The following is a 55,712-nucleotide window of genomic DNA, read 5'->3' on the forward strand; positions in this document are numbered from 1 at the left end:
CGGCGTCTACCAGATCCCCGCCGACGAGACCGAGCGGGCCGTCACCGATGCGATCACGGCCGGCTACCGACTGATCGACACCGCAGCCTCGTACGGCAACGAGGAAGCCGTCGGCCGGGGCATCGCCGCCAGCGGTGTGCCCCGCGACGAGCTGTACATCACCTCGAAGCTGTGGATCCAGCGCCGCGGCGAGCACGGCGCCCGTGACGCGATCACCACGTCGTTGCAGAAGCTCGGCCTGGACTACCTCGACCTGTACCTGATCCACCAGCCGTTCGGTGACTACTACGGCGAGTGGCGTGCCCTCGAAACGGCGCACCGAGACGGCCGGCTCCGCGCGATCGGCGTGTCCAACTTCGCCGCCGACCGACTCGTGGACCTCATCGCGTTCGCCGACGTCGTGCCCGCGGTGAACCAGATGGAGACGAACCCGTTCCACCAGCAGGCCGACTACCAGGAACTCTTGCGGGGCGAGGGCGTGCAGCTCGAGGCATGGGCGCCGTTCGCCGAGGGCAAGAACGACCTGTTCACCAACCCGGTCCTGTCCGAGATCGGTGCGGCGCACGGCAAGTCGGTCGCGCAGGTCGTGCTCCGGTGGCTCGTGCAGCGCGGCGTCGTGGTCGTGTCGAAGTCCGTCAAGCCCGAGCGCATGCAGCAGAACCTCGACGTCGTCGACTTCGAGCTCACCGACGAGCAGATGGCGACGATCGCCGAGCTCGAGGCAGGCGAGTCGCAGTTCTTCTCCCACGTCGACCCCGACATGGTCCGCTGGCTCACCGGCCGCGCCGAAGCCTGATCTGCATGCCCGGCCAGCAGCCCACCCGCCGCCAGGTGCTGCGGACCGCCACAGCGAGCACGCTCAGTGTCGCCGTGGGTGGGCTGTTGGCCGCGTGCACCACCGCGCCCACTCCGTCCACCACCCCGAGGAGCACCGTGTCCCCGACCGCGCGCGACGACCGCGTCCTGCTGGCGTACTTCTCCCGACCCGGCGAGAACTACTGGAACGGCGGTCGGCGCACGATCGACACGGGCAACACCGAGGTCCTCGCCGGTCTGATCGGTGACCGGATCGACTGCGACGTCGTCCGCATCGAAGCCGCCGACCCCTACTCCGACCGCTACGACGCCACCGTGGCGCGCAACAGCACGGAGCAGGACGACGACGCCCGTCCGGAGATCGCGAGCGAACTGCCCGATCTGCGCGCCTACGACACGGTGCTGCTCGGGAGCCCGATCTGGAACGTCCAGCCGCCGATGATCATGGCGACCTTCGTGGAGGCCGTCGACCTGTCCGGCAAGCGGCTGCTGCCGGTCGTCACGTACGCGGTGAGCGGTCTGGGCTCCACCGAGTCCTTCTACCGCGACCTCGACACCGGGGCGACGCTCGGCGAGGGGCTCGCAGTGCGCGGCGAAGACGTCCGCGAGCGCGCTGCCGGAGACGACGTCGACCGGTGGCTGCGGAACGTCGGGCTCACCTGACGGTCACGGGGCCGCAGCGATCGCTGCCCGGGCCGTGTCGATGACCCGCATCACGCCGACGACATCGTCGTGCGTGTGCACCGGCGACTCGATCCGCCCCTCGGCTGCGAAGGACGCGAGTGCGGTGGCCTGGTAGGCGAGCCCGTCATGCAGCACCTCGAGTCGCTGGTCCGTCCAGGTCGCGGACTCCGACGCCGCGAAGTTCCCACGAACCGCGGTGATCGACGAGGGCCCGAAGAACGGGCTGCCGACGTCGATGCGTCCCTCGGTGCCGACGACCGAGGCCTGCACGGGCAGCGCGGTCTCGAGCGACGTCGACAACATCGACCGGGCTCCGCCCGCGTACGAGAGCAGCAGGTCGGCGCGCACGTCGACGCCGCCCGGACCGCTCGCCCCTTCGACCAGCACGCGGTCCGGGGAGCCGAGCACCGAGGCGGCGAACGAGATCGGGTAGACGCCGGCGTCCAGCAGCGCGCCGCCGCCGAGCTCCGGCGCCCACAGGCGGTGCCCCGGGTCGTACGGCATCACGAACCCGAAGTCGGCGGTCACGAGCCGGACGGTGCCGATCGTGCCGTCGGTGAGCAGTCGCCGCATGATGTCCGACTGCGGCAGGTACCGCGTCCACATCGCCTCCATGACGAGCACACCGGCGGCCCGTCCCGCACCGGTGATCTCCTGCGCCTCGGCAGCGGACATCGCGATCGGCTTCTCGATCAGGACGTGCTTGCCGGCGGCGATCGCAGCGAGGGCCTGCTCGCGGTGCAGCGGGTGCGGGGTGGCGACGTAGACGACGTTGACCTCGGGGTCGGTCACGAGCGCCTCGACACTCGGCACGGTCCGGTCGATACCGTGCTCCTTCGCGAACCGTGCGGTCTTCGCAGCATCACGGGCGGTCACGGCGATCACCCGCTGCGGCGTGTGCCGGTGGATCGCGGTGACGAACTTGCCGGCGATGCCAGTGCCGATCACGCCCCACCGCAGGGCCGGAACGGCGTCGGGGTCGGGCAGCACCGGGGTGGGCAGCGTCAGGGTCATCGTCGTCCTCTCGCAGGGATTGGCTCGTGCCATCGCAGCCTACGCGTCCTTCGCACGTGCCAGACTGGCCGGGTGACGACGGGGACCGACGACCTGCCGGAGCGGCGCCCCACCGGCGGCCGCCTGCCGACGATGCGCGACGTCGCCGAGCACGTCGGGATGTCCCGGCAGCTCGTCTCGCTCGTGCTCCGCGGTGCGCCCGGACCCAGCGCGGAGTCCCGCGACCGGATCCTCGCGGCGGCGGCCGAGCTCGGCTACCGCCCGCACACCTCGGCCCGGCTGCTCCGCGAGGGCCGCACGCGGCTCATCGGCGCGGTCTTCAGCATGCGCAACCCGTTCCAGGTCCGGTTCGTCGAACGGCTCTTCGCCCGTGCCGCCGAGCAGGGCTTCGGCGTCGCCCTCGGCCCCGCCGGTGCCGAGCGCTCGACGGACCAGGTGGTGGCCGACCTGCTCGGCGAACGCGTCGAGGCCCTCGTCGTGTTCAACCCCGACCCCGACGCGACCGCGCTCGAGGAGGCGAGTCGCCTCGTGCCGGTCGTGCTCCTCGGCGAGTGGACGGACGCCCCCTACGCCGACAACGTGCACGTGGACGAGACCGGTGGGCTCCGCGCCGCGGTCGAGCACCTGATCGGTCTCGGTCACCGCCGCATCGCCTACGTCGGTGGCGAGGACGGGCTGGTCGGCCTCGATCGTGCGACCGCGTACCGTGCCGCGATGCAGGGCGCCGGACTCGCAGCCGAGACCGACGTCGTCCCCAGCGGCTTCAGCGAAGAGGATGGCGCCGCGGCCGCCCGCACGCTCGTCGCCCGCGACACCCTGCCCACCGCCGTGGTCTGCTGCGGTGACCAGTGCGCCACCGGCCTGCTCGCCGTCTTCGCGCAGCACGGTGTCGACGTGCCGGGACGGGTGTCGGTGGTCGGCTTCGACGACAGCTACCTCGCGTCGCTCAGCTACCACCGCTTGACGTCGGTGCACCAGGACGTCGAGGCGACGGTCGACGCGGCGCTGGCTGCCGTCCTCGACCGGACCTCGGGAGGCGGTGGCGAGCGTCGTCGTGTCGCGACACCGACCCGCTTCGTGGTGCGTGCGTCGACGGGTCCTGCCGAGCGCTGAGCCGGAACGACGTGGTGGACGTCGTGCGACGTCGACCACGTCGTTCCGGGTCGGGGTGGCTGCCGCTCAGCGCACGCTGCGGATCGGGATCACGACGAGTGCGCCGACGAGTGCCACGATGCCGGCGCCCCAGAGCAGCACCGGGTAGTTGTCACCAGCGCCGACCCCGAGCAGCAAGGCACCGAGTGCCGGCGCGAACGACTGCGGCAGGGAGTTCGCGATGTTCATGACGCCGAGGTCCTTGCCGGGCTTGTCCTTGTCGGGCAGGACGTCGACCACCAGGGCGTTGTCGACGGCCACGTAGATGCCGTAGGCGAAGCCCATGATCAACTCGGCGACGTAGAACACGGTGACGTCCTGCGCGTAGACGAGCACGACGAGGCCCACGCCGAAGAGCAGGGTCGAGCCGCCGACGAACACCTTGCGGCGCCGCAGCCGGTCGGACAGCCAGCCCGAGAACGCCGTGCCGATCATGAGTGCGATCGTGTAGAGGAGGACACCGAACGCCACTGCCGAGGTGGCGCGTTGCGCGGTCATGCCGAGGTGGTCCTGCATGTAGAACAGCCGGAACGTCGTGAACAGGAACGTGGCGAGGATGATCAGGAACCGCGACCACCACGCCAGTCCGTAGTCGCGGTGCGTGATCGGGTTCGTCCAGAAGGTCTGCACGATCGTGAGCCACGAGAACGGCTTCGGTCGGACCTCGGGGATGCGGTCGGGGGTGACGAACGCGTACACCAGCACGCAGAGCACGCCGAGGATGCCGGGCAAGATGAACAGCAGCGGCAGGTTCTCGACCAGCAGGACGGCGGCGTACGTGCCGGCGAGCACGGCCAGGTTCTGCGCCAGCCCGATCACGCTCGAGGCGCGGCCGCGTTGCAGCTCGGGCACGTTGTCCGCCCAGCTGGCCATCATGGCCGAGTAGGCGGCGTTCGACCCGAGCTGGCAGATGATCCACGCCACGGTGAGCATGCCGACGTTCGGCGAGTACGCCACCATGGCGAGTCCGCCGAGCAGCACCAGGATGCCGCCGAGTAGCCACGGGCGGCGGCGCCCCCACCGCGTCCGGGTTCGATCACTCAGGGCGCCGAACAGCGGGTTGCCGAAGATCGCGCCGAGCGATCCGAGCGGCAGCGCGACGGCGATCACCGAGGCGGGGTCGTCGGGGTTCAGCGCCTGGGCCTTCAGTTGCATGCTGACGTAGACCGGCGACAAGATCGCCACGTAGATGCCGAACTGTGCCAGTCCGAGGGCGGTCAGGTACCAGTTGCTGACGTGGTTGGTCGGGGTGGCGGTGGTGAACGGGTGCGCCGGCAGCCTTGTCGACATCGACTCCTCCTCGGGTCGTGTGCACGTCGTCCGGTCGGAAACCCGGTCATCGGTGACGCGCGTTTGGCTCGTGCTAACCTGACGACGTCGGCGATGTTATCTCGTGCCAAGCGCAAATGCCACCGCCCGACGACGAACCACGGAACCGAGAGCACTGGAGCACGATGATCCCCACCGCCCTGCCCGAACCCGAGCTCTTCACGACGGCGTCCGGTGAGCCGTCCCTCGGCTGGGGGATCGTCGGCCCCGGCTGGATCGCCGGCGAGTTCGCCACCGCGGTGCGCGCTTCGACCGCCCAGCGCATCGTCGCCGTCGCGTCCCGGTCACTGCCCCGCGCATCCGCGTTCGCCGCCGAGCACGGGATCGAGGCAGCCGTGGAGGGTGTCGACGCCCTCGTCGCCCGGCCCGACGTCGACGTGGTCTACATCGCGACACCGCAGAGTGAGCACGCCGCGGTGGCCCTGGCAGCGATCGCCGCCGGCAAGCACTTGCTCATCGAGAAGCCCTTCACCGTCACGGCTGCCGAGGCCCGTACCGTCGCCGATGCCGCACGCGCCGCCGGGGTGCTCGCGATGGAGGGCATGTGGAGCCGCTACCTGCCGCAGGCCTCGGTGCTCCGGACCCTGCTGGCGGACGGTGCGCTCGGTGCGGTGCGCAGCGTGCTCGCCGACCACGGCCAGGCGATCCCGTTCGGCCCGGACCACCGGCTGTTCCGTCCGGAGCTCGGCGGGGGAGCGCTGCTCGACCTCGGCATCTACGCCGTGCAGTTCGCGTCGATGGTGCTCGGCACCCCGGACCGCGTCACGGCACGAGGCCGGATGACCGAGTCCGGCGTCGACGCCTCCGGCTCGCTCGTCCTCGAACACGGCGCCGCCCAGGCCGTCCTGCACACGACCATCGCCGCCCGCACGCCCACCACCGCGTCGATCGCCGGCACCGAGGGCACGATCGACTTCGCCGGACCGTTCTACAACCCGACGACCTTCACGATCTCGGCAGCAGCGCACGGTTCGCCCGTCCTGCACTGGCAGGACCCGACACCACTGCGGGGCTTCGCCGCCCTGGCCTGGGAAGCCACCGCCCTGGCACGCTTCGTCGGCGAGGGGCGGACGGAGTCCCCGCTGCACACCCTCGACGAGACGATCTCGATCCTCGAGACCGTCGACACCGCCCGCGCGCAGATCGCCGCGGGCTGAGCAGGAGACGACGATGTCCGACCTCATCACCACCCTCGAACAGCAGGAGCGCGACCTCGTGCTCGACGCCTTCACCCACGACGACGCCTGGGAGCTGGGCTCCCTGATCCGCGGCATCGCCCACGAGGCCGGCCACGCCGTCGGCATCGACATCCGTCGTCCCGGCCTCGGCCTGTTCCGCGCGGCGACCCCGGGCATCACCCCGGACCAGCACCTCTGGATCGACCGCAAGGCCGCGGTCGTGCTCCGGATGGAGCAGTCGAGTGCCCTCGTCGACGCCCGGCTGTCCGCCGCCGGGGTCGATCCCGCGGCGATCGGGTGGCTCGGCGCCGAGTACGCCGTGACCGGAGGGTCGTTCCCGATCCGGGTCCGCGGTGCCGGTGTGGTCGCGGCCGCGACGGCCTCCGGCCTGTCCTCGACGGAGGACCACGACCTCGTCGTCGCCGGGCTCCGTGCGTTCCTCGAGGGACGCCGGTGACCGCACTCCGCGTCGCCGTGATCGGGACGGGCATGATCGCGGACGCGCACGTCCGGGCGGCCCGTGACGCCGGCGCGGTCGTCGGCGGGGTGCTCGGCTCGTCGGCGTCGCGATCCCGGCAGGCCGCCGAACGGTGGGGCGTGCCGACCGGGTACGCGTCCGTCGACGAACTGGTCGCGGACCGGCCGGACGTCGTGCACGTCTGCACGCCGAACGACACCCACGTCGACTACGCCCTGGCCGCCACGGCGGCCGGGCTGCACACCGTCGTCGAGAAGCCGGTCGCGATGACGCTCTCGGAGGGCCGACGGCTTGCCGATGCCGTGCGCGCCGCCGGCACGGTGAGCACGGTCCCGTACGTGTACCGGTACCACCCGATGGTCCGGGAGCTCCGTGCCCGGGTCGCCGCGGGCACGCTCGGCCGGGTGCTGACCGTGCACGGCTCGTACCTGCAGGACTGGATGGTGTCGCCGGACGCCTCGACGTGGCGGGTCGACCCGGAGCGGGGCGGTCCGTCGCGGGCGTTCGCGGACATCGGGACGCACTGGACCGACCTGGCCGAGTTCATCACCGGAACGAGGTTCACGGAGTTGACCGCCCGGACGTCGATCGCCTACGCCGAGCGCCCCGACCCCACCTCCGCCGGCGCATCGTTCGGCGGACCCGGAACCGGAACCGGAACCGGCACCAGCGCCGAAACCGGCACCGGCACCGTCCCGGTCCGCACCGAGGACACCGCCGTCGTGACCTTCGCCACCGCCGACGGCACCCTGGCCAACACCGTCGTCTCGCAGGTCGCCGCCGGCCGGAAGAACCGCCTGTGGATCGAGGTCGACGGCTCGCAGGGGTCTGCCGTGTTCGACCAGGAGCACCCCGAGTCCGTGTGGTTCGGCGGCGAGCACGGCTCCACGACGGTGCACCGTGCCGAAGGATCCGTCTCCGCCGGCCAGGCGCGGCTCAACCGGACACCGGCCGGGCACCCGCAGGGCTGGACGGACGCCTTCGCGGCGTTCTGCGCCGACACCTACGCCGCGGTCCGTGGCGAGACACCCGAGGGACTCCCCACCGTCGAGGACGGTGTCCGCTCCCTCGAGGTCGTCGACGCCGTCCTGCGCGGAGCCGCGACCGGACGGTGGACGAGCACCAGCACGGAGGAACGATGAGCACCACCACCAACCCCGTCACCCTGTTCACCGGGCAGTGGGCCGACCTGCCCTTCGAGGAGGTCGCCCGCCTGGCCGCGGAGTGGGGCTACGACGGTCTCGAGATCGCAGCGTCCGGCGACCACCTCGACCTCGCCCGCGCGGACGAGGACGACGCCTACCTGCGGAGCCGGCTCGAGGTCCTCGACCGCCACGGCCTCGGGGTGTGGGCGATCTCGAACCACCTCGCAGGGCAAGCCGTCTGCGACGACCCGATCGACTTCCGCCACCGCGCGATCCTGCGCGACACCGTGTGGGGCGACGGTGACGGCGAGGGCGTCCGGCAGCGCGCCGCCGCCGACATGCAGCGTGCGGCCCGCGTGGCGCGGAAGATGGGCGTCGACACCGTCGTCGGGTTCACCGGGTCGAGCATCTGGCAGTACGTCGCGATGTTCCCGCCCGTCGGGCAGGACGTCATCGACGCCGGCTACCAGGACTTCGCGGACCGGTGGAACCCGATCCTCGACGTGTTCGACGCCGAGGGCGTCCGCTTCGCCCACGAGGTCCACCCGTCCGAGATCGCGTACGACCACTGGACGAGCGTGCGTGCCCTCGAGGCGATCGACCACCGCTCGGCCTTCGGGTTCAACTGGGACCCGTCGCACATGGCATGGCAGGGCATCGACACCGTCGGCTTCATCACCGACTTCGCGGACCGCATCCACCACGTCGACTGCAAGGACACCCGCATCCGTTCCGCGTCGGGCCGGCAGGGCATCCTCGGATCCCACCTGCCGTGGGGCGATCCACGCCGCGGATGGGACTTCGTCTCGACCGGGCACGGGGACATCCCCTGGGAGGACGCGTTCCGCGCGCTCCGGCACATCGGCTACGCCGGCCCGATCTCCGTGGAGTGGGAGGACGCTGGCATGGACCGCCTGCACGGCGCCGCCGAGGCGGCCGCGTTCGTCCGCTCCCTGCTCTGGCCGCAGCCGCAGGCTGCGTTCGACGCCGCCTTCAGCAACCAGTAGCGGTGGTGGTCACCGCGTGACGGACGGGAGGCCCGGTTCCAGCTGGCACCGAGCCTCCCGTCCGTCACCTGGTCGCGTTCGCGACCCGCACCCGCTCAGGCGGGCAGCGGCACGAAGTCGAACTCCTGGAACGATGCGACCTCGTCCGCCCAGCGGGTGGCGACGAAGCGCTGGTGCGCGGGGTGTGCGTCGTACGCCGAGTAGGTGTCCTGGTCGGCGAACGCCATCGAGAACTGGAACCGGAAGTCGCTCTGCGTGGACACCTGGCGGGACACCGTGAAGTCCTGCACGCCGGGGATCGCCGGCAGGGTGTCGCGGGCGGTCTCGAGGAACGCTGCCTCGTGCGGGGAGCCGGCGGCGTGGACGAGCGTGAAGCAGACGGTGTGGACGATCATGCGGGGTCTCCGGTGGGGTAGTCGACGAAGGCGAAGGCGGACCCGTCGGGAGCCCACCCGTTGACGTTGAGGGTGCCCTGCCCGCCGTCGAGCTCGACGATGGTCTCGGCTGCCTGCCAGACCTCGGGTCCCCAGGCGCTGACGGATCCGTCACCGGTGACGAGGCGCAACCGCACGCGCTCGTCGGCCGGGTGCCCCTCGGTGCCGGGCGGGAACGACAGGTAGACGGCGGCGTCGTCGGTCGGGGCGGGGTGCGGGAACCAGTTGACGTGCTCGTCGACCGTGAGCTGCTCGATCCCGGTGCCGTCCGGTCGGACCCGGGCGATCTGCGCGTGCCCCGGTGCGGACTCGAACTGCTCGGTGTTGAACAGGATCCACGCGCCGTCCGGCGTCCACTCCGGGCCGTCGGCCGCGGAGGGGTCCGTCGTCACGGCGCGGTCCGAGCTGCCGTCGACGCCCATCACCCGGATCGTGCCCGAGGACCAGACGGCGTCACCGGACGGGTCGAGCCGGACGTAGGCGAGCTCGGAGCCGTCGGGGCTGACGCCGTGCAGGAAGTGCAGACCGCCGTCGTCCGCGGTGACCCGGGTCGCTGCGCCGCCGGCGAGCGGGGCACTCCAGATGTGGAAGTCGTTCGCGCTGACGTGCACGGTGACGCCGTCGGGATCGAGCACGTGGTCGTTGTTCAGGGGCGGGACGCCCTCGATCGCGACGTGCTCCGGAGCTGCGGCGCCGTCGGCCGGCATCGTCCAGAGGACCCCGTCGCCGTTCAGCACGAGACGGCCGTCGGTGGTCCAGTTCGGCGCTTCGTAGAGCCGCTCGGCGGACTCGTGCACGGTGGTCACGCTGCGGTCGGCTCGGTGCCAGATCCGGATCCGGCAGGTCTGGCCCGGTGCGAGCACGCGACCCGGGGCTTCATCGTTGAGGGGCATGGCACGCCTTCCGCAGTGAATGTTGGCTCGTGACAACCCTAGCCGATGTGGATCGTGATCCACCCCCCGCGTTGGGGATGATGACATGTCCTCGCTTCCAATAAGGTGAAGGGGATCGTACCTAGACGAAAGCTCACGTTGCCGCACTCCCCGCGCCCTTCCCGCCTGCCCTTCATCGCCGCCACCACCTCGGTCGTCGTCATCGCCGGAGCATTGCTCGCCGCGATCCCGAACACCGCAACCGCTGTGGAAGCACCGATCGCGACGCCGACCGCCACGCCGACCGCGACGGATGTGCCGGCCCCGACCTCCGAGCCGACCGCCTCGACCCCGGTTCCCGTCACGCCGTCCACGCCCGCGGCGCCGACGGCATCCCCGAAACCCACGGCGACTCCGAAGCCCACGGCGACTCCGAAGCCCAGCGCGACTCCGAAGCCCACGCCGTCGACGATCTCGGTCACCTACGCGGGGGACTCGCTGACCGCGATGGACGGCTCGTGGATGCGGCAGATGAACGACAAGTCGCTCACGAACATCGGCGGCACGGCCATCGGCGGTGCCACGACGCCGCGGATCCTGACCCGGTCGTCGGCGAAGGACGCTGACGTCCTGGTCGTGATGGCCGGCACGAACGACCTCCGGTACGCCTACAGCAGCAAGAGCATCCAGCAGAACATCGGCAAGATCGTGACGAAGATCGGCGCCCGGCACGTCGTCATCGCCGCGATCGCTCCGTCGAACATCACGAAGTACGGCAAGAAGCGCATCGACCGTCGCAAGCAGGGCGAGATCCTCAACCGTGACCTGCAGAACTACGCACTCACCCACGGCTACCTGTTCGTCGACCCGTGGGCGGCGGACCGGCAGCTGAACGGTGGATGGCCGTCGAGCCGTACGTACGACGGTGTCCACCCGACGGTCGCGATGTCGAAGAAGGTCGCGGTCCGTATGCAGCAGGCCATCCACATCGCGGTGGAGGGCGCGAAGGGCTAGCCTGATCGGACGGCGAACGTCCGACCATCACACCGGAGTCATGGCAACGCAGAACTGAGCCAGCGCACCCGCGCAGGCAATCGCATCGCGAGCGACCCGCTCGCGATCCTTCTGCACGCCCGCGACGGCTCTGCGTCGCGATGACTCCTGGGATCCTTCGTGTTCTTCGCCTCTGCCCGACTCCGGGCTGCACGCTCAGCACTCTCCGAACACCGCTTCGTCACGTTCGCGGTGCTCATCGACACTGTCGGCGCCGGCCTGACGCTGCCGCTGACGATCGTCTACTTCACCCTCACCACTGACCTACCGCTCGCGGTCATCGGTCTGCTGTCGACGGCGGCGTCCCTCGTCGCGCTGCCGATCGGTCTCCTGGGCGGGGTCGTGACTGATCGCCTCGGCGCGAAGGTGTCGATGATCGTCAACAACCTGATGTCCGCCGCGGGCTTCGCGGTCTACCTGATCGCGCACGACCCGGTCTTGGTGTTCGTCGCGATCTTCCTCGCCAACGCGTCCGAGCGCCTGTACTGGACGTCGTGGACTGCCTACGTCCACGACCTCGCGGACGGGCGACCGTTCGAACGGTGGTTCGCGTTCCTCGAAGCGATCAAGGCGGCAGCCCTCGGTTCAGGGGCGATCCTCGCGGCGGTCACACTCGCGCAGGGGCAGGACGGCCTCCGCTGGCTCATCCTCGCGAACGTGGTCACGAGTGTCGCGGCGGCGATCGTCTTCGCCACGCAGCGACCCGGCGAACGGGCACGTCACCCGCAGCCGCCACGCGGTGCGGACGAGTCGTCCGGCACGATCCGGGAGTTCTTCGCGGACCGCTCGATGCGGCTCATCACCCTCGGGCAGTTCCTCATCGGTCCGGCGATGGTCCTCCCGAACGTCGCCCTCAGTGTGCTGTTCGTCCAGCATTGGCACATGCCGCCGGCGGTGGCCCCCGTGCAGTTCGCCATCGCCACCGCGCTCTGTGCCGTCTTCCAGACCTCGGTCACGCGGTGGGTCGTCGGGCTCCGGCGCGGCACGTTGGTCGCGGTCGGCGCCCTGCTCACTGCGCTGACCGCGCTTCCGCTCATCGTCCTCCCGCCGCTGGACGGTGCCGCGGCCTGGTCCTACGTCGCCGTCGTTGGGGTACTGCTCGCAGCGGCGGACATGATCGCGCTGCCAGCCGCCAACGCCGTCATGGCCGAGGCCCCGCACCCGCGCGTGCGGGGTCGTGCGATCGGCGTCTTCCAGACCGCGAGCTCGATCGGGATGGCGCTCTTCCCGCTCGGTCTCGGACTGCTCGACACCGATGTGCCGTGGCTGCTCTGGGTGATGACGGTGCTGGTGTTCGCCGGGGCGGCGTGGAGCTGGCGCGCGGCCGTGAGCGGCCTGCCTGCCCGGGTGCAGATCGCCTCACCGGGTGATGCCGACAGCTGAGGGCCCGGAAGGACTTGTACCGAGCTGTTGACACACGTACACTCCGGCTTGTACCTTCTGGACAGTACATTGGAGGGGTCATGGAGTACGTCGTGGGATTCGCGGGAGTGCTGGTCGCAGCACTCGCCGTCGGTGGGCTGGCCGGATGGCTCCGGCTCCGTCGGTCCGTGTCGAGCGAACGAGGCGCAGCGGTGGTGGTGGCACAGCGGGCACTCCTGGTCCGGGTGGTCCTGAGCCTCGTCGTCGGCTTGGCCGTGTTCGTCGTCTGTGCGGTCGCGGGAACGAACGCGCGAGCGCTGCAGGGCGTGTCGTTCTTCGTGGGGCCCAGCGCCGGCGCAGGCGTCGCACTCCTCGTCTTCGCCGCGATCCCCGCCGTCGCGATCGACGGCGCGACGGCGCACCGCTCCGCGTCGTTGCAGGTGCGGTCCGCACGGAGCGCCCTGCTTCCGCAGCAGTGGCGGCGTCTCTGGTGGGCGGTCGGATGTGCCGTCGGCATCGTCCTGGTTGCGGGGCTCGGATCGGCTCCCGCGCCGGACGGGCGGTGGCTGTGCACGAGCGTGTTCCCGATGCAGTGCCCGGCCGGCGACGGGCCGTACCTCTTCCCCGGCTGGTACTTCGGCCTTCCGGCGCTCCTCGGCATGGCGCTGCTCTCGGCCGGGGTGTGGGCGTCGCTCTGGCGGATCGCAGTGACCCCGGCCGCGGCGTGGCCGGATCTCGATGCAGCGGACGGAGCGCTGCGCCAGCGTGCGGGGCAGGTCGTCGCACTGGTCGGGACTGCCGCTGCACTCCTGACCGCGGCGGTCTTCCTCTCGGCGGCCGGTCTGCCGTTGATGAACGCGCTGCACCTCGACTCCGGTCTGGCCGGAGGGGCCGCAACGGTGGTGGCGCGGCTGGGGATGGTCGTGGTCCTGGCTGGAGTCGTCGTCGCGTTCGCGGGCGTCGTCACGGCCGTCGCGGCGGTCGTCCGAGCCGTGACGGCAGCCCGCCTGATCGCGACGGGGGCGGTCGCCGCGTGATCACCCTCAGCGCCGATGACCCGACGCCACCGTTCGAGCAGGTCCGCAAGCAGCTGGCCGACGCGATCCGGTCCGGTGAGCTCACGGCCCACGAGCGGCTCCCGTCGATCAGACAGCTCGCCGGCGACCTCCGCGTCGCCCCGGGGACGGTCGCGCGGGCCTACCAGCAGCTCGAGGCAGACGGCTTGATCGCCACCGGCCGCGGGCGCGGGACCACGGTCCGTGAGACGCAGGCAGTGTCCGATGCAGTCGTCGCGAGTGTCGCGCAGATGGTCGAATCGGTGCGGGGCGACGTCGGACTCGACGCGCTCCTGGCGACCGTCGCGTCGATGTGGGAAGGACGTCGGCGCTGACGGTGCCGACGCGGTGCGCCGTGCCTCGAGACTGATCCCTCGCCCGGGTCAGGTGACCCGCGCCACGCGCCGACGTGCCCACAGCACGACGACGGCGGCGAGTGCCCCACCGACCACGGCGCCGATGGTGTTCGTGATCCAGTCGCTCGTGTCGCACGCCCGACCGATCACGGGGACGACCGCCTGGACGACCTCGATGAGGACGGAGAACGCGCTGGCGCCGACGGCTGCGACGACCGGGCGCCGCCACCGCACCCCGGCCAGGAACGCGCCCGGCACGAACAACAGCACGTTGGCCGTCGACTCGACCGCGGTCGGCGCCAGGTACGGCAGCCCGACGTTGCAGGTGACGTCGGACCGGGGAGCGCCGTCGGGGGACAGGGTGAGCGCGAGCGTCACGACCACCGCGAGGCCGAACAGCACGGCGGTGAGCCGCGGCAGGCGCGCCAGCCAGACGCCCACGACGGGCGCGACGACGATGACCGCGATCAGCACGCCGAACGCGAGCCACGGCACTTCGATGAGCAGGGTCGAGAGCATGGATCTCCGGACGGGAGGCTCGGTGCCAGCTGGCACCGAGCCTCCCGTCCCTCAGGGGTGTCGGATCAGAGCGCGGCGCGACGACGGCGCACTGCGCGTGCGCCGATCAGGCCGGCGCCGACCAGGACGAGGCCGACCGCCCACGGCAGGGCGCCGGTGGCGTCCGAACCGGTGTAGGCGAGCTGCCCCGTGGTCGGGGTCGTCCCCCCGACGGCGACCGTCGGTTCGGTCGACACCGTCGGCACGGTGGGGCGCACGTCGACCGAGAACGAGGTGCTCTGCAGCCCCTCGCCGCCGACGGTCAGGGTGTGCGTCGAGGCGTGCGGGAAGGTGACGCCGACAGCGCTCTCGGCGTCGAACTCGGTGTAGGGCGCGATCACGTCACTGGCGACGTCCGAGGTGACGATCGGCGTCCAGACGGGGTTGCCGTCCGCGTCGGCGGGGTCGATCGGGTTCCCGAAGCGGTCGACCAGGTTGCCGGAGACGACGAGTGTTCCGCCTTGCGCGACCGTCGGACGTCCACCGTCCACGACGTCGAGACCTCCGAAGGAGCCGTCCTCGTCGATGGTGAGCTTCACGGTCAGGACGGTGCCGTCCGTGCCGATGATCCACATCGTCTTCTTCGGCGCGTCGATCGACGCCGCGTCGAGGGTGAAGACCTGGACGCCGAACGCGGCAGCGGGGTCGACGGTCAGCTCGACGTACTGCGTGACCGACTCGGTACCGCTCGTGGCCGTGATCGCGAACTGGTACCAGGACGCCGTCGTGGCGGTGCCGCTCAGCTCACCGGTGGCGGCGTCGAAGGTGATGCCGTCGGGCAGCTGGAGGTCCGGACCGAACTCCTCGTCCGTGTCGTCCGGTTGGAACCCGAACCCGATCGTCCAGCCGGAGTCACCGGAGCCGCCGGAGGTGCCCGCGGAGAGCGCCGCTGCCTGTGACTTCGTCATGACGACGTCGCCGTCGTCGTCGCCGTCGTACCAGGCGAGCGCGTACGTCGGGGCGGGGGAGCCCTGCGCTCGGAAGGTGTACGAGAACGGGTCGCCAGCGGTCGTCTCGAGGGCGAGCGGGTCCCCGGCGTCTGCCCCTTCGGCGATCGGCGTGTCCGCGGCGTCGACGAACACCGGGTCCTGCGTGACGGGGGCCGAGGTCGCCGTCACGGTCGCCGTCGATCCGTCGGGCAGGGCACCGGTGACCTGGACCGACACCCGTTCCCCGGCCTGCGCCGCATCGATCGTGTACGAGCCGCTCGTCGCCAGGACCGTGGTGGAACCGGCCTGGGTCCAGACGTACCGGAATGCCCCGTCCTCGTCGAAGCCGACGGGGACGGCGGTGAGCACGGCGCCGACCTCCGTGTCGCCGGTGATGGTGACGGCGGGGTCGACGGCCTGCTGCGCGGTCGGCGCCGAGGTCGGTGACGGCGTGGCGGTGGGCACTGCGGCGGAGGGATCGGCGGCGGCTGTGGGGTCCGGTTCGGACGCCGTGGGCGTCGAGGCGTCGCTCGACGGCTCGGTGGTCGTCGGCGCAGCATCGGGCGACGGCGTCGCGGACGTCGGGGCGGACGGCTCCGCAGCGGCCGGCTCGGACGGGTCCGCCGTCGGCGAAGCGGCCGGCGCCGGGACGTCGGTCGCCGCGGGAGCGGACGTCGCGGTCGATGCCGCCGGGTCGCTCGCCGGCTCGGCGTGGGCGGCCGTCGCGGTCACGAGGCCGAGGCCCGTGGTCAGCGCGACGAGGGCTGCGGTGGTGCCGACGGCGCAGGCGCGTCGGACGGTGGAGGCGCTGTGGCGCACGGGTCCCCCTGGATCGTGTCCGGTCGGGTGCCGGATCGTGTGGATCAGCCGAGAAAGCTCAGGCGTCCTCGGATCGTAGGGCCTGGGACCGCTTCAGACCGACGGGGAGTCCGGATCGTGACCATGACTGGGGGCGGTCGTCGCGCGGAACCCCCGGTCGAGGAACGCGATGACCCACTCGAAGCTCGCGTCGACGTCGGTGCGCATCTGGAACCCACCGGACGTCTCGACGGTCGCGAAGCCGTGCAGGACACTGCGCAGCAGGCGGAGCGCGTGCACCTCGTCGGCGGGGTCGAGCCCGTAGCCGCGCAGCGCCGCTGCGAACGAGGCGAGGGTGCGCTCCAGGGCCACGGCCAACGGGTCGTCCGGCCCGGTGGGACGGATCCCGACCGTCGCCTCGTACCGGCCGGGGTGCCGCTGCACGTACCGGCGGACGGTCTGCGCGGCCGCCTCGACGGCGTCGCGCCCGGCGAGCCCCTGCATCGCGTCGCGCAGGTCGTCGCCGAGTTCGTTCGCGGCGAGGATCGCGATCCGGCGGGTCAGGTCGGTGAGTCCGTCGACGTGCTTGTACAGCGACGGCGACTTCACGCCGAGCCGTTCGGCGACGACGCTCATGCTCAGCCGTGCGAGCCCGATCTCGTCGGCCAGCCCCGCCGCGGCGGTGGTGACGGCGGCGGGGTCGAGTCCTGCCCTAGCCACGGTGGCCACCGACCGGCGCGAGCGTGCGGCCGAGGAAGGGGAGCACGAGCGTGAGGACCTCGGTCGGGGCCTCGGTGTGCGGGTAGTGGCCGGCACCGTCGATGACGGCCAGCTCGCCGAGTCCGTCGGGCAGGTCGGCCAGGACCCGCTCGCCCTCGGCACGCGGGACGGCCCAGTCCGGGTCGGCGCTGCCCTCGATCACCAGGACGGGGCACCGCACGTCCGCCAGCCGTGCACCGGCGTCGGCGGGCGAGGTCTTCGTCATCGCGCGCAGCACCGCCATCCGTTCCGGCTGCTGCAGCGTCGACTCGATGCGGCCCAGTTCCTCGGTCCAGTCGGTCGGCTTCGTCGGCACGGCGAGGTCCAGGTAGGCCAGCCAGCCGGCCAGGCTCCCGGTCGTCATCACCTTGGCGAGCTGGAACGTGCCGGCGCGGTGGTGGCGGTTCCGGAGCAGGCCGCCGAGGTCGAACGACTGCTTCCGCGTGAACGGTGCCAGCTCGACGATGCCGGTGACGACGTCGGGGGCATCGGCGGCGGCGATGGTGGCCGCCCCGCCGCTGATCGACTGCCCGACGATGACCGCGGGGCCGCCGAGGTGCCGGACGACGGCGATCAGGTCGCGAGCGATGTCGGCGCGCTGGTACGACGCCCATCCCGTGCTCGAGTCGCCACACCCGCGGATGTCGACGTTCGCCACCCGGTAGCCGGCGGCGACGAGTTCGGGGACCAGGAACCGGTAGGCGTGCCGGCTGTCGCCCATGCCGTGTGCGAGGACGACGAGCGGTCCGTCGCCGCTGACGTCGTACGCGATGGTGCCTTCGTCGGTGCGCAGGTGTTCGAGCATGACTGCCTCCATGGCTAAGTGTGTTAGCTAAAAGCTAAGACCATTAGCCGACGCTGTCAAGCCCGCCACGGCAGTTGCGTCGTGCGGCGGCGGACGGGAGGCCCGTGGCGGGCCCGCATCGGGCCTCCCGTCCGCTCGTCGGTCGCCGTCAGTGCACCGTGTCCAGCGTGTCGGACAGGTCCAGGGACCAGACGGCGACCCCGGTCAGGCCGAGCCGCTCGGCGAGGGCCACGCGCTCGCGCAGCGACCGCGCGTCGGACCACCAGAGCACCTCGCCGCTGGGCAGGGCCGCCGTCCACTCGCCTTCTGTGGCGTTCCAGGTCGGGGTGACGCCGGCCTTCCGGACGCGACGACGGGCCTGGTCGTCGGACAGCTGCCCCGCCGGTCGCGGCCCCTTCCAGTGGTAGCCGTACCCGGCGACGCCGAGCACGATCTGGTCGGCGGGCGCGAGGGTGGCGAGCGCCCTGGCGGACTTCGACGCCCAGGGCAACGACCCGACCGGCCCCGGTGCGTCCGGCTCCCACGGGCCGTGCTGGTCGTAGGCCATCAGTGTGAGGTGGTCCAGCGGAGCGCGGAGTGCCCGGATGTCGTACCCCATCCGCGCGTACCCGGCCGCGGTCGTCGAAGCCGACAGGGCGATGTCGAGCCGGACGTCGTCGCCGACCGCCGCACGGAGCTCCCGCGCGAAGGCCGTCAACCCCGCCGTGTCGGCCGCGGTCAACGCCTCGAGGTCGATCATGACCGAGTCCCACCCGCCGGATCGCACGTCGGTCGCGAGCGCGCGGACGACGTGGGACCGGTTGGCGGGGGACCGGAGCATCCTCCGGGCGATCGGCTCGCTGAAGTCGCCGTCGGCGTAGTTGCTGACGAGCAGCTGCGCCTCGAGCCCGCTGGCGTGCGCCCGGTTGCGTTGCGTCCTCGCCTCGCGGGACGGGGTGCTGACGCGCGTGCCGGTCCGGCTCAGCAGCAGCCCGTCGACGCCGACGACGTCCATCGCCGATGCGTTGACGTCGATCAGCGCGGGGTCCGCCCCCTCTGGCTGGAAGCCCGTGACGTCGAACCAGTCGGGGGTGCCGGACTCGGCGGTCGCGGGGCCCGTGCAGCCGGTCAGGACGAGGCCCGCGGTCAAGGCGGCGGCGAGGAGGACGGAACGCGGCCTGGTGATCACGCTCCGAGTGTGTCAGGCCGGAGCAGTCGTCGCGTCGACCGGTGTGCTGAACTGCTCGACCAGCGTCCGCTTCAGGACCTTGCCGCTCGGTCCGAGGGGCAGGGCGTCGACCACGTGCACGACCCGCGGGAACTTGTACGCCGCGATCTCGTCGGACACGAAGCGGACGAGCTCGTCCGGGCTGACGGTCGCACCGGCGCGGAGCACCACGGCGGCCTCGATCTCCTGGCCGTGCAGCTCGTGCGGGACGCCGAAGACCGCCGCCATGGTGACGTCCGGGTGCGTCGCCAGCACCTCTTCGACCTGCCGCGGGTACACGTTGTAGCCGTTGCGGATGATCATGTCCTTCGTGCGGTCGACGATCGTCAGGAACCCGTCGTCGTCCTTCGTGCCGAGGTCGCCGGTGCGGAACCACCCGTCGACGATCGCCGCGTCGGTGTCCTCCGGCCGGTCCAGGTACCCGTTCATCAGGTTGTGCCCGCGGATGACGAGCTCGCCGATCTCGCCGTGCGGCAGCAGCACGATCGCGTCCGGCGTGGCCGGGTCGGCGATCTCGACGTCGACACCCCACACGGGCGTCCCGATCGTCCCCGGTCGCGGCGCGCGGCCGACGTGGTTGAAGGTGGCCACGGGCGACGTCTCGGTCAGGCCGTAGCCCTCGTGGATCGGCGCGTCGAACACCGTCTGGAACCGCTCGAGGACGGCCAACGGCAACGACGCCCCGCCCGAGATCGCGTAGCGCAGGTCCGGGCGGGCGTCGTTGCGGGTCGCGGCGTCGAGCAGTGCCATGTACATCGTCGGCACCCCCATGAAGATCTCGCAGCCGTGCTCGACCATCGCCGACAGGGCTGCGTCGCCGTCGAACTTCGGGAGCATCACGATGGTGGCGCCCGCGCGGAACCCGGTGTTCATCGTGCAGGTCTGACCGAACGTGTGGAACAGCGGGAGCGCCCCGAGCAGGACGTCGCCGCGGTGCATGTCGAAGGTGCTCATCAGGTTCGTGTTGACCTGTTCGAGCAGGGCGAAGTGCGAGCCCTCTGCACCCTTCGGCTTGCCGGTGGTCCCGCTCGTGTACAGGATCGTCGCGGTGTCGAAGGGGTCGCGGGGGACGTAGGTGTCGAGGGGTTCGGCTGCCGCGGCCAGGGCCTCGAGGCGGTCCGGGCCGTCGTGGCCGTCGTGGTCGTCGTGGTCGGCCGGTGCGAGCACGGTGATGACGTCGACGCCGGCGAGCTCGGCGCCGGCCGCTCCCTCGGCGAGCAGCGGAGCGGCGCAGACGAGCAGCATGGCGCCGCTGTCCTGCAGCAGGTACTCGATCTCGCGCCGCTTGAGCAGCGCGTGGACGGGGACGACGACGGCGCCGAGTGCGAGGGTGGCGTAGTAGACGCGAGCGAAGTCCGCGACGTTCGGCACGAGCATCGCCACGCGCGATCCCTCGGTGACGCCGCGGGCCCGGAGCGCTCCGGCGTACGCCAGGGTCTCGGACCACAGCTCGGCGTAGGTCGTGCGGTGGTCGCCGACGATCACGGCGACGTCGTCCGGGTACCGCGCGGCGGACTCGGCCAGGATCGCGGCGACCGAGGCGGTGGCTCGGGTCGGTCTGGGGGTGCCGTGGTGAGCGGCGGTGGTGGGCTCGGTGCGCGTCATTCCGGTCTCCGTCTTCGGTGACGAGTGGTTCCCCGGATCATACGTCCGGCCGCCGGTCAGAACGTCGTGCGCTCCTCGAACACCGACATGATCATGGCCGCACCGAGCCGCGCGCTCCGGGCCGGCTTCGCCGAGCCCTGCACAGCTGACTCCACCCGGGCGCCCTCGACCAGCAGCGACAGGGTCTCGGCGATGTGCGCCGGCATGTCCGCACGGGTGCACAGCAACGTGAGGTGGCTCTCGACGTCGCGGAAGTGCTCGGCTGCGAGCGCGGCGATCTCCGGGTCCTGCCGTCCGAGTTCGGCGTGTCCGTTGATGAACGCGCAGCCGCGCCACCCCTCGTCCGCGAAGCACTCCTCGAGGTAGCTGAAGATGCCGAGGATCTCGTCGCGAGGATCCTCCGAGGTGGTGGCGATGTGGTCCAGGGCTCGACGCCACGCGCCGTGCCAGCGTCGCAGGACCGCCACCACGAGCGCCTGCTTGGACGGGTAGGCCGCCGTCAGCTCGTCCACGCTCATGCCCGCGTGCGCGGCGACGTCCTCGAAGCGCACCGGGATCACGCCGTGTGCCGTGAAGAGGTCGTCGGCGGCCTTGGATGCGGTGCGCTGCGCGGTCGTCTCGACGGCCGGGGGCGTGAGTGTGAGGAGCGTCATGGGGAAGTGTGGATCACCCTATCGATCGGTGGACGGACGGCGGGGTGTCAGGATGCGAAGAAGTCCGCGTAGCTCGGGTCGGTGTGACCCATGTGCGCACTGAGGCGGGCCTGGACGATCTCGTCGAGGTCGGCGGGCGGGGTCAAGCCCCGTCGGCGCCACTCGACCGGGTTGCTGCGGAGCTGCTCGAGCGTGCTCTGGTCAAGCATCGTGGCGTTCCTGTTCTGCGAAGAGTGCGGTCATGTCGATGGCTTGGGTGCGGACGTCCTCGACCGCCGATCCCTCGCGGATCACGCGGAGAGTCCGAGCACGGCGGCGGCGGATGCGAGGACGCTCACCGAGACGATGCCGGTGCTCACCGCGGCGATCTGCAGCGTGCGCTGTCGCTGGGCATCCCGCAGTTCGCTGAAGCCGCCGCGGTGGCGGTTGCGTCGGCCGGACACCGACGTCGCTTCGAATGCCTGCTTGGGTGCGCTGATCGGGTGGACCGGGGTTGCGGTCACGGCGGTCATGTCGTCCTCGTGTTCTCCTGAGCGGCCCGTTGCCGCCGGATGAGACGACCGTACGAGCAGCGGGGTCGTCGATGTGCACCAGGACCGACGACTCGACGGATCGCGGATGTCGGGAGCGGCCCGGCGGTCGAAATCCGGACATCGTCCCGTCGCCAGGAGCATCCGGTCCACGCGACGACGATCGTCGGTAGCGCTTCTCGGACAGCGACACGGACGACGCGTGTCCGTTCGGTCACACTGCTCTCGGTGAACCGATGACAGACGAACGAGCTCGCGTGCAGGACGACGTCCGGTCCGCCGACGTCGACGAAGCACGCGACTTCCTGGTCGGGGCGTACGACGCCTCCGAGTGGCGCGCCGAGACGACCGCGCAGCCCTTCACCTTCCGGTACTCAGCTGTCGGCGACTCGACGATGACGTTGCGCGCGATCCGGTTCGACGGGCACCTCGACGGCGTCATGACGCCGTCGGACGACTTCGTCGTGCAGTGGATCACCAGGGGTACCGGCTTCATCGGCGAGGGTGACGACCGCCTCGTGAGCGCCGTGGGCCGGCCGCAGCTGTGGCCGCAGGACGGCGCCGCGTTCACGTACCAGGACTACGACCAGCGTCTCGTCCAGATCAACCGGGCATCGCTCGAGGAGGTCGCCGGCGAGCGCGGTGCGGCGTCGGGCGGCGTGCAGCTCGACCACACCGTGCAACCCGACGACCGGGCGGTGACGATGTGGCGGAACACGGTCAAGCTCATCTCGCACACGGTGCTCGACCGGCAGGTCTCACCGCTGCTGCAGGCCGAGATGGGTCGGCTGGGGGCGCTGGCGCTGCTCGAGCTGTACCCGGTCGTCTCGGCCACGTTGCCGGACGAACTGCTGCTCCCGCGCAACGCGCACATCCGCCGGGCCGTCGAGTACGTGCACGAGCACGCCCACCTGCCGATCACGAGCACCGACCTGGCCGAGGTGGCCTCCCTGAGCCTGCGTGCACTGCAGCAGGCGTTCCAGCGGCAGCTCGGGGTGAGCCCGAACGGCTACCTGCGCGGGGTCCGTCTCGACCGGGTGCGCGACGAGCTCGTGCACGCCGACCCGGCGGGGACGAGCATCGCCGACGTCGCCCGGCAGTGGGGGTTCGCCCACGCTGGTCGGTTCTCGGCCGCCTACCTCGAACGCCACGGCGAGTACCCCCGGGACACGATGCGGCGGGCGTGACACCCCGACGGCCATGATGGGTGCGTGCTCGACGACGACACCCACCGCCACCGACTGGACGCGGTCCTGCGCGCCGTCGGGAGCTCGGACGCCCAGGCCGAACGGCTGCTGGGCGGATCCGTGAACCACACCTACCGGGTGCGGCGAGCGGTCGGTGCCGACGTCGTCGTGCGGTTCCCCGTCGACCCCCTGCGCTCGGACGAGTTCCCCGTCGAGGCGTGGGCCGCGCGAGCGGCTGCCGCAGCGGGCATCGCCGTCGCTCGGCCCGTCGACCACGGCGTCCAGGACGGCGTCCCGTTCATCGTGTCCGAGTACGTCGAACCCGACCCGCGGCCGATCGATCACCCCTGGACGTGGCTCGGCTCGTTCGCCCGCACCGTCGCCTCGATCGACCTGGGCGCGGCGCCGGCGTCGCTGTTCACCCGCTTCGGCACCGACCTGGCTCGGGCGTGGTCGGCGCACCTGGCCTACAACAGCGCAGCGCTCATCGCGGACGATCCACTCCGCCACGACGGTGCCTACACCTCGGCCGGCGCGCTCCGGAGGCACTTCGAGCGGCTGGCCGCGGAGCACTTCGCGTTCGGACTCGCACACGGTGACCTGGCACCGCGGAACCTGATCGCACGGGGACCGGGTCGTGCGCCCGCGCTCATCGACTGGGGTGCTGCCGAGACCGGTCCGTCACCGTGGACCGACGCTCGTCGGGTGTTCGAGTGGGCGTTCGTCGACGCGACGATCTCGCGGGCCGAGTACGACGAGTTCACCGCCGCCGCAGGGCTGGCCAGCCCGGCTGACCACGCGACCCTGGCGTCGCTCACCGCGCTGCACCTCGTCGACGTGACCCGGTGGGCGCGGGAGCAACGGCCGGACCTGTACGCCGAGTACGTCGACCGGTGCCGGGTCGGTCTCGAGCGCGTCGAGCGTTTCGATCGGATCGAGCGCGCTTCGGGGGAGTGAGCGGCGAGCGACCGCGGCGGCCCGGGGTGGTCGTCGGTCACGCCCCGAGCAGGCCGCACCGCCGCAGGATCTCGTCGACGACCGCCGACAGCGGCCGGGTCGCGTCGATCGGCGTGCCGGGAGGCGTGTCCGCACCGGACGCGTGGAGCTGACGGACCAGGGCCCGCTCGGCCGTGCGGCCCCGCCCCGCCCACTCGTCGCCGGCGCGCGCGTCGAGTCGGTCGTCGAGCGTCGCTGCGTCGACGGTCAGGACGAAGACCTCGTCGAACAGGTCGAGGAACGCGCCGACGTTCCGGGATCCGCCACAGAAGAAGGTCACCGGTTCCGAGCGGTCCGCCGCCCGCTCCCGGACCAGCTCGGCGTTCCAGAGGTGGTGGGCGTGCACGTCGAGGCCGGACACACCGTCGACGGCGGCGCCGGTGCGGGGATCTCCCTGGTACGCGAGTTCGCGGTCCCCGTTCACCGCCGGGAAGCCCCGCCGGCGCAACTCGAGGCAGACGGCCGTCTTCCCGGTGCCGGAGACGCCCTCCACGAGGTGGTTCCTGACGCCCATGCGTGGCACGCTACGCGGCCGTCGCCGTCACGCCCGTGCGCGCAGGAACGCCACCTGCCGTTCCCAGTGCCGGAAGCCGCCACCCTCGTGCCCGTTGTACGGGTAGACCTCGATCTCACGGTCGGCCAGCGCGTACGTGTCGTCCGCCCCGAGTGCGTTGAAGGCGGCGAAGGTCGTGCGCGGCGGCACGACGTCGTCCATCAGGGCCACGGAGAACAGCGCCGGGGCGGTGATGCCGGCGGCGTGGTTCACCCCGTCGAAGTACGACGCGGTGTCCCACACCGTGTCGGCTGCGTCGCGGTGTACGGACAGGTAGGTCGCGAGCTCCAGGTACGGGCCCCCGACGGCGATGTCGGTGCCGCCCTCCCAGTCGCACAGGAACGCGACGTCGGGCAGCACCGCGGTGATCGGTCCGACGTGGGCCTCGACCAGGGCAGCTGCGGCGATGGCGATGCCGCCGCCCTGGCTGCCGCCGGTCAGGGCGATGCGTGACGGGTCGACACCGGGCAGCGTCCGCAGGGCATCCACCAGGCGGACGGCGTCGGTGTACACCCGGCGGTAGTAGTGGTCCGCGGGGGATCCGATGCCGCTCGTCATCCACCCGCTCGCGTGCGGTCCGGAGCCGTGCGGGTCGGGGGTGTCGCCGCCGGCCCACCCGCTGCCCTGGCCACGGGTGTCCATGACGACGTGCACGTACCCGGCGAGGGCCCAGTGCACGCGTTCGCCGGGGCGCCCGCGGCCGCCGCCGTAGCCGAGGAACTCGACCACGACGGGCAGCGCCGTGTCACGACCGGCCAGCGGTCGCGAGACCCAGGCGCGCACCGGATCGCCGGCGAACCCCGGGAAGGTCAGGTCCTCGACGACGAGTCCGGTCACCGGGGTGTCGGCCGGAGCGAGGACGGCAGCCGTCTCCGCTCCGGCTGCCCGGGCCGCGGTGATCGTGTCCGCCCAGAACGCGTCGAAGTCGGCCGGTCGCCGGACCTCGGGTCGGTGTCGACGGAGTTCGTCGAGCGGGAGGTCGGTGCGTGCCATGGGTCTCCTCGGTCAGCGCGCCGCGGCGCGGTACTGCTCCAGCACCTCGGGGTGCGGGTCCGCCGGCACGGTCGTCGTCGCGAGGTCCCACGACGGCAGCGCGCCGGTCAACGCCCAGGCTGCCTGACGCGCGGCCCCGGAGGCCACGTACTCGCCGGGCTCCGGGATGAGCACGTCGCGCCCGAACACCTGCGCGGCGACGGTCCGGACGGCCTCGTTCCGCGCGGCCCCGCCGATGAGCAGCAGTCGCGACACGGTCACGCCAGTGCCCTCGACCGCGGCGAGTCCGTCGGCCAGGGCGCACAGCATGCCCTCGACCGCGGCGCGCGCCAGGTGCGGTCGGTCGGTCGTGCCCGGGGTCATCCCGAGCAGTGACGCGGTCGCGTCCGGCCGGTTGGGCGTGCGCTCGCCGACGAAGTACGGCACCAGCACGAGGCCGTCGGCCCCGGCTGGCGCCTGCAGCGCCAGCTCGCCGAGCGCGTCGTGGTCCACGCCGAGCAGGCCGCCGATCACCTCGAGCACGCGGGCTGCGTTGAGCGTCGTGACGATCGGGAGGCGCGACCCGGTCCCGTCGGCGAAGCCCGCCACGGTCCCGCTCGGGTCCAGGACCTCGGTCGCGGTGACGCCGAAGACGGTCCCGCTGGTCCCCAGGGACACCGCGATGTCCCCGGGAGCGAGCCCGAGTCCGAGCGCCGCACCGGCGTTGTCGCCGAGTCCGGCCGCCACGACCAGTCCGGCCGGCGCGACCGCGCCGTTCGGCAGCGCCACGTCGACGTCGAGTGTCCCCATCGCCTCGTCGTGGGCGACCACGCGCGGCACGACGACCGTGTCCGCGGTCGGCTCGGAGCCGGCGACGCGCATCGGGCGACCGAGCGCGAGTTCGAACAGCTCCGGGTCGTACTCCCGGCGCACCGGGTCCCAGTAGGCCGTGCCGCTGGCGTCCGAGGCGTCGGTGGCGAGTGCGTCGAGGTCGGGGCCGAGCGGACTCTCGTCGGCCGGGCCGTACCCACGCAGCCGCCAGGACAACCAGTCGTGGGGGAGCGCGACGGCTGCGACGCGGCCGGCGTTGTCCGGCTCGGCGTCGCGGAGCCACCGCAGCTTGGTACCGGTGAACGATGCCACCGGGACCAGTCCCGTCCGGGCGACCCAGGCCTCCCGTCCGATCTCCTCGACCATCTGCGCGGCTGCATCCGCACTGCGCACGTCGTTCCAGAGCAGGGCGTCGCGGACCACGTGACCGTCGGCGTCGAGCACGACCATGCCGTGCTGCTGCCCGGCGATCGCGACGGCGCCGACGTCGGTGAGCCCGCCGGCGTCCGCGACCGCGGTGCCGAGGGCGTCCCACCAGTGGCGGGGTTCGACGGACGTGCCGTCCGGGTGGGCGGCACGTCCCTCACGGACGACGGCACCCGTCGCCGCGTCGCGGATCGTGACCTTGCAGGACTGGGTCGACGAGTCGACGCCGGCGACGAGCTGTGTCATCCCCGCAGCCTGTCAGCGCGCGCCGAGCAGGTGCTCGATGGCGAGCTGCTGCAGTCGGACGAAGCCGAAGCCCTTGCCGCCGAAGTACGCGTCGGCGTCGAAGTCCTCGTAGGCCGAGCGGTCGGACAGGAAGGCGTCGTAGGACTCGCCGTCGTTCAGGGTCGGCGTGCTGAGCTCCCCGACCTTCGAGGCCTCGAGCGCGGCCTGCACCTCGGGGTCGGCGCGGAAGGCCTGCGCGCGCTCCTTGAGGAGCAGGTACATGCGCATGTTCGCGGCCGCCGAGTCCCAGACGCCCGTGATGTCCTCGGTGCGGCTCGGCTTGTAGTCGAAGTGGCGCGGGCCGTCGTAGGCCTGGCCGCCCTGCGGCGAACCGTGCTCGAGCAGGTCGACGAGCGAGAACGCGTTCTGCAGGTCGCCGTGGCCGAACACCAGGTCCTGGTCGTACTTGATGCCGCGCTGACCGTTGAGGTCGATGTGGAAGAGCTTGCCCTGGTAGAGCGCCTGGGCGATGCCGGCCGTGAAGTTCAGGCCCGCCATCTGCTCGTGGCCGACCTCGGGGTTGATGCCGAACAGCTCGGGGCGCTCGAGGGTCTCGGTGAAGGCGATCGCGTGGCCGAGGGTCGGCAGCAGGATGTCGCCGCGGGGCTCGTTCGGCTTCGGCTCGATGGCGAAGCGGATGCCGTAGCCCTTGTCGGTGACGTAGTCGGCGAGCAGGTTGACGGCCTCGCGGTAGCGCTCGAGCGCGGCCTGCACGTCCTTCGCGCTGTCGTACTCGGAGCCTTCGCGGCCGCCCCACATCACGAACGTCGACGCACCGAGCTCGGCGGCGAGGTCGATGTTGCGCAGGACCTTGCGGAGCGCGAAGCGGCGGACCTGCCGGTCGTTCGAGGTGAAGCCGCCGTCCTTGAACACGGGCGCGGAGAACAGGTTCGTCGTCACCATCGGCACGATGAGGCCGGTGGAGTCGAGCGCACCCTTGAGGCGGTCGATCTGCGTCTGCCGCTCGGCGTCGGTCGAGCCGAACGCGAACAGGTCGTCGTCGTGGAAGGTCAGGCCGTAGGCGCCGAGCTCGTCGAGCTTCTCGACCGCCTCGACCACGTCGAGGGCCGGACGGGTCGGCCCGCCGAAGGGGTCGGAGCCGTTGTAGCCGATGGTCCAGAGACCGAAGGAGAACTTGTCTGCACGGGTGGGCGTCGTTGCCATGGTGGTCACCGTTCGTCGTCGAAACAAAATGTTGCCGCGCCCAACATAAGCGGTAGTGTTGGCTGTGGCAAGGACGTGATCGCAAAGGAGCGAGCGGATGGCAAGTGTTTCGACGGCGCAGCAACGACTGCGGATCGCCATGGTGGGGCACGGCTTCATGGGAGCCGCACACTCACAGGCGTGGCGGACCGCCCCCAGGTTCTTCGACCTCGGGGTCGAGCCGGAGATGGCGGTGATCGTCGGGCGCGACCCGGAACGCACCGAGGCCGCTCGCGTGCAGTACGGCTGGCAGTCCGCGTCGACCGACTGGCGCGCCGTCGTGGCCGACCCGGACATCGACGTCGTCGACATCGTGTCGCCCGGGTCGTCGCACGTCGAGATCGCGATCGCCGCGCTCGAGGCCGGCAAGCACGTCCTGTGCGAGAAGCCGCTCGCCAACACCGTCGAACAGGCCGAGGCGATGACCGCCGCTGCCGCAGCCGCCCGGGCGCACGGGGTCCGCGCCATGGTCGGGTTCAGCTACCGCCGGGTTCCGGCCATCGCCTTCGCCCGACAGCTCGTGCAGGACGGCCGGATCGGCACCGTGCGCCAGGTCCGCGCGCTCTACCTGCAGGACTGGCTCGCCGACGAGGACGGCCCGATGACCTGGCGCCTCGACAAGGAGCTCGCCGGTTCCGGTGCGCTCGGCGACATCGGCGCGCACGCGATCGACCTCGTCGAGCACGTCACCGGCGCAGAGCTCACCCGGGTGTCGGGCCTGCTCGAGACCTTCGTGACCGAGCGCCCCCTGCTCGCCGACGGCGTCGGACTCTCCGGCACGGCGTCGAGCGAGCGCGGGCAGGTCACCGTCGACGATGCCGCGTTCTTCACCGCCCGACTCGGCGGCGGTGCGGCCGACGGCGCGATCGGCACGTTCGAGGCCACGCGCTACGCCACCGGCCGGAAGAACGGCCTGACGCTCGAGATCAGCGGGTCCGAGGGTGCGATCCAGTTCGACCTCGAGTCCATGAACGAACTGCGGTTGTACGAGTCGTCGGCACCCGCGGGCGAGCAGGGCTTCCGCCGCATCCTGGTCACCGAACCCGAGCACCCCTACATGGCGGCGTGGTGGCCGACCGGACACCTCATCGGGTACGAGCACACCTTCAGCCACCAGGTGAAGGACTTCGTCGAGGCGATCGTGGCCGGCACCGACCCGTCACCCTCGTTCGAGGACGGCCTGCACGTGCAGCGGGTGCTCGACGCCGTCGAACGCAGTGCCGCCGACGGCAGCAGCTGGACGGTGACCGCGTGACCGCCGCCGACGGCACACGCCAGGCGCTCGTCGTCCGCGGGGGCTGGGACGGCCACCAGCCCGTCGAGACCACCGACCTGTTCGTCCCGTTCCTGCGCGACAACGGGTTCGCGGTCCGGGTGTCGGACTCGACGGCCGTCTACGCCGACGGGTCCGTCATGGCCGAGGTCGACCTGATCGTGCAGGTCGTCACCATGTCGACCATCGCCGACGACGAGTTCGCCGGGCTGCAGCGCGCGGTACTGGACGGCGCCGGACTGGCCGGCTGGCACGGCGGCATCGCGGACGCGTTCCGGAACACCGCCGACTACCTGCACATGGTCGGCGGCCAGTTCGCCCACCACGCCGGCAAGCACCCCGACGAGCGCGTCGGGGAGCAGTCCGACAACTACATCCCGTACACGGTGCACCTCACCGACCTCGGACGATCGCACCCGATCACGCAGGGCATCGAGGACTTCGACCTCGTCACCGAGCAGTACTGGGTGCTGTCCGACGAGTACAACGACGTCCTCGCGACCACCACGCAGGAAGCGCGCGACTTCGACGCCTGGAACCGACCGGTCACCGCCCCGGCGATCTGGACACGGCAGTGGGGTGCTGGCCGCGTGTTCGTCTCCGCGCCCGGGCACCGCCGCGAGGTCGTCGAATCGCAGCCACTCCGCACCATCATCGAGAGGGGCCTCCTGTGGGCAGCACGGTGAACGAACCCGTCCTCCGCGTCGGGGTGGTGGGCGTCGGCGTGATCAGCCAGCAGTACTTCGAACACTTCCCGTCCCTGCCCGGCCTGTCGCTCGTCGCGGTCGCCGACCTCGACGTCGACCGGGCGCAGACGGTCGGCGCCGCACAGGGCGTGCGCGGGACGAGCGTCGACGAGCTGCTCGCGGCCGACGACGTCGACGTGGTGCTCAACCTGACGATCCCCGCCGCCCACGCCGACGTCGCGACCCGGGCGCTCGCCGCGGGCAAGCACGTCTACGGCGAGAAGCCCCTGGCGATGTCCACGGCCGAGGCCGAACCGGTGCTCGAGGCCGCCCGAGCCGCGGGCCTGCGGGTCGGCAGCGCCCCGGACACCGTGCTCGGCACCGGGATCCAGACCGCGCGGGCCGCCCTCGACGACGGCCTGATCGGCACCCCGGTCGGTGCCGCCGTCGCCTGGAGCGCCCCCGGCCACGAGCTCTGGCACCCGGCACCCGCGTTCTACTACCAGCCCGGTGGCGGCCCGCTGCTCGACATGGGCCCCTACTACCTGACCAGCCTCGTCACGTTCTTCGGACCGGTCGTCCGGGTGAGCGGCAGTGCCACCCGCTCCACCCGCGAGCGGACCGTCGCGACCGGACCGAACGCCGGCACGTCGATCCCGGTCGACATCGACACCCACGTGGTCGCGATCCTCGAACACGAGAACGGTGTCGTCTCGACCGTCACGGTCTCGTTCGAGGTGTGGGCGACCCGCGCACCGCTCTTCGAGGTGTACGGCACGGCCGGCACCCTCGGTGTGCCGGACCCGAACCGGTTCTCGGACCCGGTGTCGATCGCGACGGCGGACGACCGCGAGTGGCGCGAGCTACCGGTCTCCGCCGGGTACGCCGACGCCGGCCGTGGGTACGGGCTCGCCGACCTGGCGCACGCGATCGCCACGGACCGTCCGCACCGGGCGTCGGGCGACCTCGCGTTCCACGTGCTCGAGGTCATGGAGGCCGTCTCGGCCGCGGCCCGCGACCACGCGGTCGTCGACGTGCACTCGCGCGTCGACCGCCCCGCCACCGTCCCCGCCGGGTCCGACCCCGGGTCGTGGTGACAGCCCTCGAACACAGCACGCACCTCGACCACCGCACGGAAGGACGACGACGATGACGACGACGGACACGAGCGACCAGGCGGAGCCGACCCGGGCCTCCCGGCCGGTCACGCTGTTCACCGGACAGTGGGCCGACCTGCCCTTCGAGGAGGTCGCCCGGCTCGCCGGCGACTGGGGGTACGACGGACTCGAGATCGCCTGCTGGGGCGACCACCTGGACGTCCGGCGCGCCGCGACGGACCCGGCGTACGTCGCCGAGCGGCAGGCGATCCTGGAACGCAACGGGCTGCAGGTCTGGACCATCGCGAACCACCTGGTCGGCCAGGCCGTGTGCGACGACCCCATCGACCAGCGGCACGAGGACATCCTGCCGCCGCACGTCTGGGGCGACGGCGAGGCCGAAGGTGTCCGACAGCGTGCCGCCGAGGAACTGCAGTGGACCGCACGCGCCGCAGCGGCACTCGGGGTCGACACCGTCACCGGGTTCTCCGGTTCGTCGATCTGGAAGACCGTCGCGGGCTTCCCGCCGGTCCCGCCGAGCATGATCGACGCCGGGTACCAGGACTTCCACGACCGGTGGTCGCCGATCATCGACGTGTTCGAGGAGGTCGGGGTCCGCTTCGCGCTCGAGGTGCACCCGTCCGAGATCGCCTACGACTACTGGACCGCCAAGCGCACGCTCGAGCTCTTCGCGGGTCGGCCGGCGTTCGGGTTCAACTTCGACCCCTCGCACTTCGTCTGGCAGGACCTCGACCCCGCCGCGTTCCTGCTCGACTTCGCCGACCGGGTCTACCACGTGCACTGCAAGGAGTCGGTGAAGCAGCTCGACGGGCGCAACGGCCGGCTCGGGTCGCACCTGCCGTGGGGCGACCCCCGCCGCGGCTGGGACTTCGTGACCGCCGGACACGGTGACGTGCCGTGGGAGCGCGTGTTCCGCGTGCTGAACCACATCGGGTACACCGGCCCGACCAGCGTCGAGTGGGAGGACGCCGGCATGGACCGACTCGTCGGAGGACCCGAGGCGCTGGCGTTCGTGCGGCAGCTCGGCACGATCGCGCCGCCGGAGGCCTCGTTCGACGCCGCGTTCTCGCGTTCGCGGTGACCGGCGGTTCCGGGCGTACCTGCCGGATCCGGGCGTACCTGGTCGTTCGTTTCGACCAGGTGTGCCCGATCCCGCTTCCCATCGCGGGCGTTCTGGGAAGGACCGAACACGCGAGGATGGGCCAGCACACACGGAGCACGACCGAGAGGACCCGATGGCTCGCCTGACAGCGGCACCCGTCGTCGCGCAGACCCCGACACGCGGCAACGCTGCACGCGTCCTCCGCCTGGTGCACGAGGACGGTCCCATCACCCGCGCCGAGATCACCCGACGCACCGGTCTCAACCGGTCGACCACGCTCACGCTCGTCGGTGAACTGGTGGAGCGCGGACTCGTGCACGAGGACGTCCCCGCGACGGGCAGCACGAGCGCCGGTGTCGCGGGCAGTCCGAGCCCTGGCGTCGGCCGTCCGAGCCCCGTCGTTCGTGCTGCCGCCGAGGTGGTCGCCGTCGCCGTCACGGTCGAGGTGGACGCCGTCACCGTCGCGTTGGTCGGGCTCGACGGCAGCGTGCGCGACCGTGCGGTGGCGTCGAGTCGCTCGGCCCCGACCGCTGCCCAGGCAGTCGAGACCATCGCCGGACTCCTGGACGGCCTGGTCGCCGGCAACGCCGTACCCGCCCGGATCGCCGGCATCGGCGTCGCCGTGCCCGGGACCGTACGGGTCGAGGACGGCGTGGTCCGCTCCGCGCCCCACCTGGGCTGGCACGACGAACCGATCGCCCGTCCCCTCGCCGAGCGCACCGGCCTGCCGGTCCGTGCGACGAACGACGCGAACTCCGGTGCCTGGGCGGAGCGCCTGTACGGCAGCGGCCGCGGAGTCGACGACCTGATCTACCTCAACGGCGGCGCGAGCGGTATCGGCGGCGGTGTCATCAGCGCCGCCCGGCCCCTCAGCGGCGCGGACGGCTACGCCGGCGAGCTCGGCCACACGTTCGTCGCGGCGAACGGTGTCCGCTGCCACTGCGGGGCCGTCGGGTGCCTCGAGACCGAGGCCTCGCGCGACGCCCTCGTCGCGGCGGCCGGTGTCGCCCCGGACGACCCGTCCGCGCTCGCCGCGGTGCTCGCGCAACGCCGACCCGAGGTCGAGCGGGTGGTCGACCGCCAGGTGACGGCGCTCGCCACCGCGCTCCGCAACGCGATCCACACCGTCAACCCCGAGGTGGTCGTCCTCGGCGGGTTCCTCGGGGTGCTGCTCGAGCACGTCGGCGACCGCATCGAGGTCGAGGTCCGCGCCCAGTCGATGGCCGCCGTGACCGAACGGCTGCGGATCGCTCCGGCGGCGCTCGGTGCCGACGTGCTGCTCCGCGGCGCCGCCGAACTCGGGTTCCGTGACCTGCTGCGCGACCCGACGGCAGCCCGGCTCGTCCCGAGGCCAGCTCCAGCCGACTCCACGACCACCCACACGCCCGACCGCTCCACCACCCACACGCCCGACCGCTCCACCACCCCCACGTCCGACCGCGACGCCGCGGCCGAGGAAGCGAGAACCCCATGACCTCCATCCAGCGCCAGCGCACCAGCGTGCTGCTCGGGACCCAGGACCTGACCGTCGAGGACCGCCCCGTGCCCGAGGTCGAGCCGGGCGACGTGCTCGTCCGGGTCGCCGCCGTCGGGGTGTGCGGCTCCGACGTGCACTACTACCGCCACGGCCGCATCGGGGACTTCGTCGTCGAGGAGCCCCTCGTCCTCGGCCACGAGCTGTCCGGCACGATCACCGCTGTCGGCGCTGGCGTCGACCCCGCCCGCGTCGGGGAGCGCGTCGCCGTCGAACCGCAGCGCCCGTGCCACCGCTGTGCGCAGTGCCTGGCCGGCCGCTACAACCTCTGCCCGCACATGCGCTTCTACGCGACCCCGCCGGTCGACGGCGCCTTCGCCGAGTTCGTCACGATCGAGGCCGAGTTCGCCCACGTCCTGCCCGACTCCGTCTCGTTCGAGGCCGGTGCCCTGCTCGAACCGCTGTCCGTCGGGATCGCCGCGGTCCGCAAGGCCGGCATCGTCCCCGGGTCCTCGGTGCTCATCGCCGGTGCCGGTCCGATCGGGATCATCTGCGCCCAGGCCGCGCGGGCCTTCGGCGCCACCCGGATCGTCATCAGTGACCTGGTCCCCGAGCGCCGGGAGCGTGCGTTGCAGTACGGCGCCACCGAGGTCGTCGACCCGACCGTGGTGTCCGTCGCCTCGGACATCGCCCCGGTCGACGCGTTCATCGACGCCAGCGGTGCTCCCCGTGCCGTGTCCGACGGCATCAAGGCGGTCGGACCGGCCGGCGCCGCAGTGCTCGTCGGGCTCGGCAACTCCGAGATGACCCTGCCCGTCGAGCACATCCAGAACCTCGAGGTCACGGTCACCGGGATCTTCCGCTACACCGGCACGTGGCCCGTCGCGATCGGCCTGGTCGCCTCTGGACAGATCGACCTCGACTCGCTCGTGACGGGTCGGTTCGGCCTCGACGAGGTCCGCGAGGCACTCGAGAGCGACACCGACCCGGAGTCCCTCAAGTCGGTCGTCTACCCCGGCGGCGTCCCCGCCTGAGCGCGCACGGTGCGCGGTTCGCCGCCCCGTGCCGCGTTGTGTGCCACGTGCGGGGTTGCAACCGGACACGGTGCGCGGAAGCTCGCACCGGGTGACGACGCGCGCACGGTGCGGACGGGAGGCCCGTGGCCAGGCCGCCACGCGCCTCCCGTCCGGCTGGCGTCTGGCGCACGGTGCGAGGCTCGTCGTTGTGTCCACGGTCGTCGGCATGGTGTCGCCCTGTGGGCGGACACGGTGCGCGGAAGCTCGCACCGGGTGACGACGCGCGCACGGTGCGGACCGGAGGCCCGTGGCCAGGCCGCCACGCGCCTCCCGTCCGCTACGTGACCCGGAACGGGGCCACCGGCGCGTCACCGGGACGCGCTACGGTTCGCGCATGACCGCTTCACCGGCCGCCGTCGTGCCGCAGCGCACCGACCGGCGCGCGCTCGTGTCCTGGGCGCTGTGGGACTGGGGGTCCGCGGCGTTCAACGCCGTCGTCACCACGTTCGTGTTCAGCACGTACCTGGCCAGCCGGGCGTTCGTCGACCCGGCGAAGGTGGCCGACACGTCCGCCGCGGGCACGGCGTTGGTGGAACGCGAACTCGCCCACAACGCCGCGGTGGTCTCCACGGCACTGACGATCGCCGGCATCGTCGTCGCGCTCGTGGCCCCCGCCATCGGGCGCCTGGCGGACTCGTCCGGGCACCGCCGCCGGTCCGTGCTCATCGCCACGATCGGCATCGTGCTGTCCATCGGCGGCATGGTCTTCGTCGCACCGAGCCAGCCGTACCTCGTGCTCGGGGCGGCGCTGCTCGGCATCGGCACGGTCGCGTACGAGATCGCCAGCGTCGGCTACAACGCCATGATCGGGCAGGTCGCCTCGGGGGAGCGCACCGGCCGGGTGTCCGCGATCGGGTGGGCCGCCGGGTACTTCGGCGGCATCGTGCTGCTCGTGCTGCTGCTCGTGCTCTGCATCCAGGACTTCCGCGGCGACGGCGTCGTCGGCGGACTCCTGCAGCTGCCGGCCACCGTCGCGACCGGGCAGTGGGACGTCCGCGTCGCCATCGGCATCGCCGCCGTGTGGCTCGCGGTCAGCTCGATCCCGCTCTTCGTCGTCGTGCCCGAGGCCGCGCCCGACCACCGGCACACCGGCGGTGTGCTCGGTGCCTACCGCGACCTGGGTCGGGACATCGCCCGGCTCTGGCGCGAACGGCGGAACGTGCTCGCGTTCCTGGTCGCCAGCGCGGTGTTCCGCGACGGCGTCGGCGCGGTGTTCACCTTCGGCGGCATCATCGCGGCGCAGGTGTTCGGGTTCAGCGCCTCGCAGGTCATCCTGTTCGCCATCGCCGCGAACGTCGTCGCCGGCGTCGCCACCTTCGTGTCCGGACGGCTCGACGACCGCTTCGGCTCGCGCGCGCTCATCATGGTGTCGCTGATCGGCCTCGCGGCCTGCGGGCTCGGCGTCCTGGCGGTCGGTACTCGGACGGAGTGGTTCTGGGTGCTGGGGCTGACCCTGGCGTTGTTCGTCGGACCGGTGCAGTCGTCGTCGAGGGCGTACCTGGCGCGGCTGGCGACCCCCGGCCGCGAGGGCGAGCTCTTCGGCCTCTACGCCACCACCGGCCGGGCGGCGTCGTTCCTGGCGCCGGCGCTGTTCGGTGTCGCGGTGACGGTCGGCGGCTCGACGCGTTTCGGGATCCTCGGGATCGTGGTGGTGCTCGTCGTGGGGCTGGTGCTCATGGCGTTCGTGAAGGCCGAGCCGCGGGTGCTGCGCGCGTAGGTGTTCGGGTGTAGCTGGTCGTTTCGGGCGTAGCTGGTCGTTTGTTCCGGCCAGGTACGCCCGATCCCGCTTTCCATCCCGAGGTCGATGGGAAGGAACGTCCCCGGTGCGGTTGTGCGCACGGTTCTGCACAGGGCCGCGGTTCCAGCGGACTCCGCAGCGCGGGTGCGCCAGGATGGACCCATGACCGACCAGCGCATCGCCGTCGTCGTCCTCGCCGCCGGGCAGGGCACGCGCATGAAGTCGTCCACCCCCAAGGTGCTGCACCGGCTCGCCGGGCTGCCGCTCATCGCGCACGTCCTGCGGACGGCGTCGTCCCTCGGGCCGGAGCACGTCGCAGTGGTCGTGCGGCACGAGCGTGACCTGGTCGCAGCGGAGATCACCGAGCGTGCGCCCGACGCCATCGTCGTCGACCAGGACGACGTCCCCGGCACCGGCCGCGCGGTCGAGGTCGCGGTCCAGGCGCTTCCCGCCGACTTCGACGGAGCCGTCGTGGTGCTCTCCGGCGACGTCCCGTTGCTCGACGCGGCGTCGCTCCGCCTGCTCGTCGACGCCCACGCCGGCGGGGGAAACGGTGCGACCTTCGTCAGTGCGATCGCCCCGGACCCGACCGGCCTCGGACGGATCGTGCGGGATGCTGACGGCGCGTTCGTCGGGGTCGTCGAGCACAAGGACGCGACAGCCGAACAGCTGGCCATCGTCGAGGCGAACGCGGGCATCTACGCGTTCGACGTGACGCGCCTCCGGGCGGTCCTGCCGTCGCTCACCACGGCGAACGCGCAGGGCGAGAAGTACATCACCGACGCCCCCGCGCTGATCAGTGCGCGAGGCGGGCGCATCGACGTCGTCACGCTCACCGACCCGTGGCTCGTCGCCGGCATCAACGACCGCGCGCAGCTGTCCGACGCCGCCCGCGAGCTCAACGCCCGCATCGTCCGCCGACACCAGCTCGCCGGCGTCACCGTGCAGGACCCGGCCACCACCTGGATCGACCTCGACGTCTCGATCGAAGCGGATGCCGAGGTCCTGCCCGGCACCCAGCTCCTCGGCGCGACCGCCATCGCCGCCGGTGCCGTCGTCGGGCCGGACACCACGCTGCGCGACACCGAGGTGGGCGCCGGCGCGACGGTGAACCGGGTCGACGCCACCCTCGCGGTCATCGGTGACGGTGCCTCGGTAGGGCCGTTCGCGTACCTGCGTCCGGGCACGATCCTGGGCGACCAGGGCAAGATCGGCACCTTCGTCGAGACGAAGAACGCGAAGATCGGGCGCGGCAGCAAGGTCCCGCACCTGTCGTACATCGGCGACGCCGAGGTGGGCGAGGACTCGAACATCGGTGCGAACACGATCACCGCGAACTACGACGGCGTGCACAAGCACCGCACCGAGGTCGGCTCGCACGTTCGTACAGGCTCGCACAACGTGTTCGTCGCCCCGGTTAGGATTGGTGACGGTGCGTACACGGGTGCCGGAACGACGGTCCGCAAGGACGTCCCGGCCGGATCGCTCGCGATCAGCTACGCCCCACAGCGCAACACCGACGGATGGGTCGAGGAACACCGACCCGGCACACCGGCGGCCGAGGCTGCTCGGCACGCGAACGGCGAATAGATCCTGGCGACCACCGGTCGTCGACATCGACCCCACACGGGTCAGGGAGTGAGCACCGCACTTGTCCGGAATCAAGACAACCGGCCAGAAACGACTCGTCCTCGTCTCGGGGCGAGCACACCCGGCGCTCTCCGCCGAGATCGCAGAGGAACTCGGTGTCGACCTGGTCCCCACCGATGCCCGGACCTTCGCGAACGGTGAGCTGTACGTCCGGTTCGACGAGTCGGTCCGCGGGTGCGACGCGTTCGTCATCCAGTCGCACACGGCGCCGATCAACGAGTGGCTCATGGAGCAGCTCATCATCGTCGACGCGCTGAAGCGGGCCTCGGCCAAGCGCATCACCGTCGTCGCGCCGTTCTACCCGTACGCCCGTCAGGACAAGAAGGGCCGCGGCCGCGAGCCGATCTCGGCCCGCCTGGTCGCCGACCTGTTCAAGGCCGCGGGCGCGCACCGCATCATGAGCGTCGACCTGCACGCCGCCCAGATCCAGGGCTTCTTCGACGGCCCGGTCGACCACCTCTTCGCCATGCCGGTGCTGCTCGAGCACTTCCGCGAGATCCTCGACCCGTCGATGCTGACGGTCGTGTCGCCCGACATGGGGCGCGTCCGCGTCGCCGACATCTGGTCCGAGAAGCTCGGTGCACCCCTCGCCATCATCCACAAGCGTCGCGACCCGCTGGTCCCGAACCAGGTCACGGTCCACGAGATCGTCGGCGATGTCTCCGGCCGCTGGTGCCTGCTCGTCGACGACCTGATCGACACCGGTCGCACGATCGCCAAGGCAGCTGAGGCGTTGAAGGCTGCCGGCGCGATCGGCGTCGTCGTCGCCGCGACCCACGCCGTGTTCTCCGACCCGGCCACCGAGCTGCTGCAGAGCGAGTTCATCGACCGCGTCGTCGTCACCGACACCCTGCCGGTGCCCGTCGAGAAGCGCTGGGACCGTCTCGAGATCCTGCCGATCGCCCCGCTCCTGGCCCGCGCCATCCACGAGGTCTTCGACGACGGGTCCGTCACGTCGATGTTCGACGGCGCAGCGTAGCGGAGCCGTCGAACCATGGGCACAGCCGACGGCGCCTCACCGTCTCGTCGACGTGACGTGTTTGCGGAACGTTGGTGACCCATCCCGCGCGTGACGCCCTCGCGGCCCGGCTCCGGGCCGCGGGGAGCGTCTTCGCCGAGGACGAAGCCGACCTGCTCCTCGAAGCAGGCGACGGTGAACCCGTACGGCTGCGTTCCCTGGTCCAGCGTCGCCTCGCCGGTGAGCCGCTCGAGTACGTCCTCGGCTGGGCCGCCTTCGACGGACACCGCATCCGGGTGACCACTGGGGTGTTCGTCCCCCGTGCCCGGACGACCGTCGTCGTCGAGCAGGCTGCCCGTCGGTTGCAGCGCTACGACCGCGTGGTCGACCTGTGCTGCGGCGCCGGTGCGATCTCGGTGGCGTTGTTCGGCCGGGTCGGCGCGCTCGACCTCGTGGCCACGGACATCGACCCGGATGCCGTCGACGTCGCGGCCGAGAACATCGGCGACCGCGGGATCGTCGTCGCCGGCGACCTGTTCGCGCCGCTGCCGGACCGGTTCCGCGGTGCCGTCGACGTCATCGCGGTGAACGCCCCCTACGTCCCGACGGCGTCGATCGCGATGATGCCGGTCGAAGCGCGTGAGCACGAGCACCGCGTGGCCCTCGACGGTGGCGCGGACGGCCTCGACCTGCACCGGCGGATCGCCGCGGGAGCGGGGGAGTGGCTGCGCCCCGGTGGTTTGGTCGTGATCGAGGTGTCGGTGGCGCAGGCAGATGCGTCGGTCGCGGCGTTCGTGTCCGCCGGGTTCACGGCCGTGGTCGAGCAGGACGACGATGTCGACGGCACCTGCGTCGTCGCGACGCTCCCCGTCTGACCCGACGAGTCAGAGCCGCACGAGCCCGAGCCGCACGGGCTCGACCCGCACGGGCTCGACCCGCGCGAGTTCGGCCGGCACGGGCTCGACCCGCGCGAGTTCGGCCGGCGCCTGGTTCGCCGACCGGTCGCGACACGCCGCTCAGTTCCGTCGAGGTCGCACAGACGGCCGTTCGGACGCTCGACATGCCGAGATCTCGGAACCTCGACGACCAGCGGACGGCGTGCCGCGCGGCCCCACCCGACGCCCCCGAACCGCGCCGGCCAGCGCTACTTCGCGTCGACCGTCACCGACGCCCAGCCCGAGGCCCCGTTCGGCGCGGGCGGCCGCTCGACGCTCGTCTGCACCTCGCCGTCGGCGCTCACGGCACGGACCTCGATCCGGTGCGACCCCGCGGTCGGCGTCCACCGCAGCACCCACTGACGCCAGGTGTCCGCGGACACCGATTCGGCGAGTTCCGCCTGCTGCCACGCACCCGAGCCGACCCGGACCTGCACGGCCTTCACCCCGGTGTGCGGCTGCCAGGCGACCCCGGCGATGGCGACCTGCTCGCCGACGGTCACGGTCATCCCGTTCCGCGGGGTGTCGATGCGGGACTCGAGCTTCACGGGCCCGCGTTCCGACCATCCGCGCGGCGTCCAGTACCCCTGTGCATCGGCGAAGCGCGTGACCTCCATCTCGGTCACCCACTTCGTCGCCGACACGTACCCGAACAGCCCGGGCACGACCATCCGCGCCGGGAACCCGTGCTCGGTCGGCAGCGGTTCACCGTTCATGCCGATGGCGAGCAGCGCGTCGGTGCCCTCGTCCTGCAGGACGTCCAACGGCGTCCCGGCGGTGAACCCGTCGATGCTGCGGGACAGCACCATGTCGGCGTCCCCGGTCGGCTTCGCGCGGGCCAGCAGCTCCCGGATCGGGTACCCGAGCCAGAGCGCGTTGCCGATCAGGTCGCCGCCGACCTCGTTGGACACGCAGCTCAGGGTGGCCATGTGCTCTTCGAGCGGCAGGGCCAGCAGCTCGTCCCACGTCAGCGTGACCTCGTTCTCGACGGCGCCGTGGATGCGCAGGCGCCAGTCGGCCGGGTCGATCGAGGGGACACGCAGCGCGGTGTCGATCCGGTAGAAGTCGGCGTTCGGCGTGACGTACGGCGTGATCCCGTCGACGTCGAGCGAGGCGCCGCCCGGCACGGCCGGTGCGGGTGTCGCCGCCGCGGGCAGGCGCACGGCTCGTCGGGCAGCGGCGACCGCCTGCATCGCGGACGACCCCACCCGGGAGGCCGTGCCCACCACGACCGCGACCGCTGCGGTCGCGACACCCCAGACCAGGAACGCGCGGCGCTCGGTCGAGGCAGGTCGCGGTGACGCCGACGGGACGGCCGCTGCGGCCTCCCAGCGCCGGAGCCGACGGAGCAGCAGTCGCAGGGTGATCACGGCGGCTGCCACGCCGAACACGGTGGGAGCGCCGTCGAACGTGCCGCTGCCGGAACGGGTGCTCACCGCGATGAGCGCGAGCACGCCGCCGACGGCGAAGACCAGTGCCCCGAAGGGCGGCCGAGCGCGCTCGAGGACCCCGGCCCCGGCGCTGATCGCGGCGACGATGACGGTCATGAGCGCGAACAGTGCGACCTTGTCGCCGGTGCCGAACAGGGCGACCATCAGGTTCTTGGCCCCGGCCGGTGCGAGGTCGATCACGGTGGACCCGACGGCCACCAACGGACTGCCGGCACCACCGAGGAGCAGCGCCCCGAACTCGGCGATCCCGAGGAAGGCGGCGGCGGCCACGAGACCGACGGCCGCAGCGAGGACCGCGGGCCGGCGGAGCGGGGCTCCGGCGGGGCGTTCGTCCGTCGATGGGTCGTCCGGCGTCGGGACGTCCGTGGTGCGTTCGGTGGTCACCGCCCGAGCGTAGGTCGCCTGGCCGCTCGTCCGCTGTGCGTGCGGTTCCCCGGGCGTTCACCGACCCCGGCCAGCACCTGCCGATCGGGCCGTGCGAGGATCGGGGTGTGCCGAGGCGTCCAGATCCAGTTCCGCGCCCCGGCCGCGCCCGCCGCTCCGACCGCACGCCGATGTCGGCGGCGCAGCGCCTGTCCACGTTGCGGTGGGTGATCGTGGGCATCTGGGCAGCGCTCCTCACCGCGCGGATCATCGTCGTCGCGACGGCGCCCGACGTGGACCTGTCCTGGTTCGGGATCGTCGAGTTCGGTGCGATCGCGCTGGGCGTCACGGTCATCGTGGTCGCGGTCTTCCGTGCCGCTGCGGTACGTCGCCGGCACGCTGACGAGGCCCTCGCGCTCGCCATCCGCCGCATCGACCCCACGGTCTGGCTCGTGCCGGCGGCTCCGACGACCGAACTGCGCGACGCGATCGCCGAGGTCCGGCCGGAGGTGAGCCTCGGTGCCCGTGTGACGTGGGCGTTCGGGGCGACCGAGGCCTCCCTGTGGGAACTCGACGACCGCAAGGCCACACGGTTGCTCGTGGTCCGGTGGAGCCGGGTGGTGCACGTCGGGATCGAGGACGTCCACGGCGACGGTGACCGCGCCGATGCCCGTCGGGCGTGCGCGGTCGCGATCCACTACGTCCGGCCGGACGACACCCCGGCGGTCGCGACCTTCTTCGTGCGGACGGCTCCCGGCTCTCGTCGGCTGCTCGGCCGCGGACAGCGGCTGGACCGGCTCGTCGCCGACCTCGCGCGCGAGCGCATCGTCGCCTGAACCGAGCACATCGTCGTGACCGAGCGCACTGCTGTCGGACGTGGGAAGGGCCCCGCCGATCGGCAGGGCCCTTCGAGGGTGCGGTCGTGCCGCGGTCTAGTGGGTGGACGGTTCCTGGTCGACCTCGCGGCGGTCGTCGTCGGACCACAGCGTGTGGAAGGTGCCGTCCTTGTCGATGCGCTGGTAGGTGTGCGCGCCGAAGAAGTCGCGCTGCCCCTGGATGAGCGAGGCGGGCAGCCGCTCGGAGGCGAGCGAGTCGAAGTAGGACAGCGCCGACGAGAAGCCCGGCGCGGGGATCCCCGACGCGGCGGCGATCCCGACGATGCGGCGCCAGGCGGCTTCACCCTCCTGCACGGCGTTCGCGAAGTACGGGTCGACGAGCAGTGACTCGAGCTCCGGGTTCTTGTTGTACGCCTCGACGATGCGGTTGAGGAACTGGGCGCGGATGATGCAGCCACCCCGCCAGATCTTCGCCACGTTGCCGAGGTTGATGTCCCAGCCGTACTCCTTCGCCCCGGCGATGATCAGGTCGAAGCCCTGCGCGTAGGCGACGACCTTCGAGGCGTAGAGCGCCGCGCGGACGTCGTCCTCGAAGCCGTCGGGGACCTCGGCGATGTCGGGCCGGTCCGGGAACGCCTGCTGCACTGCGGCACGCTGCGACGGCTTCGACGACACCGCGCGGGCGAACACCGCTTCGCCGATGCCGGAGACCGGGATGCCGAGTCCGACCGCGTTCTGCACGGTCCACACGCCCGTGCCCTTGGAACCCGCTTCGTCGCGGATGACGTCGACGAGGGGCTTGCCGGAGTCGGCGTCGCGCTGCTTCAGGACCTCGACCGTGATCTCGATCAGGTAGGACTCGAGGTCGCCGCCGTTCCACTCCTGGAACACCTTGACCAGGTCCTCGACGGAGAGCCCGCCGACGCGGCGGAGCAGGTCGTAGGACTCGGCGATGAGCTGCATGTCGGCGTACTCGATGCCGTTGTGCACCATCTTGACGAAGTGGCCGGCGCCGTCGGTGCCGATGTGGGTCACGCAGGGCTCGCCCTCGGCGACCGCCGCGATCGACTTGAGGATGGGGCCCAGGGTCTCCCAGGCTTCCTTCGAGCCGCCGGGCATGATCGACGGCCCCTTGAGCGCGCCCTCTTCACCACCGGAGATGCCCGTGCCCACGAAGTTGAGACCCTTCTCGCGCAGGTCGTGCTCACGCCGGATTGTGTCGTGGAAGTTGGCGTTGCCGCCGTCGACGATGATGTCGCCTTCCTCGAACTTCTCGGCGAGCTGCGAGATCACGGCGTCGGTGCCCTTGCCGGCCTGCACCATGATGATCGCCGTGCGCGGCTTCGAGAGCGAGGCGACGAAGCCGTCGATGTCCTCGGACGCGATGAAGCCGGCGTCGCCGTGCTCCTTGATGAGTTCTTCGGTGCGGGCGTAGGTGCGGTTGTACACCGCGACCGTGTTGCCTTCACGCGACGCGAGGTTGCGTGCGAGGTTCGACCCCATGACGGCGAGGCCGATGACCCCGATGTTCGCCTGACCAGTGCTGTCTGCCACGTCGTCTCCTTTGTCCGGACGTGAGACCAACCTACGGTCGGCGCCCTGGGACCGCACGGGTGTTACGGCAACTGGGGACCACTGTTCACCCCGTCAATACTGTGGAGGGATGACCGACACCGCTGTCCTCCCACCCGTCCTCGTCATGGGCGTCTCCGGGTCCGGCAAGTCCACCATCGGGCAGGCGCTCGCCGACGCGCTCGCCGAGCAGGGCCAACCGACCGTGTTCGTCGACGCCGACGACCTGCACCCGGCCGGGAACAAGGAGAAGATGCGGCAGGGCATCCCCCTCACCGACGACGACCGCTGGCCGTGGCTCGACGCCTGCGCCGCGCGGATCGCCGCCGTCGAGGCGTCCGGGAGCCGCTGCGTGATGGCCAACTCGGCCCTCAAGCGCGTCTACCGCGATCGGCTCCGGCAGTCGGCGCCGGGCCTCGTCATCGCGTTCCTGGACGGCTCGCACGACCTCGTCGCCGAGCGGCAGGCGCACCGGCACCACGAGTACATGCCGTCGTCGCTGCTCGACTCCCAGTTCGCGACGCTCGAACGACCGCAGGCCGACGAGGCCGCCGTCGATGTCTCCATTGACGGGCCGGTCGACGACACGGTGACGACGATCCTCGCGGCGCTGTCGGTCACTTCCGGCTGAGCTCGGACAGCCGGGCGCGGTACTCCTCGGCGTCGATGTCGCCGCGCGCGAAGCGGTCGGCGAGGACGCCGCGAGCGTCGGAACGGGCCCGCCACGACCCGCGTCGGAGCACGCCGAACACCAGGAAGACGACGAGGAACGTGACGAAGAAGAACACCGGGAACACGAAGAACGGGAAGCCCGGGCCCTGCCAGTGCGGCCCGTACGTCGCTGCCGCGGTGAATGCTGTTGCCGAGATGGTGCTGAACACGGAGACCTCCAGTGGTCGGGTTGGGTGCCGCAGGAGCGACAGGACAAGCGTCCGGTCTGGAGGCCCGTCCCGCGTCCGCCACCGAGGGGCACTTCCGTCTGCTCCCGCGGGTGTGGACGGGATTCTCCTGCACACCCCGGTACTCCCGGGGGAGTAGTCCACAGGTCCTCGTGCGGCCGATGCCGCCGCGGACGGGCGACCCTAGGCTCGACCCATGACCACGGCACCGCGCAGCGATGACCTCGACCGGGCCGGTGCCCGGTGGCGGGGACGTCCCCGGTTCGCCCGGGTCGGGCGGGTCGTGCCGGTCGCGTTCGTGCAGATCGTCGGGACCCTGTTGGCCGCGCGGATCACGCCCGCCGGTCCGGGCGGACCACCGTGGACCCGATCCGCGGCGGCCGTCGGAGTGGACCCGGTCGTCCTGGGCCCACTCGCGGTCGCGCTGCTCGTGGCGGGGGTCGTCGTCCTGCCCTGGCGCTGGCGGTGGCCGCGCTCCGTGCTGTTGCTGACCCTGGCCACGACCGTCGGGTACGCCGTCGTCGTCAGTCCGCGCGGACCGTTCGTGGCCGCCTTGACGATGGCGATGGCGAACGCGTGGTTGCGCGGCCACCGTCGGACCGTCGCTGCTGCCGCGGTCGTCGCAGTGGCCGTCCTGCCGACGGCCGACGTCGTGCTCGGACGGGCACCGACGATCGACCTCGCGGCCGTCGGACTCTGCGTCGCGTGGGTCACGGTGACGATCGTGGTCGCCGAACTCGTCCGGGTGCGGACCGAACGCGTGGCCGAACGCCGTCGTGCCCGTGTCGAGGCCGAGCGTCGGCGCGCGGGTGAGGAACGGGTGCGCATCGCACGGGAGCTGCACGACTCGGTTGCCCACAGCATGTCCCTGATCACCCTGCAGGCCGGCGTCGCGCTGCACCTCGGTGCGGAACTCCCGGCTCCGACCAGACAGGCCCTGGTCAACATCCGTGACTCGAGTCGCGATGCCCTCGTCGAGCTCCGGACGATCCTCGGGGTCCTCCGGTCGGTCGACAGCGACCGGCGCGACGGTGACGGTGACGGACCGGACCGGAGTCCCGTCCCCGGACTCGAACGTGTCCCCGACCTCGTGGAACGTGCCCGAGCCGCCGGCGTCGCCATCGAGCTCTGCGTCGACGGCGATCTCGGGTCGGTGCAGGGGACCACCGGGCGCAGCGCGTTCCGCATCGTGCAGGAGTCCGTGACCAACGTCATGAAGCACGCCACGGGGCACGTCGCCCGCATCGAGGTCACCATCGGACCCGACGTCTTGGACCTCGCAGTCGAGGACCGACCGACGCCCGGCGCGCCGACCTCGTCCGACGGCACCGCCGTGCCGGCCGGGATCGGCACGACGGGCAACGGCGTCATCGGCATGCGGGAGCGAGCGGCCGCGGTCGGCGGCGACCTGCGGGTCGGCCCGACGACCGACGGCGGCTGGCGGGTTGCGGCCAGGTTGCCGCTGGGAACGGATGGTTCGGTCGACTCCGCGGGCGGCGCAGTGGATCCGGCCGACACGTCGGAAGGTGCCAGCGCATGACCACCATCACCGTCCTGCTCGTCGACGACCAGGTGCTCGTCCGCGCCGGTCTCCGGGCGCTCCTCGATGCCGAGCCGGGCATGACCGTCATCGGCGAGGCGGGGGACGGGGACGCCGCCGTCGACCTCGCCCGTAGCCTGCGTCCCGACGTCGTGCTCATGGACATTCGGATGCCGGGCACCGACGGCATCGCTGCGACGCGACGGATCAGCGCCGACGCCGCGCTCGACGGGGTGCACGTGGTCATCCTCACGACCTTCGAGCAGGACGACTACGTGTTCGAGGCGATCCGCTCCGGTGCCGCCGGGTTCCTGGTGAAGGACACGGAGCCGGCCGAACTCCTCCGGGCTGTCCGGACCGTGGTCGCCGGGGACTCGCTCCTCTCGCCGCGGGCGACCCGCTCCCTGATCGAGGCCTACGCGACCCACGCCAAGCCCGCGTCCCTCGCTCCGGGGCTCGGCGTCCTCACCGACCGTGAGCGCGAGGTCATGCAGCTCGTCGCGATCGGCCTCACCAACACCGAGATCGCCGAGCAGCTCTTCGTCAGCCCGCTCACCACGAAGACGCACGTGTCCCGCGCGATGATCAAGCTCGGCGCGCGTGACCGCGCGCAACTCGTCGTCTTCGCCTACGAGACCGGCCTCGTCACCCCCGGCTGGCAGCCCTGATGCCCCGGTACGCTCGCGGGATGAACGTCATGCGCACTGATCTCGACGCACTGCTCGACCGCGCGCTCACCGAGTACGCCGACGCGCTCACCCGCCTCGCGACCCGCCGGAGCTGACCGGACTCACCGCCGCTTCGCGCGGATGGCAGCGTGCGGCCGCTGTCCCTGATCGACCCGGGCCCGGACGTCCACCACGTCGAACCCGTGGTCCTCGAGGACCTCCGCCAGCGCGCCCGTCGGCCACCGGTACGCCGTGACGACCGCGTGGTCGAAGGACTCGATCGAAGGCCCCTCGAAGAACCCGACCAGCAGGCCGCCGCCCGGCCGGAGCACCCTGCGGAACTCGGCGAAGACCTCGCCGACGCAGGACGGATCGTGGTGGATCACGGAGTACCAGGCGAGCACCCCGTCGACGCTGCCGTCGTCGAGACCGGTGGACTCGATCGCGCCCAGGCGGAAGTCGACGCCGTCGTGCGCACGTCGTGCGTGCTCGACGAAGGGTGCGACCGCGTCGATGCCGATCACTGCGTGCCCACGATCCGCCAGGTGTGCGGCCCAATGCCCCGGCCCGCACCCTGCGTCGAGGATGCGAGCACCGGATCCCGACGCCCAGGCCTCGACCTGTGTCCGGTCCTCGTCCTGGACGGCCGACATCGATCCGAGGACCTCCGCGTACTCGCCCGCACGGTCGCCGTACGCAGCGGTGACGTCGAGGTCCATCGTCCGACCGTACCGGCGCCGGTGGCAACGGACGGCAACAGTCGCCGTCGGCACCTCGGACGAGTTGCATGGACCGCATGTCGTCCAGGGGACTCGGCGTCGTGGCCGGGGCAGAACTGACCGAGGTGGTCCGCCGCGCGGGCGCGGACCACGTGGAGCCGACGATCGCCGGCAACCTCGCGGTCCGCGACGGAACGGGGTGGCGGCGGAACGAGGTCTACGCCGGCCAGCGGTTCCCGTCCTTCGCCATCCTGGTGCCCGGCGATCTCCCGCTGCTGACCACGGAGCTCGGGACGGTCCGGTCGTACTTCGAGTCGGTCCTGCCGATCGTGCGGTCGGTCGCGGAACCGGGCGCGACGATCGTCTTCGGGTCGGGGACCGCTCGGAACGCTCCCGACGGCATGGCGGGCGACGACGCCCTTCGCCGGTTCGGCGAGGTGGTCCGGACCGCACGCGATGTGGCCGCCGCGAACGACCTGCGCATCGTGGTGGAACCCCTGAGCCGCGCGGAGACGAACGTCCTGCACACAGTCGAGGCGACGGTGTCGTTCCTCGACGGTGCAGCCCTCGACGGCGTCGGCGTCGTCGCCGACCTGTTCCACATCCGGAACGAGGGCGAGTCCTTCGAGGTCCTGCGGCGCCACGGCGACCGGATCGGGCACGTCCACCTCAGCGACCCGGACCGTCGGCCACCCGGCACGGTCGACGACGTCTGGCACGAGTTCCTCGCCGCCGTGCACGACGGCGGGTACCGGGGCGCCGTCTCGCTCGAGTGCCGGTGGGCGCTCGACGCCGAGACCGCCGAAGCCGAGATCCGTTCCGCGCTGGAACGCGTCCGCAGCGTCACAGCCCCGGCCCCGGCCACGGCCCGCACCGCTACAGCTTGAACGTCGCCCGCGGGATGTCGGACACGATCCGCCGTGCGGTGCGGACGGCGTCCTCTTCCGAGATCTCGTGCGTGACGACGAGTGACGCCAGGTACGCCGCGTCCGCTCGCCGCGCCATGTCGTGCCGCGCGGGGATGGAGCAGTACGCCCGGGTGTCGTCGATGAACCCGGAGGTCTTCGTGAACGACGCCGAGTCGGTGATCGCGGAACGGTAGCGGCCGATCGCCGCCGGGGTGTCGATGAACCACCACGGCGCTCCGGCGTAGACGGCGGGGTAGAAGCCGGCGAGCGGGCCGATCTCGCGCGAGAAGACGGTCTCGTCGACGGTGAACAGCACGAGGTGGAAGCCCGGAGCGGTGCCGAAGGAGTCCAGGAGCGGCCGCAGCGGCGTGGTGAAGGAGCCGACGGCGGGCAGGTCGTGGCCGGTGTCCGGGCCGAAGCGTTCGAGCGTCGGCGCGTGGTGGTTCCGGATGACGCCGGGGTGCAGCTGCATGACGAGGCCGTCCTCGACGCTCATCTCGGCCCAGCGGTAGAGCATGTCGTGCCGGTACGCGGTGGCGTCCGCCTCGGAGACGGAAGACGGGTCGCGGAGCGCCTCGGCGTGGATTCGCTCGCGCGACGTGGCGGACAACGGCGACGATCCGGCGTCGAGCACCCCGGTGTCCGTGGCCGTCGCGCCGTGCTCGATGAAGTACTGGCGACGTGCGCGGAGTGCTGCCAACAGCCCTGCGTGGCTGCCCGTGTCGATGCCGGCGGCTTCTCCGACGGACGCGACCACGGGCCTCCAGTCCGGCCGCGACGGGTCGAACACGGCGTCCGCGCGGAAGGTGGGGACCACCCGGCCGGTGAACGTGGGGTCGGCGGCGAGCTGCGCGTGCGCGGCGAGGTCGTCGGCGGGGCCGTCGGTGGTGGCGAGGACCTCGATGCCGAAGGTGTCGAACAGCGCGCGCGGGCGGAAGGCGGGGGAGGCCAGCAGGCCGGCGATGTGGTCGTACTGGGCGTCGGCGTTCGCCGCCGACGGCTGCTCCGTCAGTCCGAAGACGTCGTGCAGCTCGGTCTCGAACCAGTAGCGGACGGGGGTGCCGAGGAAGTCGTCCCAGTGGTCCGCCAGGTTCCGCCAGATGGCGCGACCGGGAGGCACGGGGCTGGTCCCCGACAGGTCCGCGCGTCCCAGCGCGGCCAGGTCCACCCCGTTCGCGTGCAGCAGGCGGAGCACGTAGTGGTCGGGCGTGATGAGCAGCGACGCGGGGTCGCTGAACGGCTGGTCGGCGGCGATGAGCGCCGCGTCGACGTGGCCGTGCGGGGAGATGATCGGTGCGTCCTTGACCGCGTCGTAGACGGTCCGTGCCACCTGGCGTGCACCGGGGTCGGCGGGGAGCAGCCGGTCGGGGTGCGGGGCGAGACGGGTGGCGGTGCTGGTCTGGGTCATCATCGACTCCTTCGGGGAACGGCCGGGACGGCGGGGAACGGGAGAACGGCGGGGAAGGGTGTGCGCCAGTGTCAGGCGGGCGCGGGACCCGTCGACTCCCGGACGGTCAGGTGGGTGGGCAGTGCGACGGCGCCGGTCATGTGCTCACCGGGCAGCTCGTCGGCGGGGATCGCACCGAGGCGGCCGAGCAGCATCCGGATCGCGACCCGGCCGGCGCGTTCGATCGGCGAGGTCATCGTGGTGAGCGGCGGGTTGCAGAAGTCGGCACCGAAGATGTCGTCGCAGCCGACGATGCTCATGTCCTCGGGGACGCGGACGCCCCGTTCCCGCAGCCGCGCGAGCATGCCGATCGCGATCAGGTCGTTGAAGGCGATGCAGGCCGTGGCCCCGGCGTGCACGGCGGCGTCGGCGGCTGCGGCTCCGGAGTCGACGAACGGCGCGTGCGGCCCGATGCGGGCGACGCGGACGCCGAGGCGCTTCGCGACGCGCACGAGCGCCTTCCACCGGCGTTCGTTCGACCACGAGCTGTCCGGACCGGCGACGTAGAGCACGTCGCGGTGGCCCAGGGAGACGAGGTGCTGCACGGCCTGCTCGACGCCGCCGGGGGTGTCGATGAGCACCGAGGGCACCCCGGCGGGGCGACGGTTGACGACGACGAGGGGGATCCGTTCGGCGAACCGGGCGATCTGGGCGTCGGACAGGCGTGAGGCGGTGAGGACGACGCCGTCGGCCTTCGCGCCGATCGAGCTCAGGGTGGCGAGCTCGGCGTCGGCGGACTCCTCGGTGTCGACGAGCAACTGCGTCCACCCGGCGCCGGCGAGCTGGTGCTGCGTGCCACGGATGACGTCGAAGTAGAACGGGTTCGTGATGTCGGAGACGAGCACGGCGACGGCCCGGGTGCGGCCCGACGTCAGGGCGCGTGCCTGCGAGTTGGCGACGTAGCCGAGTTCGCGGGCCGCTCGTTGGATGCGCTCCTGCGTGGTGTGGTTCACGCGGTCGGGCAGCGAGAGTGCGCGGGACACGGTGGACGGGGCCACGCCGGTCGCGTCGGCGATGTCCCGGATGGTCACGCGCCGGGCAGCGCTGAAGCCGGCGCCGGCGCTCGTGTCGGCGCTCGCGTCGGATCGCGTGCCGAAGCCGCTGCCGGCGCCGGAGACGTCGATGTCTGTGTCGCTCACGAGGCCGAACGTATTCGCGTCTGGCAACAAGTGGCAACCGGTTGCCGGATGTTGCCAACGGCGGAACAGTGGTGCCACCGGGCAGCGCCGCCCGGAGGAGGTCTCGAGGAGGAAGCCCCCGGATGAACAGAACACGGCTGAAGCCCCGCACCCTCGTCGGTGCCGTCGCGGTGATCGCCCTCGCCGCTCTCTCCCTGCAGGGCTGCGCCGTCGTGAACGGCAGCGGCGACGACCCGAACACCCTCCGCGTGATGATGGGCGCGGACACCACGTACCCCAAGGAGCGCAAGCAGTGGCAGCAGGACACCGCTGCCGAGTTCAAGCGCACCACCGGTGCGGACATCCAGTGGGAGACCTACTCGTCCGCGCAGGAGGAGTTGACCGCCATCCAGACCAGCGTCATCTCCGGCCAGGGCCCCGACGTCTACGCCATCGGCACCACGTTCACCCCGACCGCCTACGCCACCGGTGCCTTCGTCGAGATGGGATCGAAGGAGTGGAAGGCCATCGGCGGCAAGGACCAGTTCGACCCGGCCTCGTTCGGCATCTCGGGGCCGAGCGACTCGAAGCAGATCGGGATCCCGTTCGCCAGCCGTCCGTTCGTGATGGCCGTCAACAAGGACCTGCTCGCGAAGGCCGGCATCACCGACATGCCGACCACGTGGGACGAGCTGACCGAGGACGCGAAGGCGACGACGACCGGTGACCGGCACGGCCTGGCGATCGCCTACGCCGACGGCTTCGACCCGTGGAAGTTCGTGTGGGGCATGGCGCAGAACGCCGGCAACACCATCGTCGACGGCTCGAAGGCCGAGATCGACAGCGACGCCGTCGAGAACGCGTACCGGACCTACTTCGACTGGGTCACGAAGGACGGCGTCGTCGACAAGGCCGCGATCGGCTGGAACAACGCGCAGGCCCTGGCCCAGTTCACCGAGGGCAAGGCCGCGTTCTTCCCGATGACGACCACCACCGCGATCAACTCGTTCAAGGACACCAAGGTCGACGGCAAGTACGAGTTCGCCCTGCTCCCCACCGTCCCGCCGGGGGCCAGCGAGCGCCCGGCCGACGGCATCGAGGCCGCGAGCATCCTGTCCGGCGACAACTGGGTGGTGGCCGACTACGGCACGAAGCAGCAGCTGTCCTTCGACTTCGTCAAGCAGCTCAGCGCACCGAAGGCGCAGCTCGAGTACTACGACCTGTTCGGCAACCTGCCGACCAATGCGTCCGCCGCCGCTGACCTGGCAGCAGACAACCCGCAGCTCAAGCCGATCATCGACGCGGGCCGCCTGTCGAAGCCCACCGCCTTCACCGGCGCCTGGTCCGACATCCAGCTCGCCCTGGTCGACGTGGTCGTGCAGTCGATCCCGTCGCTCAAGAGCGGCGAGGTCACCGACGACCAGCTCCGCAAGCGTCTGCAGGACGCCCAGAAGGACGCCCAGTCCACCCTCGACCGTCAGAAGAACGGAGGTCTGTGATGACCAGCACCCAGACCAGACCGCCGCAGCGCACGGAGCAGACGGTCCGCCCGCACGGCACGACGCCGCTGTACAAGAAGGAGCGTCCGCTCTGGATGCTCATCCCCGGCGGGGTCCTCATGCTCGCCGTCATCGTGGTGCCGCTCCTGGTGGGCTTCTACATCGCGATGCTCGACCTGGACCAGTACACGCTGCGGCAGTGGTTCAGCGCTCCCTTCATCGGCTTCGCGAACTTCACCGAGGCCTTCACGAACTCGCCCCTGCTCCACTCGATCTGGATCTCGGTGTCGCTGTCCGTCCTGGTCACCGCGGTCACCGTGCCGATCGGCGTCGCGGCCGCGATCTCGACGCAGAACCGGTTCCCGGGGCGCGGCCTCGTCCGGTCGATCTACCTGATCCCGTACGTGCTGCCCGCGTTCGTCGTCGGCACGTTCTTCCGCACGATGCTGCAGCCGCAGGGCGTCGTGAACTCGATCCTGCACACCGACGTGCTCTGGCTGAACGGCTCCGCGTCGTACTGGGCGCTGGCCGGCGTGATGATCTGGACGAGCTGGCCGTTCGTCTACCTGCTGTCGCTCGCCGGACTGCAGGCCGTGGACAACGAGGTGCACGAGGCCGCCGCGCTCGACGGGGTGACCTGGTGGGCGAAGCTCCGCTACATCATCTTCCCGTACCTGCGCGGGCCGCTCAGCCTGGCGGTGATCATCGCGATCCTGCACAACATCAACAACTTCACCCTGCCGTTCGTGCTGTTCGGCATCCCGCTGCCGTCGAGCGTCGAGGTCATGCCCGTCCTGACGTACATCGCGAGCTTCCAGTCGTTCCGCTTCGGTCTGTCCGCGGCCATGGCGATCTGCTCCCTCGTGATCGTCGCCATCCCGCTGTTCGTCTACCTGCGAGCCGTCAAGCTCGACACCGGTGACGACGCGGGCCCCAACCGGAAGCAGCGCCGCGCCGACCGCGCCACGCTCGCCGCCGCCCCGACCGCCGCCGACATCGACGGAGCACGAGCATGAGCACCCAGAGCACATCCTTCGCCGGCACCACCCGGACCCGCCCGACGTCGACCTTGACCGAGAGCATCACCGCACCCGGTCGACGCCACAAGCGCCCCTACGACACCGACGTCACCCGGCTCCTGCCCCGCTGGCTGCTCATCGTGGTGATCGCGATCATCATCGCGTTCATCGCCGTCCCGGTCCTGTACATCCTGTTCGGCTCGGTGAACTCGGACGTCGCGGTCGCCCGCGGCGAGTACTTCCCGTCCGAGTTCACGCTGTCGAACTACGTCGAGATCTGGTCCACGGTCGCCCTCGGCGAGGGGCTGGTCAACTCGATGCTCACCGCCGGCGCGGTCGCCATCGCGAGTGCGGCGCTCGCCGTGTCCACCGCGTACGTGCTGGTCCGGTTCCGGTTCCTCGGCCGCCTGACCATCCTGCGTGGGCTCCTCGCGCTGCAGTCGATCCCCGGCACGCTCCTGCTGCTGCCCGTGTTCGTGGTGTTCTCGAACATCGCCAGTGCCACGGGCGTGCAGATCATCGGCACCCGCTGGGGTCTGTTCGTCACCTACCTGACGTTCGCCCTGCCGTTCTCGACCTGGGTCATGGTCACGTACCTGCGTGGTCTGCCCAAGGAACTCGAGGAGGCCGCCCGCATCGACGGCGCCTCGAGCACGAAGATCCTCACGAAGATCGTCCTGCCGCTGTCGTGGCCCGGCATCGTCGTCTCGGCGATCTTCGCCTTCCTGCTCGGCTGGAACGACGTCCTGTTCTCCACGATCATGACGACCCCGAACACCCGGACGGTGGCCGTGGTCCTGCAGGTGCTCGGCACCGCGCAAGAGGGCGGCGCTGTCCCGATCTACGGCCAGATGATGGCCGCCTCGATCGTCTGCGCCGTGCCGGTCGTCGCCCTCTACCTCATCTTCCAGCGCTACCTGGTGGGCGGTCTGACGGCCGGCTCCGTCAAGTGAGCGCGGCAGTCACCGCAACCCAGAACCGGACTGGAGGCCCGTGGCGGCCCCGCCACGCGCCTCCCGTCCGACACGAAAGGACACCATGACCGACCAGCCCACGTGGGAACTCTCCGGCTTCGGCGACGAGATCGACTCAGACCCCGTCGTCCAGGTCGCGGTCCTGCAGGCGCTCGGCGCGAGCGCCATCGAGGTCCGCAGCGCCTGGGGCGTGAACGTCGTCGACCTCGACGAGGACCAGCTCGCCGGACTCCACCGCCTGCTCGAGGAGCGCGGACAGACCGTGTCCGCCATCGCCTCGCCGATCGGCAAGGTCTCCGTCGACGAGCCCGTCGAGCACGAGGTCGGACGGCTCGGTCGCGCGATCGCCGCCGCGCACGCCCTCGGCACCACGAACATCCGGATCTTCTCGTTCTACTTCGAGGGCCGGCAGCCGGAGGACGTCCGCGACGACGTCCTCGTCCGGATGCGCGCCCTG

The 55,712-nt window shown here is 71.6% G+C and carries 56 protein-coding genes (2 of these 56 only partly in view); 32 read left to right on the forward strand and 24 right to left on the reverse strand.

Features of this window, described 5'->3' with window-relative positions:
- Positions 1-796, forward strand: the 3' portion of a protein-coding gene (locus EDF53_RS17145) for an aldo/keto reductase (RefSeq protein WP_123294679.1). The gene continues 62 nt to the left of window position 1, outside the view; the window shows 796 of its 858 coding nt (coding positions 63-858); its start codon lies off the left edge, out of view; the stop codon is at positions 794-796.
- A gap of 5 nt (positions 797-801) precedes the next feature.
- The gene (locus EDF53_RS17150; RefSeq protein WP_123294680.1) at positions 802-1,479 is read left to right on the forward strand and encodes a flavodoxin; all 678 of its coding nucleotides are present in this window, start codon (positions 802-804) and stop codon (positions 1,477-1,479) included.
- A gap of 3 nt (positions 1,480-1,482) precedes the next feature.
- Here the strand turns inward: EDF53_RS17150 and EDF53_RS17155 are convergent, their stop codons facing one another.
- Positions 1,483-2,514 carry a Gfo/Idh/MocA family protein gene (locus EDF53_RS17155; protein ID WP_123294681.1) on the reverse strand — a complete coding sequence of 344 codons (1,032 nt, stop codon included), beginning with the start codon at positions 2,512-2,514 and terminating at the stop codon, positions 1,483-1,485.
- Positions 2,515-2,586: 72 nt separating this feature from the next.
- On the opposite strand from EDF53_RS17155, the gene EDF53_RS17160 reads away from it, so the two are divergent.
- Entirely contained in the window at positions 2,587-3,627 is a 1,041-nt protein-coding gene (locus EDF53_RS17160; protein WP_221181229.1) for a LacI family DNA-binding transcriptional regulator, read from the forward strand.
- Between the two features lie 66 nt (positions 3,628-3,693).
- Here the strand turns inward: EDF53_RS17160 and EDF53_RS17165 are convergent, their stop codons facing one another.
- Positions 3,694-4,956, reverse strand: a complete 1,263-nt coding sequence (locus EDF53_RS17165; protein ID WP_123294682.1) for an MFS transporter — start codon at positions 4,954-4,956, stop codon at positions 3,694-3,696.
- A gap of 164 nt (positions 4,957-5,120) precedes the next feature.
- Between EDF53_RS17165 and EDF53_RS17170 the strand changes: the two genes are divergently transcribed.
- Genes EDF53_RS17170 through EDF53_RS17185 form a run of 4 tightly spaced genes read left to right on the forward strand, consistent with a single transcriptional unit; the run spans position 5,121 to position 8,803 of the window.
- The gene (locus tag EDF53_RS17170; protein WP_123294758.1) at positions 5,121-6,152 is read left to right on the forward strand and encodes a Gfo/Idh/MocA family protein; all 1,032 of its coding nucleotides are present in this window, start codon (positions 5,121-5,123) and stop codon (positions 6,150-6,152) included.
- A 13-nt stretch (positions 6,153-6,165) separates the two neighbouring features.
- Positions 6,166-6,630, forward strand: a complete 465-nt coding sequence (locus tag EDF53_RS17175; RefSeq protein WP_123294683.1) for a heme-degrading domain-containing protein — start codon at positions 6,166-6,168, stop codon at positions 6,628-6,630.
- Positions 6,627-7,793 carry a Gfo/Idh/MocA family protein gene (locus tag EDF53_RS17180; RefSeq protein ID WP_123294684.1) on the forward strand — a complete coding sequence of 389 codons (1,167 nt, stop codon included), beginning with the start codon at positions 6,627-6,629 and terminating at the stop codon, positions 7,791-7,793. Before EDF53_RS17175 ends, EDF53_RS17180 begins: the two co-directional genes overlap by 4 nt.
- A complete protein-coding gene (locus tag EDF53_RS17185) occupies positions 7,790-8,803 on the forward strand; it encodes a sugar phosphate isomerase/epimerase (RefSeq protein ID WP_123294685.1) in 1,014 nt (337 codons plus the stop codon). Before EDF53_RS17180 ends, EDF53_RS17185 begins: the two co-directional genes overlap by 4 nt.
- 95 nt (positions 8,804-8,898) lie before the next feature.
- Here the strand turns inward: EDF53_RS17185 and EDF53_RS17190 are convergent, their stop codons facing one another.
- From EDF53_RS17190 to EDF53_RS17200, 3 genes are read right to left on the reverse strand one after another with little or no spacing between them, the layout of a single operon-like run.
- Entirely contained in the window at positions 8,899-9,198 is a 300-nt protein-coding gene (locus EDF53_RS17190) for a Dabb family protein (RefSeq protein WP_123294686.1), read from the reverse strand.
- Complete coding sequence (locus EDF53_RS17195) at positions 9,195-10,130, reverse strand: hypothetical protein (RefSeq protein ID WP_123294687.1); 936 nt, start codon at positions 10,128-10,130, stop codon at positions 9,195-9,197. The genes EDF53_RS17190 and EDF53_RS17195 overlap by 4 nt, the downstream gene beginning before the upstream one ends.
- 38 nt (positions 10,131-10,168) lie before the next feature.
- On the reverse strand, positions 10,169-10,591 hold the full coding sequence (locus tag EDF53_RS17200; protein WP_123294688.1) for a hypothetical protein: 423 nt from the start codon (positions 10,589-10,591) through the stop codon (positions 10,169-10,171).
- A gap of 16 nt (positions 10,592-10,607) precedes the next feature.
- On the opposite strand from EDF53_RS17200, the gene EDF53_RS17205 reads away from it, so the two are divergent.
- From EDF53_RS17205 to EDF53_RS19745, 4 genes are all read left to right on the forward strand, one after another.
- Positions 10,608-11,123 (forward strand): SGNH/GDSL hydrolase family protein, encoded by a 516-nt coding sequence (locus tag EDF53_RS17205; protein WP_260216058.1) that lies wholly within the window; start codon positions 10,608-10,610, stop codon positions 11,121-11,123.
- 159 nt (positions 11,124-11,282) lie between these two features.
- A complete protein-coding gene (locus EDF53_RS17210; RefSeq protein ID WP_185021095.1) occupies positions 11,283-12,545 on the forward strand; it encodes an MFS transporter in 1,263 nt (420 codons plus the stop codon).
- A gap of 80 nt (positions 12,546-12,625) precedes the next feature.
- Entirely contained in the window at positions 12,626-13,561 is a 936-nt protein-coding gene (locus EDF53_RS19740) for a hypothetical protein (protein ID WP_248704272.1), read from the forward strand.
- A complete protein-coding gene (locus EDF53_RS19745; protein WP_243649836.1) occupies positions 13,558-13,914 on the forward strand; it encodes a GntR family transcriptional regulator in 357 nt (118 codons plus the stop codon). The genes EDF53_RS19740 and EDF53_RS19745 overlap by 4 nt, the downstream gene beginning before the upstream one ends.
- A gap of 48 nt (positions 13,915-13,962) precedes the next feature.
- Here the strand turns inward: EDF53_RS19745 and EDF53_RS17220 are convergent, their stop codons facing one another.
- The 9 genes from EDF53_RS17220 to EDF53_RS17255 form a co-directional block, all read right to left on the reverse strand.
- Positions 13,963-14,454 (reverse strand): VanZ family protein, encoded by a 492-nt coding sequence (locus EDF53_RS17220; RefSeq protein ID WP_123294691.1) that lies wholly within the window; start codon positions 14,452-14,454, stop codon positions 13,963-13,965.
- A gap of 65 nt (positions 14,455-14,519) precedes the next feature.
- On the reverse strand, positions 14,520-16,241 hold the full coding sequence (locus tag EDF53_RS17225) for a putative Ig domain-containing protein (protein WP_123294692.1): 1,722 nt from the start codon (positions 16,239-16,241) through the stop codon (positions 14,520-14,522).
- 93 nt (positions 16,242-16,334) lie between these two features.
- A complete protein-coding gene (locus tag EDF53_RS17230; RefSeq protein WP_123294760.1) occupies positions 16,335-16,940 on the reverse strand; it encodes a TetR/AcrR family transcriptional regulator in 606 nt (201 codons plus the stop codon).
- Positions 16,933-17,784 (reverse strand): alpha/beta fold hydrolase, encoded by an 852-nt coding sequence (locus tag EDF53_RS17235; RefSeq protein WP_123294761.1) that lies wholly within the window; start codon positions 17,782-17,784, stop codon positions 16,933-16,935. The genes EDF53_RS17230 and EDF53_RS17235 overlap by 8 nt, the downstream gene beginning before the upstream one ends.
- Positions 17,785-17,932: 148 nt before the next feature.
- Positions 17,933-18,952 carry a glycosyl hydrolase family 18 protein gene (locus EDF53_RS17240; RefSeq protein ID WP_123294693.1) on the reverse strand — a complete coding sequence of 340 codons (1,020 nt, stop codon included), beginning with the start codon at positions 18,950-18,952 and terminating at the stop codon, positions 17,933-17,935.
- 12 nt (positions 18,953-18,964) lie between these two features.
- A complete protein-coding gene (locus tag EDF53_RS17245) occupies positions 18,965-20,596 on the reverse strand; it encodes a long-chain fatty acid--CoA ligase (RefSeq protein ID WP_123294694.1) in 1,632 nt (543 codons plus the stop codon).
- Positions 20,597-20,652: 56 nt separating this feature from the next.
- On the reverse strand, positions 20,653-21,249 hold the full coding sequence (locus EDF53_RS17250; protein WP_123294695.1) for a TetR/AcrR family transcriptional regulator: 597 nt from the start codon (positions 21,247-21,249) through the stop codon (positions 20,653-20,655).
- Between the two features lie 47 nt (positions 21,250-21,296).
- The gene (locus EDF53_RS19465) at positions 21,297-21,458 is read right to left on the reverse strand and encodes a hypothetical protein (protein ID WP_185021096.1); all 162 of its coding nucleotides are present in this window, start codon (positions 21,456-21,458) and stop codon (positions 21,297-21,299) included.
- A gap of 81 nt (positions 21,459-21,539) precedes the next feature.
- Entirely contained in the window at positions 21,540-21,761 is a 222-nt protein-coding gene (locus EDF53_RS17255; RefSeq protein ID WP_123294696.1) for a hypothetical protein, read from the reverse strand.
- 254 nt (positions 21,762-22,015) lie between these two features.
- Between EDF53_RS17255 and EDF53_RS17260 the strand changes: the two genes are divergently transcribed.
- Positions 22,016-22,966, forward strand: coding sequence for a helix-turn-helix domain-containing protein (locus EDF53_RS17260; protein ID WP_111084859.1), 951 nt, complete (start codon positions 22,016-22,018; stop codon positions 22,964-22,966).
- A 24-nt stretch (positions 22,967-22,990) separates the two neighbouring features.
- A complete protein-coding gene (locus tag EDF53_RS17265; RefSeq protein WP_123294697.1) occupies positions 22,991-23,923 on the forward strand; it encodes a phosphotransferase in 933 nt (310 codons plus the stop codon).
- 37 nt (positions 23,924-23,960) lie between these two features.
- On the opposite strand, the gene EDF53_RS17270 is transcribed toward EDF53_RS17265, so the two are convergent.
- The 4 genes from EDF53_RS17270 to xylA are packed head-to-tail and all read right to left on the reverse strand — an operon-like array spanning position 23,961 to position 28,193.
- Positions 23,961-24,476, reverse strand: a complete 516-nt coding sequence (locus EDF53_RS17270; protein ID WP_123294698.1) for a nucleoside kinase — start codon at positions 24,474-24,476, stop codon at positions 23,961-23,963.
- A gap of 27 nt (positions 24,477-24,503) precedes the next feature.
- Positions 24,504-25,508: an acetylxylan esterase gene (locus EDF53_RS17275; RefSeq protein ID WP_123294699.1), complete on the reverse strand. Its 1,005-nt coding sequence runs from the start codon at positions 25,506-25,508 to the stop codon at positions 24,504-24,506.
- A 12-nt stretch (positions 25,509-25,520) separates the two neighbouring features.
- The gene (locus EDF53_RS17280; RefSeq protein WP_123294700.1) at positions 25,521-26,990 is read right to left on the reverse strand and encodes a xylulokinase; all 1,470 of its coding nucleotides are present in this window, start codon (positions 26,988-26,990) and stop codon (positions 25,521-25,523) included.
- Between the two features lie 12 nt (positions 26,991-27,002).
- The gene (xylA, locus tag EDF53_RS17285) at positions 27,003-28,193 is read right to left on the reverse strand and encodes a xylose isomerase (RefSeq protein WP_111084913.1); all 1,191 of its coding nucleotides are present in this window, start codon (positions 28,191-28,193) and stop codon (positions 27,003-27,005) included.
- Between the two features lie 97 nt (positions 28,194-28,290).
- On the opposite strand from xylA, the gene EDF53_RS17290 reads away from it, so the two are divergent.
- From EDF53_RS17290 to EDF53_RS17335, 10 genes are all read left to right on the forward strand, one after another.
- On the forward strand, positions 28,291-29,487 hold the full coding sequence (locus tag EDF53_RS17290; protein WP_228510606.1) for a Gfo/Idh/MocA family protein: 1,197 nt from the start codon (positions 28,291-28,293) through the stop codon (positions 29,485-29,487).
- Positions 29,484-30,191 carry a ThuA domain-containing protein gene (locus tag EDF53_RS17295; protein ID WP_123294702.1) on the forward strand — a complete coding sequence of 236 codons (708 nt, stop codon included), beginning with the start codon at positions 29,484-29,486 and terminating at the stop codon, positions 30,189-30,191. Before EDF53_RS17290 ends, EDF53_RS17295 begins: the two co-directional genes overlap by 4 nt.
- Positions 30,176-31,288: a Gfo/Idh/MocA family protein gene (locus EDF53_RS17300; protein WP_395873846.1), complete on the forward strand. Its 1,113-nt coding sequence runs from the start codon at positions 30,176-30,178 to the stop codon at positions 31,286-31,288. The genes EDF53_RS17295 and EDF53_RS17300 overlap by 16 nt, the downstream gene beginning before the upstream one ends.
- Before the next feature lie 52 nt (positions 31,289-31,340).
- Entirely contained in the window at positions 31,341-32,390 is a 1,050-nt protein-coding gene (locus EDF53_RS17305; RefSeq protein WP_123294703.1) for a sugar phosphate isomerase/epimerase, read from the forward strand.
- Positions 32,391-32,544: 154 nt separating this feature from the next.
- Complete coding sequence (locus EDF53_RS17310) at positions 32,545-33,885, forward strand: ROK family transcriptional regulator (RefSeq protein WP_123294704.1); 1,341 nt, start codon at positions 32,545-32,547, stop codon at positions 33,883-33,885.
- A complete protein-coding gene (locus EDF53_RS17315; RefSeq protein ID WP_123294705.1) occupies positions 33,882-34,919 on the forward strand; it encodes an NAD(P)-dependent alcohol dehydrogenase in 1,038 nt (345 codons plus the stop codon). The genes EDF53_RS17310 and EDF53_RS17315 overlap by 4 nt, the downstream gene beginning before the upstream one ends.
- Positions 34,920-35,295: 376 nt before the next feature.
- Positions 35,296-36,678, forward strand: coding sequence for an MFS transporter (locus EDF53_RS17320; RefSeq protein ID WP_123294706.1), 1,383 nt, complete (start codon positions 35,296-35,298; stop codon positions 36,676-36,678).
- 183 nt (positions 36,679-36,861) lie between these two features.
- Positions 36,862-38,289, forward strand: coding sequence for a bifunctional UDP-N-acetylglucosamine diphosphorylase/glucosamine-1-phosphate N-acetyltransferase GlmU (gene glmU, locus EDF53_RS17325; RefSeq protein ID WP_123294707.1), 1,428 nt, complete (start codon positions 36,862-36,864; stop codon positions 38,287-38,289).
- 61 nt (positions 38,290-38,350) lie between these two features.
- Positions 38,351-39,328 carry a ribose-phosphate diphosphokinase gene (locus EDF53_RS17330; RefSeq protein WP_123294708.1) on the forward strand — a complete coding sequence of 326 codons (978 nt, stop codon included), beginning with the start codon at positions 38,351-38,353 and terminating at the stop codon, positions 39,326-39,328.
- Between the two features lie 74 nt (positions 39,329-39,402).
- Positions 39,403-40,182 (forward strand): putative protein N(5)-glutamine methyltransferase, encoded by a 780-nt coding sequence (locus EDF53_RS17335; RefSeq protein WP_260216037.1) that lies wholly within the window; start codon positions 39,403-39,405, stop codon positions 40,180-40,182.
- Positions 40,183-40,451: 269 nt separating this feature from the next.
- Here EDF53_RS17335 and EDF53_RS17345 read toward each other — a convergent pair whose 3' ends face one another.
- Positions 40,452-42,077 (reverse strand): molybdopterin-dependent oxidoreductase, encoded by a 1,626-nt coding sequence (locus EDF53_RS17345; protein WP_123294711.1) that lies wholly within the window; start codon positions 42,075-42,077, stop codon positions 40,452-40,454.
- A gap of 107 nt (positions 42,078-42,184) precedes the next feature.
- On the opposite strand from EDF53_RS17345, the gene EDF53_RS17350 reads away from it, so the two are divergent.
- Entirely contained in the window at positions 42,185-42,892 is a 708-nt protein-coding gene (locus EDF53_RS17350; protein WP_131878190.1) for a hypothetical protein, read from the forward strand.
- A gap of 96 nt (positions 42,893-42,988) precedes the next feature.
- Here the strand turns inward: EDF53_RS17350 and gndA are convergent, their stop codons facing one another.
- Complete coding sequence (gene gndA / locus EDF53_RS17355; protein ID WP_123294713.1) at positions 42,989-44,446, reverse strand: NADP-dependent phosphogluconate dehydrogenase; 1,458 nt, start codon at positions 44,444-44,446, stop codon at positions 42,989-42,991.
- Positions 44,447-44,555: 109 nt separating this feature from the next.
- Between gndA and EDF53_RS17360 the strand changes: the two genes are divergently transcribed.
- Complete coding sequence (locus EDF53_RS17360) at positions 44,556-45,095, forward strand: gluconokinase (RefSeq protein WP_123294714.1); 540 nt, start codon at positions 44,556-44,558, stop codon at positions 45,093-45,095.
- Here the strand turns inward: EDF53_RS17360 and EDF53_RS17365 are convergent.
- Positions 45,082-45,345, reverse strand: a complete 264-nt coding sequence (locus EDF53_RS17365) for a hypothetical protein (RefSeq protein WP_260216041.1) — start codon at positions 45,343-45,345, stop codon at positions 45,082-45,084. The genes EDF53_RS17360 and EDF53_RS17365 overlap by 14 nt on opposite strands.
- 214 nt (positions 45,346-45,559) lie before the next feature.
- Here EDF53_RS17365 and EDF53_RS17370 point away from each other — a divergent pair, with 214 nt between their 5' ends.
- Positions 45,560-46,903 (forward strand): sensor histidine kinase, encoded by a 1,344-nt coding sequence (locus EDF53_RS17370; protein WP_123294715.1) that lies wholly within the window; start codon positions 45,560-45,562, stop codon positions 46,901-46,903.
- Positions 46,900-47,571 (forward strand): response regulator transcription factor, encoded by a 672-nt coding sequence (locus EDF53_RS17375; protein WP_123294716.1) that lies wholly within the window; start codon positions 46,900-46,902, stop codon positions 47,569-47,571. The genes EDF53_RS17370 and EDF53_RS17375 overlap by 4 nt, the downstream gene beginning before the upstream one ends.
- A 122-nt stretch (positions 47,572-47,693) precedes the next feature.
- Here EDF53_RS17375 and EDF53_RS17380 read toward each other — a convergent pair whose 3' ends face one another.
- On the reverse strand, positions 47,694-48,290 hold the full coding sequence (locus EDF53_RS17380; RefSeq protein ID WP_123294717.1) for a class I SAM-dependent methyltransferase: 597 nt from the start codon (positions 48,288-48,290) through the stop codon (positions 47,694-47,696).
- Between the two features lie 77 nt (positions 48,291-48,367).
- Here EDF53_RS17380 and EDF53_RS17385 point away from each other — a divergent pair, with 77 nt between their 5' ends.
- Positions 48,368-49,177 (forward strand): sugar phosphate isomerase/epimerase, encoded by an 810-nt coding sequence (locus tag EDF53_RS17385; protein WP_185021097.1) that lies wholly within the window; start codon positions 48,368-48,370, stop codon positions 49,175-49,177.
- Here EDF53_RS17385 and uxaC read toward each other — a convergent pair.
- Both uxaC and EDF53_RS17395 read right to left on the reverse strand, forming a co-directional pair.
- The gene (gene uxaC / locus EDF53_RS17390; protein ID WP_123294719.1) at positions 49,167-50,606 is read right to left on the reverse strand and encodes a glucuronate isomerase; all 1,440 of its coding nucleotides are present in this window, start codon (positions 50,604-50,606) and stop codon (positions 49,167-49,169) included. The genes EDF53_RS17385 and uxaC overlap by 11 nt on opposite strands.
- Before the next feature lie 71 nt (positions 50,607-50,677).
- Positions 50,678-51,676 (reverse strand): LacI family DNA-binding transcriptional regulator, encoded by a 999-nt coding sequence (locus EDF53_RS17395; RefSeq protein WP_111084911.1) that lies wholly within the window; start codon positions 51,674-51,676, stop codon positions 50,678-50,680.
- Positions 51,677-51,906: 230 nt separating this feature from the next.
- Between EDF53_RS17395 and EDF53_RS17400 the strand changes: the two genes are divergently transcribed.
- From EDF53_RS17400 to EDF53_RS17415, 4 genes are all read left to right on the forward strand, one after another.
- Positions 51,907-53,262 (forward strand): ABC transporter substrate-binding protein, encoded by a 1,356-nt coding sequence (locus EDF53_RS17400; RefSeq protein WP_123294720.1) that lies wholly within the window; start codon positions 51,907-51,909, stop codon positions 53,260-53,262.
- The gene (locus tag EDF53_RS17405; protein ID WP_123294721.1) at positions 53,262-54,278 is read left to right on the forward strand and encodes a carbohydrate ABC transporter permease; all 1,017 of its coding nucleotides are present in this window, start codon (positions 53,262-53,264) and stop codon (positions 54,276-54,278) included. The genes EDF53_RS17400 and EDF53_RS17405 overlap by 1 nt, the downstream gene beginning before the upstream one ends.
- Positions 54,275-55,234 (forward strand): carbohydrate ABC transporter permease, encoded by a 960-nt coding sequence (locus EDF53_RS17410; RefSeq protein ID WP_173170724.1) that lies wholly within the window; start codon positions 54,275-54,277, stop codon positions 55,232-55,234. Before EDF53_RS17405 ends, EDF53_RS17410 begins: the two co-directional genes overlap by 4 nt.
- A gap of 85 nt (positions 55,235-55,319) precedes the next feature.
- A protein-coding gene (locus EDF53_RS17415; protein WP_123294722.1) for a sugar phosphate isomerase/epimerase crosses the window boundary here: on the forward strand, positions 55,320-55,712 show its 5' portion. It continues 447 nt past the right edge of the window; only the first 393 of its 840 coding nucleotides appear in the window; it begins with the start codon at positions 55,320-55,322; the stop codon falls past the right edge of the window.

It is taken from the genome of Curtobacterium sp. PhB78, assembly GCF_003751685.1.
Taxonomy (GTDB): Bacteria; Actinomycetota; Actinomycetes; order Actinomycetales; family Microbacteriaceae; genus Curtobacterium.

What these genes read in the sequence shown, in the direction of transcription:
- EDF53_RS17155 (WP_123294681.1), bottom strand. Translation starts at nt 2,514, where the DNA reads ATGACCCTGACGCTGCCCACCCCGGTGCTGCCCGACCCCGACGCCGTT.
- EDF53_RS17245 (WP_123294694.1), bottom strand. Translation starts at nt 20,596, where the DNA reads ATGACGCGCACCGAGCCCACCACCGCCGCTCACCACGGCACCCCCAGA.
- EDF53_RS17370 (WP_123294715.1), top strand. Translation starts at nt 45,560, where the DNA reads ATGACCACGGCACCGCGCAGCGATGACCTCGACCGGGCCGGTGCCCGG.
- EDF53_RS17290 (WP_228510606.1), top strand. Translation starts at nt 28,291, where the DNA reads ATGGCAAGTGTTTCGACGGCGCAGCAACGACTGCGGATCGCCATGGTG.
- EDF53_RS17280 (WP_123294700.1), bottom strand. Translation starts at nt 26,990, where the DNA reads ATGACACAGCTCGTCGCCGGCGTCGACTCGTCGACCCAGTCCTGCAAG.
- EDF53_RS17320 (WP_123294706.1), top strand. Translation starts at nt 35,296, where the DNA reads ATGACCGCTTCACCGGCCGCCGTCGTGCCGCAGCGCACCGACCGGCGC.
- glmU (WP_123294707.1), top strand. Translation starts at nt 36,862, where the DNA reads ATGACCGACCAGCGCATCGCCGTCGTCGTCCTCGCCGCCGGGCAGGGC.
- EDF53_RS17235 (WP_123294761.1), bottom strand. Translation starts at nt 17,784, where the DNA reads ATGCTCGAACACCTGCGCACCGACGAAGGCACCATCGCGTACGACGTC.
- EDF53_RS17385 (WP_185021097.1), top strand. Translation starts at nt 48,368, where the DNA reads ATGTCGTCCAGGGGACTCGGCGTCGTGGCCGGGGCAGAACTGACCGAG.
- EDF53_RS17380 (WP_123294717.1), bottom strand. Translation starts at nt 48,290, where the DNA reads ATGGACCTCGACGTCACCGCTGCGTACGGCGACCGTGCGGGCGAGTAC.
- EDF53_RS17220 (WP_123294691.1), bottom strand. Translation starts at nt 14,454, where the DNA reads ATGCTCTCGACCCTGCTCATCGAAGTGCCGTGGCTCGCGTTCGGCGTG.
- EDF53_RS17270 (WP_123294698.1), bottom strand. Translation starts at nt 24,476, where the DNA reads ATGGGCGTCAGGAACCACCTCGTGGAGGGCGTCTCCGGCACCGGGAAG.
- EDF53_RS17165 (WP_123294682.1), bottom strand. Translation starts at nt 4,956, where the DNA reads ATGTCGACAAGGCTGCCGGCGCACCCGTTCACCACCGCCACCCCGACC.
- EDF53_RS17170 (WP_123294758.1), top strand. Translation starts at nt 5,121, where the DNA reads ATGATCCCCACCGCCCTGCCCGAACCCGAGCTCTTCACGACGGCGTCC.
- EDF53_RS19740 (WP_248704272.1), top strand. Translation starts at nt 12,626, where the DNA reads ATGGAGTACGTCGTGGGATTCGCGGGAGTGCTGGTCGCAGCACTCGCC.
- EDF53_RS19465 (WP_185021096.1), bottom strand. Translation starts at nt 21,458, where the DNA reads ATGCTTGACCAGAGCACGCTCGAGCAGCTCCGCAGCAACCCGGTCGAG.
- EDF53_RS17275 (WP_123294699.1), bottom strand. Translation starts at nt 25,508, where the DNA reads ATGGCACGCACCGACCTCCCGCTCGACGAACTCCGTCGACACCGACCC.
- EDF53_RS17175 (WP_123294683.1), top strand. Translation starts at nt 6,166, where the DNA reads ATGTCCGACCTCATCACCACCCTCGAACAGCAGGAGCGCGACCTCGTG.
- EDF53_RS17310 (WP_123294704.1), top strand. Translation starts at nt 32,545, where the DNA reads ATGGCTCGCCTGACAGCGGCACCCGTCGTCGCGCAGACCCCGACACGC.
- EDF53_RS17315 (WP_123294705.1), top strand. Translation starts at nt 33,882, where the DNA reads ATGACCTCCATCCAGCGCCAGCGCACCAGCGTGCTGCTCGGGACCCAG.
- EDF53_RS17185 (WP_123294685.1), top strand. Translation starts at nt 7,790, where the DNA reads ATGAGCACCACCACCAACCCCGTCACCCTGTTCACCGGGCAGTGGGCC.
- EDF53_RS17255 (WP_123294696.1), bottom strand. Translation starts at nt 21,761, where the DNA reads ATGACCGCCGTGACCGCAACCCCGGTCCACCCGATCAGCGCACCCAAG.
- EDF53_RS17190 (WP_123294686.1), bottom strand. Translation starts at nt 9,198, where the DNA reads ATGATCGTCCACACCGTCTGCTTCACGCTCGTCCACGCCGCCGGCTCC.
- EDF53_RS17360 (WP_123294714.1), top strand. Translation starts at nt 44,556, where the DNA reads ATGACCGACACCGCTGTCCTCCCACCCGTCCTCGTCATGGGCGTCTCC.
- EDF53_RS17260 (WP_111084859.1), top strand. Translation starts at nt 22,016, where the DNA reads ATGACAGACGAACGAGCTCGCGTGCAGGACGACGTCCGGTCCGCCGAC.
- xylA (WP_111084913.1), bottom strand. Translation starts at nt 28,193, where the DNA reads ATGGCAACGACGCCCACCCGTGCAGACAAGTTCTCCTTCGGTCTCTGG.
- EDF53_RS17410 (WP_173170724.1), top strand. Translation starts at nt 54,275, where the DNA reads ATGAGCACCCAGAGCACATCCTTCGCCGGCACCACCCGGACCCGCCCG.
- EDF53_RS17405 (WP_123294721.1), top strand. Translation starts at nt 53,262, where the DNA reads ATGACCAGCACCCAGACCAGACCGCCGCAGCGCACGGAGCAGACGGTC.
- EDF53_RS17400 (WP_123294720.1), top strand. Translation starts at nt 51,907, where the DNA reads ATGAACAGAACACGGCTGAAGCCCCGCACCCTCGTCGGTGCCGTCGCG.
- EDF53_RS17195 (WP_123294687.1), bottom strand. Translation starts at nt 10,130, where the DNA reads ATGCCCCTCAACGATGAAGCCCCGGGTCGCGTGCTCGCACCGGGCCAG.
- EDF53_RS17250 (WP_123294695.1), bottom strand. Translation starts at nt 21,249, where the DNA reads ATGACGCTCCTCACACTCACGCCCCCGGCCGTCGAGACGACCGCGCAG.
- EDF53_RS17150 (WP_123294680.1), top strand. Translation starts at nt 802, where the DNA reads ATGCCCGGCCAGCAGCCCACCCGCCGCCAGGTGCTGCGGACCGCCACA.
- EDF53_RS17375 (WP_123294716.1), top strand. Translation starts at nt 46,900, where the DNA reads ATGACCACCATCACCGTCCTGCTCGTCGACGACCAGGTGCTCGTCCGC.
- EDF53_RS17305 (WP_123294703.1), top strand. Translation starts at nt 31,341, where the DNA reads ATGACGACGACGGACACGAGCGACCAGGCGGAGCCGACCCGGGCCTCC.
- uxaC (WP_123294719.1), bottom strand. Translation starts at nt 50,606, where the DNA reads ATGACCCAGACCAGCACCGCCACCCGTCTCGCCCCGCACCCCGACCGG.